Origin of the sequence: Methylosinus sporium (assembly GCF_003113265.1) — a bacterium.
Classification (GTDB): domain Bacteria; phylum Pseudomonadota; class Alphaproteobacteria; order Rhizobiales; family Beijerinckiaceae; genus Methylosinus; species Methylosinus sporium.
On the sequence record NZ_PUIV01000009.1, the window covers coordinates 53,808 to 101,913 of the forward strand.

56 protein-coding genes are annotated in these 48,106 nt (G+C 63.5%); 17 read left to right on the forward strand and 39 right to left on the reverse strand.

The window, feature by feature from the left end; all coding sequences use genetic code 11:
* Positions 1 to 618 precede the first annotated feature (618 nt).
* From C5689_RS08420 to C5689_RS08465, 10 genes are all read right to left on the reverse strand, one after another.
* Positions 619 to 1,776: a hypothetical protein gene (locus C5689_RS08420; protein ID WP_108916827.1), complete on the reverse strand. Its 1,158-nt coding sequence runs from the start codon at positions 1,774 to 1,776 to the stop codon at positions 619 to 621.
* On the reverse strand, positions 1,773 to 2,882 hold the full coding sequence (locus C5689_RS08425) for a flagellar motor protein MotB (RefSeq protein WP_108916828.1): 1,110 nt from the start codon (positions 2,880 to 2,882) through the stop codon (positions 1,773 to 1,775). Before C5689_RS08425 ends, C5689_RS08420 begins: the two co-directional genes overlap by 4 nt.
* Positions 2,879 to 3,535, reverse strand: a complete 657-nt coding sequence (locus C5689_RS08430) for a hypothetical protein (RefSeq protein WP_108916829.1) — start codon at positions 3,533 to 3,535, stop codon at positions 2,879 to 2,881. The genes C5689_RS08425 and C5689_RS08430 overlap by 4 nt, the downstream gene beginning before the upstream one ends.
* Positions 3,535 to 5,184 (reverse strand): flagellar basal-body MS-ring/collar protein FliF, encoded by a 1,650-nt coding sequence (gene fliF, locus C5689_RS08435; RefSeq protein WP_108916830.1) that lies wholly within the window; start codon positions 5,182 to 5,184, stop codon positions 3,535 to 3,537. The genes C5689_RS08430 and fliF overlap by 1 nt, the downstream gene beginning before the upstream one ends.
* A gap of 142 nt (positions 5,185 to 5,326) precedes the next feature.
* The gene (locus tag C5689_RS08440; protein ID WP_108916831.1) at positions 5,327 to 6,238 is read right to left on the reverse strand and encodes a flagellin N-terminal helical domain-containing protein; all 912 of its coding nucleotides are present in this window, start codon (positions 6,236 to 6,238) and stop codon (positions 5,327 to 5,329) included.
* A gap of 338 nt (positions 6,239 to 6,576) precedes the next feature.
* Positions 6,577 to 7,488 (reverse strand): flagellin N-terminal helical domain-containing protein, encoded by a 912-nt coding sequence (locus tag C5689_RS08445; RefSeq protein WP_108916832.1) that lies wholly within the window; start codon positions 7,486 to 7,488, stop codon positions 6,577 to 6,579.
* 253 nt (positions 7,489 to 7,741) lie between these two features.
* Positions 7,742 to 8,473, reverse strand: coding sequence for a flagellar type III secretion system pore protein FliP (fliP, locus tag C5689_RS08450; protein ID WP_108916833.1), 732 nt, complete (start codon positions 8,471 to 8,473; stop codon positions 7,742 to 7,744).
* Positions 8,470 to 9,051, reverse strand: coding sequence for a flagellar basal body-associated FliL family protein (locus C5689_RS08455; RefSeq protein ID WP_108916834.1), 582 nt, complete (start codon positions 9,049 to 9,051; stop codon positions 8,470 to 8,472). The genes fliP and C5689_RS08455 overlap by 4 nt, the downstream gene beginning before the upstream one ends.
* A gap of 15 nt (positions 9,052 to 9,066) precedes the next feature.
* A complete protein-coding gene (gene flgH / locus C5689_RS08460; RefSeq protein ID WP_108916835.1) occupies positions 9,067 to 9,792 on the reverse strand; it encodes a flagellar basal body L-ring protein FlgH in 726 nt (241 codons plus the stop codon).
* Positions 9,789 to 10,340: a MotE family protein gene (locus C5689_RS08465; protein ID WP_108916836.1), complete on the reverse strand. Its 552-nt coding sequence runs from the start codon at positions 10,338 to 10,340 to the stop codon at positions 9,789 to 9,791. Before C5689_RS08465 ends, flgH begins: the two co-directional genes overlap by 4 nt.
* 228 nt (positions 10,341 to 10,568) lie before the next feature.
* Here C5689_RS08465 and C5689_RS08470 point away from each other — a divergent pair, with 228 nt between their 5' ends.
* Complete coding sequence (locus tag C5689_RS08470) at positions 10,569 to 11,237, forward strand: response regulator transcription factor (protein ID WP_108916882.1); 669 nt, start codon at positions 10,569 to 10,571, stop codon at positions 11,235 to 11,237.
* A gap of 73 nt (positions 11,238 to 11,310) precedes the next feature.
* Here C5689_RS08470 and C5689_RS08475 read toward each other — a convergent pair whose 3' ends face one another.
* The 13 genes from C5689_RS08475 to C5689_RS08535 form a co-directional block, all read right to left on the reverse strand.
* Positions 11,311 to 11,775 (reverse strand): flagellar basal body-associated protein FliL, encoded by a 465-nt coding sequence (locus C5689_RS08475; protein ID WP_244594634.1) that lies wholly within the window; start codon positions 11,773 to 11,775, stop codon positions 11,311 to 11,313.
* 16 nt (positions 11,776 to 11,791) lie between these two features.
* Positions 11,792 to 12,205 (reverse strand): hypothetical protein, encoded by a 414-nt coding sequence (locus tag C5689_RS08480; RefSeq protein WP_108916838.1) that lies wholly within the window; start codon positions 12,203 to 12,205, stop codon positions 11,792 to 11,794.
* Positions 12,206 to 12,252: 47 nt separating this feature from the next.
* Positions 12,253 to 12,522 carry a rod-binding protein gene (locus C5689_RS18395; protein ID WP_158271791.1) on the reverse strand — a complete coding sequence of 90 codons (270 nt, stop codon included), beginning with the start codon at positions 12,520 to 12,522 and terminating at the stop codon, positions 12,253 to 12,255.
* Between the two features lie 235 nt (positions 12,523 to 12,757).
* Positions 12,758 to 13,150: a hypothetical protein gene (locus C5689_RS08490; RefSeq protein WP_108916840.1), complete on the reverse strand. Its 393-nt coding sequence runs from the start codon at positions 13,148 to 13,150 to the stop codon at positions 12,758 to 12,760.
* Positions 13,151 to 13,155: 5 nt separating this feature from the next.
* Positions 13,156 to 13,905 carry a flagellar biosynthetic protein FliR gene (fliR, locus tag C5689_RS08495; RefSeq protein WP_108916841.1) on the reverse strand — a complete coding sequence of 250 codons (750 nt, stop codon included), beginning with the start codon at positions 13,903 to 13,905 and terminating at the stop codon, positions 13,156 to 13,158.
* A 2-nt stretch (positions 13,906 to 13,907) separates the two neighbouring features.
* The gene (gene flhA, locus C5689_RS08500; RefSeq protein ID WP_108916842.1) at positions 13,908 to 15,992 is read right to left on the reverse strand and encodes a flagellar biosynthesis protein FlhA; all 2,085 of its coding nucleotides are present in this window, start codon (positions 15,990 to 15,992) and stop codon (positions 13,908 to 13,910) included.
* A gap of 39 nt (positions 15,993 to 16,031) precedes the next feature.
* Positions 16,032 to 16,298 carry a flagellar biosynthesis protein FliQ gene (gene fliQ, locus C5689_RS08505; protein ID WP_108916843.1) on the reverse strand — a complete coding sequence of 89 codons (267 nt, stop codon included), beginning with the start codon at positions 16,296 to 16,298 and terminating at the stop codon, positions 16,032 to 16,034.
* Positions 16,295 to 16,708: a flagellar hook assembly protein FlgD gene (gene flgD / locus C5689_RS08510; protein WP_108916844.1), complete on the reverse strand. Its 414-nt coding sequence runs from the start codon at positions 16,706 to 16,708 to the stop codon at positions 16,295 to 16,297. The genes fliQ and flgD overlap by 4 nt, the downstream gene beginning before the upstream one ends.
* An 18-nt stretch (positions 16,709 to 16,726) precedes the next feature.
* Positions 16,727 to 17,137 carry a flagellar biosynthesis repressor FlbT gene (flbT, locus tag C5689_RS08515; RefSeq protein WP_108916845.1) on the reverse strand — a complete coding sequence of 137 codons (411 nt, stop codon included), beginning with the start codon at positions 17,135 to 17,137 and terminating at the stop codon, positions 16,727 to 16,729.
* Between the two features lie 7 nt (positions 17,138 to 17,144).
* Positions 17,145 to 17,492: a flagellar biosynthesis regulator FlaF gene (gene flaF / locus C5689_RS08520; protein WP_108916846.1), complete on the reverse strand. Its 348-nt coding sequence runs from the start codon at positions 17,490 to 17,492 to the stop codon at positions 17,145 to 17,147.
* A 27-nt stretch (positions 17,493 to 17,519) separates the two neighbouring features.
* A complete protein-coding gene (locus C5689_RS08525; protein WP_108916847.1) occupies positions 17,520 to 18,569 on the reverse strand; it encodes a flagellar hook-associated family protein in 1,050 nt (349 codons plus the stop codon).
* Positions 18,570 to 18,584: 15 nt separating this feature from the next.
* A complete protein-coding gene (flgK, locus tag C5689_RS08530) occupies positions 18,585 to 20,072 on the reverse strand; it encodes a flagellar hook-associated protein FlgK (protein WP_108916848.1) in 1,488 nt (495 codons plus the stop codon).
* Positions 20,073 to 20,096: 24 nt separating this feature from the next.
* Complete coding sequence (locus tag C5689_RS08535; protein WP_108916883.1) at positions 20,097 to 21,335, reverse strand: flagellar hook protein FlgE; 1,239 nt, start codon at positions 21,333 to 21,335, stop codon at positions 20,097 to 20,099.
* Between the two features lie 49 nt (positions 21,336 to 21,384).
* On the opposite strand from C5689_RS08535, the gene C5689_RS18195 reads away from it, so the two are divergent.
* The 12 genes from C5689_RS18195 (at position 21,385) to C5689_RS08595 (ending at position 30,970) form a co-directional block, all read left to right on the forward strand.
* Positions 21,385 to 21,993: a hypothetical protein gene (locus tag C5689_RS18195; protein ID WP_146188361.1), complete on the forward strand. Its 609-nt coding sequence runs from the start codon at positions 21,385 to 21,387 to the stop codon at positions 21,991 to 21,993.
* An 81-nt stretch (positions 21,994 to 22,074) separates the two neighbouring features.
* A complete protein-coding gene (locus C5689_RS08545) occupies positions 22,075 to 22,338 on the forward strand; it encodes a hypothetical protein (RefSeq protein WP_108916850.1) in 264 nt (87 codons plus the stop codon).
* 376 nt (positions 22,339 to 22,714) lie between these two features.
* A complete protein-coding gene (locus C5689_RS08550; protein WP_244594635.1) occupies positions 22,715 to 24,190 on the forward strand; it encodes a methyl-accepting chemotaxis protein in 1,476 nt (491 codons plus the stop codon).
* Positions 24,191 to 24,192: 2 nt separating this feature from the next.
* A complete protein-coding gene (locus tag C5689_RS08555; RefSeq protein ID WP_108916851.1) occupies positions 24,193 to 24,663 on the forward strand; it encodes a chemotaxis protein CheW in 471 nt (156 codons plus the stop codon).
* A 43-nt stretch (positions 24,664 to 24,706) separates the two neighbouring features.
* Positions 24,707 to 24,985, forward strand: a complete 279-nt coding sequence (locus C5689_RS08560) for an STAS domain-containing protein (protein WP_108916852.1) — start codon at positions 24,707 to 24,709, stop codon at positions 24,983 to 24,985.
* On the forward strand, positions 24,982 to 25,347 hold the full coding sequence (locus C5689_RS08565) for a response regulator (protein WP_108916853.1): 366 nt from the start codon (positions 24,982 to 24,984) through the stop codon (positions 25,345 to 25,347). The genes C5689_RS08560 and C5689_RS08565 overlap by 4 nt, the downstream gene beginning before the upstream one ends.
* Positions 25,348 to 25,384: 37 nt before the next feature.
* Complete coding sequence (locus C5689_RS08570) at positions 25,385 to 27,538, forward strand: chemotaxis protein CheA (RefSeq protein WP_108916885.1); 2,154 nt, start codon at positions 25,385 to 25,387, stop codon at positions 27,536 to 27,538.
* A gap of 158 nt (positions 27,539 to 27,696) precedes the next feature.
* The gene (locus tag C5689_RS08575) at positions 27,697 to 28,575 is read left to right on the forward strand and encodes a CheR family methyltransferase (protein ID WP_108916854.1); all 879 of its coding nucleotides are present in this window, start codon (positions 27,697 to 27,699) and stop codon (positions 28,573 to 28,575) included.
* Position 28,576: 1 nt separating this feature from the next.
* Positions 28,577 to 29,632 (forward strand): protein-glutamate methylesterase/protein-glutamine glutaminase, encoded by a 1,056-nt coding sequence (locus tag C5689_RS08580; protein WP_108916855.1) that lies wholly within the window; start codon positions 28,577 to 28,579, stop codon positions 29,630 to 29,632.
* 17 nt (positions 29,633 to 29,649) lie between these two features.
* On the forward strand, positions 29,650 to 30,039 hold the full coding sequence (locus tag C5689_RS08585) for a response regulator (RefSeq protein WP_108916856.1): 390 nt from the start codon (positions 29,650 to 29,652) through the stop codon (positions 30,037 to 30,039).
* Positions 30,039 to 30,581, forward strand: coding sequence for a chemotaxis protein CheD (locus tag C5689_RS08590; RefSeq protein WP_370464683.1), 543 nt, complete (start codon positions 30,039 to 30,041; stop codon positions 30,579 to 30,581). Before C5689_RS08585 ends, C5689_RS08590 begins: the two co-directional genes overlap by 1 nt.
* Positions 30,581 to 30,970: a hypothetical protein gene (locus tag C5689_RS08595; RefSeq protein ID WP_108916858.1), complete on the forward strand. Its 390-nt coding sequence runs from the start codon at positions 30,581 to 30,583 to the stop codon at positions 30,968 to 30,970. The genes C5689_RS08590 and C5689_RS08595 overlap by 1 nt, the downstream gene beginning before the upstream one ends.
* Before the next feature lie 15 nt (positions 30,971 to 30,985).
* On the opposite strand, the gene C5689_RS08600 is transcribed toward C5689_RS08595, so the two are convergent.
* The 9 genes from C5689_RS08600 to C5689_RS18200 all read right to left on the reverse strand — a co-directional run bounded on the left by C5689_RS08600 (position 30,986) and on the right by C5689_RS18200 (position 39,349).
* Positions 30,986 to 31,363 (reverse strand): hypothetical protein, encoded by a 378-nt coding sequence (locus tag C5689_RS08600; protein WP_146188362.1) that lies wholly within the window; start codon positions 31,361 to 31,363, stop codon positions 30,986 to 30,988.
* 127 nt (positions 31,364 to 31,490) lie between these two features.
* Positions 31,491 to 31,871, reverse strand: coding sequence for a hypothetical protein (locus C5689_RS08605; protein ID WP_108916860.1), 381 nt, complete (start codon positions 31,869 to 31,871; stop codon positions 31,491 to 31,493).
* Positions 31,872 to 31,897: 26 nt separating this feature from the next.
* Positions 31,898 to 33,364: a methyl-accepting chemotaxis protein gene (locus C5689_RS08610; protein ID WP_244594636.1), complete on the reverse strand. Its 1,467-nt coding sequence runs from the start codon at positions 33,362 to 33,364 to the stop codon at positions 31,898 to 31,900.
* A gap of 172 nt (positions 33,365 to 33,536) precedes the next feature.
* On the reverse strand, positions 33,537 to 34,148 hold the full coding sequence (locus C5689_RS08615; protein ID WP_108916862.1) for a DsbE family thiol:disulfide interchange protein: 612 nt from the start codon (positions 34,146 to 34,148) through the stop codon (positions 33,537 to 33,539).
* Positions 34,145 to 34,303 carry a heme exporter protein CcmD gene (ccmD, locus tag C5689_RS08620; RefSeq protein WP_108916863.1) on the reverse strand — a complete coding sequence of 53 codons (159 nt, stop codon included), beginning with the start codon at positions 34,301 to 34,303 and terminating at the stop codon, positions 34,145 to 34,147. Before ccmD ends, C5689_RS08615 begins: the two co-directional genes overlap by 4 nt.
* A complete protein-coding gene (locus C5689_RS08625) occupies positions 34,300 to 35,070 on the reverse strand; it encodes a heme ABC transporter permease (RefSeq protein ID WP_108916864.1) in 771 nt (256 codons plus the stop codon). Before C5689_RS08625 ends, ccmD begins: the two co-directional genes overlap by 4 nt.
* A gap of 61 nt (positions 35,071 to 35,131) precedes the next feature.
* Entirely contained in the window at positions 35,132 to 36,481 is a 1,350-nt protein-coding gene (locus C5689_RS08630) for a S41 family peptidase (RefSeq protein WP_108916865.1), read from the reverse strand.
* Entirely contained in the window at positions 36,478 to 37,905 is a 1,428-nt protein-coding gene (locus C5689_RS08635) for a murein hydrolase activator EnvC family protein (RefSeq protein ID WP_244594637.1), read from the reverse strand. Before C5689_RS08635 ends, C5689_RS08630 begins: the two co-directional genes overlap by 4 nt.
* A gap of 136 nt (positions 37,906 to 38,041) precedes the next feature.
* A complete protein-coding gene (locus C5689_RS18200) occupies positions 38,042 to 39,349 on the reverse strand; it encodes a hypothetical protein (RefSeq protein ID WP_146188363.1) in 1,308 nt (435 codons plus the stop codon).
* On the opposite strand from C5689_RS18200, the gene C5689_RS08645 reads away from it, so the two are divergent.
* Both C5689_RS08645 and C5689_RS08650 read left to right on the forward strand, forming a co-directional pair.
* Positions 39,348 to 40,157, forward strand: coding sequence for a cupin domain-containing protein (locus C5689_RS08645; RefSeq protein ID WP_108916867.1), 810 nt, complete (start codon positions 39,348 to 39,350; stop codon positions 40,155 to 40,157). The genes C5689_RS18200 and C5689_RS08645 overlap by 2 nt on opposite strands.
* 25 nt (positions 40,158 to 40,182) lie before the next feature.
* Complete coding sequence (locus C5689_RS08650) at positions 40,183 to 40,545, forward strand: MmcQ/YjbR family DNA-binding protein (protein ID WP_108916868.1); 363 nt, start codon at positions 40,183 to 40,185, stop codon at positions 40,543 to 40,545.
* 45 nt (positions 40,546 to 40,590) lie between these two features.
* Here C5689_RS08650 and dnaN read toward each other — a convergent pair whose 3' ends face one another.
* Positions 40,591 to 41,709, reverse strand: a complete 1,119-nt coding sequence (dnaN, locus tag C5689_RS08655) for a DNA polymerase III subunit beta (protein ID WP_108916869.1) — start codon at positions 41,707 to 41,709, stop codon at positions 40,591 to 40,593.
* A 237-nt stretch (positions 41,710 to 41,946) separates the two neighbouring features.
* Here dnaN and C5689_RS08660 point away from each other — a divergent pair, with 237 nt between their 5' ends.
* Together C5689_RS08660 and C5689_RS08665 are read left to right on the forward strand one after the other, a co-directional pair.
* Positions 41,947 to 44,199 (forward strand): transglycosylase domain-containing protein, encoded by a 2,253-nt coding sequence (locus C5689_RS08660; protein ID WP_108916887.1) that lies wholly within the window; start codon positions 41,947 to 41,949, stop codon positions 44,197 to 44,199.
* A gap of 140 nt (positions 44,200 to 44,339) precedes the next feature.
* The gene (locus C5689_RS08665; protein WP_108916870.1) at positions 44,340 to 44,816 is read left to right on the forward strand and encodes a hypothetical protein; all 477 of its coding nucleotides are present in this window, start codon (positions 44,340 to 44,342) and stop codon (positions 44,814 to 44,816) included.
* Positions 44,817 to 44,909: 93 nt separating this feature from the next.
* Here C5689_RS08665 and C5689_RS08670 read toward each other — a convergent pair whose 3' ends face one another.
* The 6 genes from C5689_RS08670 to odhB all read right to left on the reverse strand — a co-directional run.
* Complete coding sequence (locus tag C5689_RS08670; RefSeq protein ID WP_108916871.1) at positions 44,910 to 45,614, reverse strand: glutamine amidotransferase; 705 nt, start codon at positions 45,612 to 45,614, stop codon at positions 44,910 to 44,912.
* Between the two features lie 96 nt (positions 45,615 to 45,710).
* On the reverse strand, positions 45,711 to 46,151 hold the full coding sequence (locus tag C5689_RS08675; protein ID WP_108916872.1) for a Rieske (2Fe-2S) protein: 441 nt from the start codon (positions 46,149 to 46,151) through the stop codon (positions 45,711 to 45,713).
* Positions 46,152 to 46,209: 58 nt separating this feature from the next.
* The gene (locus C5689_RS08680) at positions 46,210 to 46,560 is read right to left on the reverse strand and encodes a hypothetical protein (protein WP_108916873.1); all 351 of its coding nucleotides are present in this window, start codon (positions 46,558 to 46,560) and stop codon (positions 46,210 to 46,212) included.
* Between the two features lie 39 nt (positions 46,561 to 46,599).
* The gene (locus tag C5689_RS08685) at positions 46,600 to 46,869 is read right to left on the reverse strand and encodes a hypothetical protein (RefSeq protein ID WP_146188364.1); all 270 of its coding nucleotides are present in this window, start codon (positions 46,867 to 46,869) and stop codon (positions 46,600 to 46,602) included.
* 77 nt (positions 46,870 to 46,946) lie between these two features.
* Entirely contained in the window at positions 46,947 to 47,216 is a 270-nt protein-coding gene (locus tag C5689_RS08690) for a BQ00720 family protein (RefSeq protein WP_108916875.1), read from the reverse strand.
* Positions 47,217 to 47,337: 121 nt separating this feature from the next.
* Positions 47,338 to 48,106: 2-oxoglutarate dehydrogenase complex dihydrolipoyllysine-residue succinyltransferase (gene odhB, locus C5689_RS08695; protein WP_244594638.1), on the reverse strand; the 769-nt coding region annotated here is incomplete at its 5' end.

The window sequence follows — 48,106 nt, forward strand, 5'->3', positions numbered from 1 at the left end:
TCCTCGTGATGAGATCGGCTCGATCATCGCCGGCGGAAAGAGCATCCCCTCCTCTCGCGGTCGCGACATTCGTCGTCGCCGACGCCGTCCTGACAGGCGCATCATTTCCCGTGCGCCTGTCGGCCGTGTCAGCAATGCGATTGGGCGCTATCGCTCCGACAGACGTAAATGCGGTAGATGCGCCGCTCTCTGCGCCGCTGGCCATGAGAGTGGATTCGCTCGCGTCGGCGCGGGTCGGCGCAACCTCGTCGGTCGAGGATTCGGCGTCGGATCGCGCCGGAGCCGATCGCGAGCTCGAAGGCGACCAATCGATATCGAAAGGCGGAACCGCCGCGAAAGCTTGCATTTGCAGTGGCGCATTGCTCGCCGTGTCAGTGGCGACGGCTTCCGACGCGGGCCGACGATCGGGACGATCGTCGGCGCTCTCGGTCGTCGCGCCATTGGAATCGGCTTTCGCCATACGAGCGGCGGGAGCATTTCGCTCGTCGAGATCGGATAGAAGCGACGCGAATTGACTCGCATCGCCGCCATCGGCGTCGCGTGGGGCCGGCGAAGCGGCGTCGGCATGGCGGCCGAGCAGACGTCCCGTCGGCAAATTGGGGAATAGAGCGTCGAAGCTCATCGGCGCGTCGCCCGCTGGAGCAACGCATCGGCGTCGCTCAATGCCTGTTGCGCGCCGCGTTCGATCGTCGATTCGGGACGCGCCGCCTCGAGGGCCGGCGCTGTCGGCGCGGCGGAGGAAACGCCCTCCGACTCGCCTCGAAGCCGGCTGATCGCGGCGGTCACGATATCGCGGACCTCGACGTCGGCCGCCGGCAGCATTTTCGGATCTATTTTTTCGAACTCCACTTCCGCTGTCTCGAAATCGCCAGCGAGACCGGCGAGCGCAGCGCGGTAGAGCTCGACGCGCGCACGCCCGACCGGAGAATCGGCGAGCGGTCCTGCATATTGCGTCTCGGTCGTCGCCAGCGCGACGCGGCCGCTCAGAATAGCCTGACGCGCGACTCCCATATGGGTCTCGAAGCGCAAAGCAGGCGAGGCTCCTTTCAGCAACGCTCGAAACTCTCCCAAGCGGGAATTGTCGCCGATCGCGGCTGCGCGCAAGGTCGCGGCGCGCATCTCGTCCCAATAATTGCGGGCGAACGGCGACTTCGCATATTGCGCGCCATAGCGGCGTCCGAGCACCAGAAATTTCACCGGGTCCTTGGCCGCGTCGACAATCGACATCTCGCGACGCAACGCCGCTTCTTCAACGAGCGAGCTCGGCATCAGCAGACGCGAAAGATCGAACAGATCGCGCGCCTTTGCTCTGTCCGTCGCAATCAACAATCCGCCCTGGATCAAAGCGAGATGCGCGGCGAGCGTGTCGCCGAGCGAGCGTGCGTCGATCGGCGTCAGTAGCTTGGCGGCCTCCGCGTTACGTCCTTCCGCATAGGCGACCGCGCCGGCGACCAGCGGCGTGTCGGCGGCAGGAACGAGCTGCGCATCGAGAACCTTACGAATCGTCCGGGATGGCCCTCCGCAAAAGAGAAAAATGGCCGCGGCGGCGGAATTGCTTCTTTCCTTCCAAGATTCGGCGTCGAGAGAGGAGACGAGCTGCTCGATCCGCTCGATCTGCGCGGGAATCGCGCCGCGGGCGCCGGCGGCGCCCTGCACCATCGCCCCTTGCAGCGTGTTGAGCGCACGCACCTGCTCGGTGAGCTCGCCTGCATCGGCGCAGAATGAGAGACCAAGTATCAAGCCGGCGGCGAGAATTGCGCGCGCAGAGGTCCTCAACGATCGCTCCTGCGGAGCAAAATTTCGATACGGCGATTGACCGCCGCGAGCGGCTCTTTGGGGGTCTTCGGCCGACGGTCGGCGTAGCCCGCGATCTTCACCACGCGCTTTTCCGGGAGCCCGCCCCGCACGAGCATGTAATAAGCCATATTGGCGCGATCGGAGGAGAGTCGCCAATTGTCATAGGCGGCCGATTTATACGATCGCCCGTCCGTATGTCCGCGCAGCTCGATTTCGCCGCTCTGCTTGGCCAAGAGCTGGCCGATCTTTCCGATGATGCGCACTGCCTGCGGCCGGGGCTCGACCGAGCCCACCGCGAACATGGAAAAATTAGCGTCGTCGGTGAGGCTGATGAGCACCCCCTCCTGAGTCTCGGTCACTTCGACATGCGGCATGTCGCGCAGAGCGGCGGCCTCGGCCTTGACGACCTTTTCGACCGCGGCCCTCATGCCCGCCGCAGCGGCTTCGCCCTTCTTGTCATCGACGGACGGCGGCGCTGCGAGCGCCGCGCGTTGCGAAAGCGCCGAGGATTTGGAGCCGCCGCGCGGAGTCGAAGCAGCGGGCTTCGGGCGCGGCGCCTCCACAGGCTCGGCGGATATCGATTTATCGGGCGATCCATTGTCCTCGATGCGCTCTTCTACATAGCCGACGCCATGCGCGCTGCGATCGAAAGGATCGCCGAAGGACGAAGCCAGTGGTGATTTGCGGTCGATCTCATCGAGCGTCGACATCGGGTCATAGAGGAGCGCAGCCTCTCGCTGCGGACTGCCCTTCTCTGCGGGACCGGGGGGCGCGGAAGCGATCGCGCCCTGGTCCGGCGCAGTGCTGGACTGCTGGCTCTTGCCCTGGCCGGCCTCGGCCGGATCCCGCAATCCCTTATGCGCCGGATTAGAGTCGATGAGCTGCACGGGATTGAAATATTGAACGATCGCCGCCTTGGTTTCCTTCGAGGTCGAATTGATGAGCCACATAACCAGAAAGAAGGCCATCATTGCGGTCATGAAATCGGCGAAGGCGAGCTTCCAGACGCCGCCGTGATGACCCTCCTCCTCCTCCCCGTGCTTCTTGCGGATGAAGATGATCTCGCTTTCCTCGTGATCGCTCATGCGGCGTCGTCCTCTTCGCGCAGCTGCGCCATCCAGTCGCCGAGGCGGGTTTCGATCGTCGTCGCATCGAGGCGCGCGCGCACGTCGACGCCTGTGACGTCGTCGATCTTGGTGGCGATATCCTCGCTATGCAATTTCGTGCAGATTGCTTCGAGCAAATCCACGGGCCCGCTCAGATGGACCACTGGATTTTCGCGATCCGCGATCAAGACTCGTAATGTCTCTATGAGGCCGGCCAGCATCCGCTCTCGGATTTCGCGCACCACGAAAGGCTCGAGTATGTGCTCGACATCATCGCCGATGCGCGCGGAGAAACGGCTCAACGCGTCTCGAAAATCGCGAGCGAGCTTTTCGCCTTCCTCACGCGACCAGCGGCGACGCTCCTCCTCCAAGCGCTGGGCGAAGGTTGCGCGCTCGCGCTCGATTTCTTCATCGAATTGGAGCTCGGCGGCCGCTCGCCCCTCCTCGAGCAATTGCTCCCGCAGCTCATCGGTCAGCCGCGGCCACAAATCTTCCGGCTCGGCCTCTGGGATTTCGAGCTCCGGCTCCGGCTCTACGACCTCTAGCGCGAGCGCGAGCGGAGGCGGTTCGGGCGCGATGATCGTCGGCGGCTCGTCGAAGCGCGGGAGATAAAAGGCGACCGAGCGCGCCATCAGACGCGTCCCTCCGCATACATCCATTGCTTCAATATCGCTACAGCCTGCATCTCATCGGCTTCGATCAGCTGCTCGAGCCGTTTCTGCTGAGTGAATTTTCCGTGATCGGCGATGTCTTCGATGAGACCTGTGTCGACGGCCGCGGCCATTGTGAATTCCGGCGCTTCGAGCGGCGTGAAGGGCAGCTCCACCGCATTATCCATATCGAGCATTGGCGCGGCATCTTGGGCGAGAGCCGTCGCCGGCGTCTCGGCGAGCAAAGCGCGCGACGCCGGACGCAGACCGAAAACGACGAGCATCACAGTGACGGCGATCAGCGCAAAGGCGTTGATGACCGAGCCGAGCTGGTGGGTGAGCGCGTCGGCCCAGCCCGGCGCCTCGACCGGGCCCATGTCGTTCTCATTCGGCATGAAGTCGACGGCCGAGACCTTGACAGTGTCGCCACGCTCCTTGCGCAGGCCGGCCGCGGTGGAGACCAATTGCTCGATCTCCTTGATCTGTCGCTCGATGGCTTCAGGCTTGGGTCCGTCTTTGCCCGGCCCGCCGAGGCTCGCGCGATTGACCAGCACCGCGATCGAAATGCCTTCCACCGTATAGCCGCCGCTCACCGTGGTGATCGTCTTGGACGAGAGCTCGAAATTGGTGAGCTCTTCGTTTTTCTTGTTCTCGTCGTTGGACTGCTTTCCCTCGGAGGCGGATGGCTTGTTGTCCTGCGGAATGTTGCGGTCCGCGCCGGCGGCGCCGGTGGTGCTGTTGTTCTGCGACGTCGAGTTCTCCTTGACGACGCGCACCGATCGCTCGACCCGCGATTCGGGATCGAAGATCGTCTCATTTGTCTGCTTGCGATCGGTGTTGATGCGCGTTCGCACGCTGACCTGGAAATTAGACATGCGCAGATAGGGCGTCAGCGTGCGACGGATATTGTCCTGAATGTCCTTGGCGACCGTGCGCTCCAGCGTCAGCGTCTTGCTCGGCACGGCGTCGTTCTCGTCGCCGGCGGAAGTGGTGAGTAGCATTCCGTCGGTGTTGAGCACCGTCACCTGATCGACCGACATGCCGGGAATGGAGGCGGCGACAAGATGGCGTATAGCGTGCGCCGCCTTCGAATCGTCCGGACTCTCGGTACGAATCACGACGGAGGCGGAGGGCGGCTGCTTGGCGCGGCGGAAGGAGCCCTCGTCGGCGAGGACGATATGGACGCGCGCCGCCTTCACTCCGCGAATCAGCTGAATGGTGCGGGCGAGTTCGCCCTCGAGCGCGCGAATGCGCGTGACCTCTTGCATGAAAGAAGTGAGGCCGAGCGATCCGACCTTGTCGAAGAGCTCGTAGCCCGCATTTGCGCTCTGCGGAAGGCCGCGTTCGGCGAGCATCATGCGCGCCGGCGCAGTCTGACCATAATGGACGGAGACGGCATTGCCCTCGGGATTGATATCGAAAGGAATGCCGCTCGACTTCAATGCGGCCCCGATACGGCTCACATCCTCGCGATCGAGGCCCGCATAGAGCACTTCGAAATTCGGACGCGAAAGATAGTAGGCCCCGACCCCGGTCACCGCCAGGACGAGGACGAAGATCATGGCGAGGGCCGCGAGCTTGCGGGGACCAAGTCCGAGCAGATTGTCTCGCAGCTGATTTAGGCGGTCCATTGGGGCGTTTCATCGGGTTGACGCGATGTGATGGCCCAATGTGCCGCCTGTGGCTTGTGCGAACTTTGCCGAGCGTCTCACCTGAAAGGAGCGAGGGCCTCGCCGGCCGCGGCAAGGCCCTCGCTCGAATGCTCGCCAGCGGTCACTGGAAGAGCTTGAGGATGATCTGGCTGTTCTGGTTTGCGATCGACAGGGACTGAACACCGAGCTGCTGCTGCGTCTGTAGCGCCTGCAGGCGCGTCGACGCCTCGTTCATATCGGCGTCGACCAGCGAGCTCACGCCATTGGTGAGCGCTTCGTTCAGCGTCTTCACGAAGGCCGCTTGGCCGGTGATCGTCGTCTGCGTCGCGCCGATCTGGGCGCCGTATTTGGTGAGATCGGAGATCACCTTGTCGGCGTTGGTCAACGTATCTCCGAGAACCGAGCTCGAGGCGACGTCCGTTATCGACAAATTGGTGAAATCCGTCGCAGCCGACGCTCCCGTGCCCTGAGCGGCTTCGAGAATGCCGGCGCCGGCCGCGACAGCGGGCGAAGCGCCGCCGCCGCCGATCAGCGCAGTCGCGGTGAGATCGATCGTGTTGAGAGCCGAGGCCGTCGCGCCGCCGCCATCTGTGTAGGAGGCGATGAAGGCGAAGGAGGATTGCGAGCCGTCGAGGATATTGAGCCCGTTGAAGCTCGCCGAGGTGACGATGCTTCGGAGCTGATTGCTGAGGCCGGTGAGGCTCGTGCCGATCTTGGCCGTATCGGCGCCGGGCTGCGCCGCCTGCGCCACCGCCGATTTGATGTTGTTGAGCACGGAGATCGCATTGGTGACGGCGGTCTGAGCGATGTTGAGAAGGGACGAACTCACCGACATCGAATCGCCGATCGTCGACAGCACGCCCTGATCGGACTTCATCGTCTCGGCGATCGACCAGGTGGAGGCGTTATCGGTGGCGCTCGAAATCTTGAGACCGGTCGAGACTTCCTTCTGCGTGCTCGCGAGCGCTTGCTGCGTCGAGCGAAGCGATTGAAGGGCCGTGATAGCCGAGGCGTTAGTGAGAATGCTGGACATGACTCATCGATCCCTTTTGGGGTGGAACTAGTGACGAAAGGCATCCCGGAATTTCACCGGCTCGACGGAAACGGCATCATGCCTTTGGGCTCACGAGCCCTATCCGAAGCAGTCAACGGCGGAGCGCCGGCGCATCGCGGGAGCCGATCCGCTCGACGACGCATCGAAACCAGCGCGGTCTCGACGGCTACAGCACAGCCTGCACGATCGTTAACCTAACTAGATAACCTTAACAAAGGTCTAAGCGAGCGGAGCCTTCACCCTGCGCAAACGACAAAAAGCCGCGCCCCGAAGGGCGCGGCTTCCAATGAATTGAGGAGATGTAGGAAGGCGACGGATTACTGGAACAGGCGCAGGATGATCTGGCTGTTCTGATTGGCGATCGACAGCGACTGGACGCCGAGCTGCTGCTGCGTCTGCAGAGCCTGCAGGCGGGTCGAGGCCTCGTTCATGTCGGCGTCGACCAGCGAGCTGACGCCCGCCGTGAGGCTTTCGTTCAGCGTCTTGACGAAGGCGGCCTGACCATTGACGCTGCTCTGCGTGGCGCCGATCTGCGAGGCGTATTTCGTGAGATCGGCAATCGCCTTGTCGGCGTTGGACAGAGTGTCCGTAATCGTCGCGCTGGAAGAGACATCCGACGAGGAAAGGCTCGTGAAGTCCGTCGCCGCCGTGGCGCCGGTGGCCTGAGCGACCTCCAATATGCCGGCGCCGGCCGCGACCACGGGCGAGGCCCCGCCGCCGCCGATCAGAGCGGTGGCGTTGAGGTCGATCGTGTTCAGGGACGAAGCCGCAGTGCCGGATCCGTCGCTATAGGACGCGATGGAGTTGAAAGTGCTGCGCGAGCCATCGAGCAGGTTCAAGCCGTTGAAGTTCGCCGAGGTGACGATGCTCTTGAGCTGGTCGCTGAGGCCGGTGAGGCTGGTGCCGATCTTGGCCGTGTCGGCGCCGGGCTGAGCGGCCTGCGCGACCGCGGATTTGATGTTGTTGATCACCGAAATGGCGTTGGTCACCGCCGCGGTGGCGACATTCAGCACCGAGGAGCTGACCGACAGCGAGTCGGTGATAGTGGAGAGAACGCCCTGGTCCGATTTCATCGTCTGGGCGATCGACCAGGTGGAGGCGTTGTCCGTGGCCGAGGAAATCTTCAGGCCGGTCGAAATCTCCTTCTGCGTCGAAGCGAGAGACGACTGGACCGAGCGCAGCGACTGGAGAGCGGTAATGGCGGAGGCGTTGGTCAGAATGCTGGACATGACTCGTCGATCCTTGGATGAGGTGAACGCGACATCCCGGAAATTCACCGGCTCGACGGAAGCGGCATCATGCCTTGGGCGCCCTCGCCCTATCCGAAGAACTCTGTCGACGGCGCGTCTGCGGTCTCGCAAGGCCGCGCCGGACAATCGGATATTACACGCGAGGCGAAGGACCGCCACAATTCGCAGAAAATGCGATTAATGAAGGCCTAACAGAGAGTTGTGCTGGCGGAGCCGGGCGCAGCGCGCGCGCCTATGAATAGGATCGAATAAGGCTGCCGACGAGTAGATTCCACCCGTCGATCAAAATGAAGAACAGCACTTTTATGGGAAGCGAAATGGCTGTCGGCGGCAGCATCATCATGCCCATCGACATTGTAATGACGGCGACGATCATATCGATGACGAGAAATGGCAGGACGATGAGAAACCCGATCTCGAAGCCGCGGCGCAGCTCCGAAATCATGAAGGCCGGGGCGAGCACTTGAAGTCCGAGCTTGTCATAGTCGGCGGTGGGCGCTTTGTCCTTGGTGAGATTCTCGAACAGCTTGATGTCCTTGTCGCGGACATTGGCGATCATGAAGCGTCGGAACGGCTGCGAAATCTTCTCGAACGCCTCGACCTCGGTGATTTTATTGTCCATCAATGGCTTAAGTCCGTCCTTCCAGGCCGCGTCGAAGGTCGGCGCCATGACGTAGAAGGTCATGAACAAGGCGAGGCTGATGAGAACGAGATTGGCCGGCGTGCTCTGCAGCCCCAGTCCGCTACGCAGAAACGACAGCGCAATGGCGAAGCGAGTGAAGCTCGTCACCATTATGAGCAGACCGGGAGCAATGGAGAGGACCGTCAATATCACGAGGAGCTGCACGATCCTCCCGCTCGCCGAGCCCCCTCCGGAAGGCAGCAGAGCGTTGAGATCGAGCCCCTGCGCAAAGACGGCCGTCGGCGCGAGCAGAAGAATGAGAATCGCAGCCGCGCGCTTCATTGAACGACCAGCGCTTGAATAATGACCTCCTGAATATGTCCCTCGGAACGGATCGCCGCCCGATCTGTCAGATCTTCATGCAGCCGTCGCAGGCCGTCGGAGCCCTCGAGCGAGGTGAGCGTCATCGTCCGCAAAAAAGCGACAATGTCCGCGGTCACCTGCGAGATCAATATGTCGGGCTGCGGCACGGCTTGGGAATCATAGACGATGGACGCCTGCAGCCGCACCCAGCCGGTTTCCGGCGAAGCCAGATTGGTTACGATCGGCGCCAGCTCCTTGAGCTTCATCTTCGCCTGCCCCGCCCCATCTTTCCCGCCATCGCTCTGCGCCACGGCGCCATGTCCGCCGCCATGTCCCTTATCCGCCGGCTCGGCGCTCTTTTTCGGCGCCGAGGACTCATGCTGCGGCTCCACCGCCGGCGATTTGGCGGTCGCCGCCGGATCGCCCGTCAGCGTAAAGCCGAGAAAGCCGCCTCCGCCGGCGCCCAGCGCCGTCGCCACGATGAGCGCGAGCGCCAGCTGCCCAGAGGAGGACGATTGTGAATCGGCGGCGGTGGTGGAGGCAGGCGGCGCGGCCAAATTCCCCTCCCTGTCTCAGAACGGCGCGAATATGTCATAGGCCTGCTGGCCCCATGCGGGCTGCTGGACCTCCGACAATCTGCCGCGTCCGCCATAGGAGACGCGCGCCTCGGCGATTTTGTCGTAAGAGATCGTATTGTCCTTGCCGATGTCGCGCGGTCGCGCAATGCCGGCGATCGTCAGCACGCGCAGCTCGTAGTTGACGCGAATCTCCTGCGATCCGCGCAGCATGAGATTGCCATTGGGCAGAACCGCAGTGACGACCGCGGCGACCGACAGGCGAATCTGCTCCGACCGATTGATCGACCCCTGCCCTTGAGTCGAGCTGCTCGACTGCAGATCATTATTGACCGAACCCGTCCATTTTCGTTCGGGCGGCGTCGAAGACGCGCCGGCGAGGAAATCGAACAGAAACGACCACGTCGTCTTGACCTTGGCATCGCGCGAGCGATCCGTCGAATTGCCGAGCACGGCCTTGTCGTCCATCGAAATATTGACAGTCACGACATCGCCGACCGCCATCGCCCGAACATCGCGATAGAGATTGACTCGGTTGTCGTCGAGGCGCATTTGCGGCCCGAGCGCCGGCGGCCGCGTTGCGCCCGTCGGCAGCTGATCGTCATAGGACGACAGACCGCTGCCGACGGGACTCATATGCGGCTCACGCCCTATGTCGCGCGGGTCGGTGGCGCATCCGGCGAGCGCAAGAACCGAACCGATCGCCATACCCAGTCTCTTCATTGCTTCTTTCCGCCGCCGACGAGACTCGACAATGAGGCCACCTTTTTGGTCAGCAGGACCGCGCGGGACGCCTCCATCTCGTTGAGAATCGCGCTGGACTGCTTGGGTTGCAGCCGCATCAGCATGGCCGCCGCCATGTCTTCTTCCATATTGGCGAATTGCGCCGCGGCGGCTTCCGGCCGCATACGTCCATATATAGACACCAGCCGCTCATCGGTCTGCTTGAGCAGCGTGTCATAGCGATCCAGAACCTCCTGCAGCTCGGCGCGTTTGGCTTCGAGATCGGCGGTCCGCCTGGCGATTCGCTGCTCTATGTCGAGTAGCTCCTTCTCCTGCCGCGCATTGCGAGCCGCGCCCGCAGCGGCTGCGACGTCGGCGCAATATTGACGCGCATCGGACGGCGGCGGCGCGACGCGCGCTTCGCGCACGCGCGGCGCCTCCTCTTTGGCGCTCGGCTCCGCCTTTTTCTGCTCCGCCCCGATGGCGAAGGCGCAGGAAACGAACGCTGTCGCCACGACGAGCGGAAGCGCCTTTCGCAAATTTGACATTGGCTTGGCTCGACGTCGATCTTTGACGGAGCACAGGCTGCCCGATCCACCTTGCGTGTGGCTTGCACCGCGCCAGATCGACGAGCGCGGCGCGGACTCGCGCTCGTAAAAGAAGCATCGCTTTATTTGGTTACTATTTCGTTGACGCCGCGGAATCGATGCGGCTAAGTAGTCGCTATAGTGATTCGCGCAGATTGCCAGGGCGAGACGCATGTCAAGGGGACGGCAATGTTCATAATCGTCGATGAGCGTGAACTGGTGACGAGTGGGTATGCGCGCCACTTCGGCCAGGAGGGAATCTCCTCGGCGGGGTTCTGTTCCGGGCAATTCATCGATTGGGTCGACTCCGCCGTCGAGACGGACATGCTCGCCGTCGAAGCCTTTTTGATCGGAGAATGCCCGGAGCGCGAAGAGCTGCCGAAGCTCATTCGCAAACGCTCCCAAGCTCCCGTGATCGCGATGAACGAGGCGCCGTCGCTCGAGCAGACGCTGGGACTGTTCACGGCCGGCGTCGACGATGTCGTGCGCAAGCCGATTCATGTGAAAGAGATTCTCGCGCGCGTCTACGCCATTCGGCGCCGCGCAGAAACGCGTCGCGATCATGCGGTCGTGGGACCGATGCAGGTGTTCTTCGACGGCCGAGATCCGCTGGTGCGCGGCGAAGCTTTCAACCTGCCGCGCCGTGAACGCAGAATTCTCGAGTATTTCGTGATGAATCGCGGACGCCGTCTGACCAAGTCGCAGATCTTCAACGCCGTCTACGGGCTCTTCGACGATGTCGTCGAAGAGAATGTCGTCGAAAGCCATGTGAGCAAGCTGCGTAAGAAGCTGCGCGCCCGCCTCGGCTATGATCCGATCGATTCTCAACGCTTCCTCGGCTATATGCTCGTCGGTTGAAGCGTCTTTTCGAAAGTCGTCACCCTGAAGGCTCGGCCGGCGTTTCGCCGGCCGAGCCTGCTTTCGTTTGGTTCTAGTGTGGGATATCGTCCTTCGGGACAAAGGCGAAGCTTTTGACCAGTGTCTCGCGAACGAGTTCCGCGCCGAGGCGCTGATTGATGCTCTTGGTGAGTTCCCTGGTCAACGAATTGAGATCGTATTTTTCGATTCGTCGAAAATCGAGGCTATTATCGGCATAGAGGCGGCGAAACGCTTCATCCATCACATAGCTGTCCGCATCGACCGCGCCGCCTCCACTGCCGTGCGACGTGTTCGAGGCTTCCACGACATAAGCGAATTCGGCGGAAATATAGCCTTTCAGCATTCCGTCCGAAATAATCGGAACCGTGATCGGCTTGACCTTTTTGACTTCGAGCTTTTCGACATGCGCCGCGGGCTCCGCCGGCGCGCTGTGATGGGATTTCCAGTAGGACGCGCCGAAGGTCGAAGCCAGCGTAACCACACAGGCCCAAATTCCGATCAACACCATACGCATCATCGACGGGGCTCCAATTTCAACGTTCCGCCGACGACCTTGTGGAATAGGTTCCGTCGGACTCCGACATTTCGATCGTGCAGATCATTATGCCCGCGATCTCTCTCATAGCGCGCAGGCGGTGTTCCAGCAGCTTCCCATTCTCGACGAGCGTGGAGCGCAGGCTTTCGATCTTCGCTTCGATCGCCGAGGAACGCGGCGCCGAATAGGCGCGCGACGCACGCGAGAATTCCAAAAGCGCGTGAGTCTTGCGCGCATTGAAGTCCTCGAAGTCCACGTTGGCGCGCGATCGCAGCGCGTCGCTCTCGCGCTCGATGACGCGCGTCAACCGATCCACGCAGCCGATGAAGGCCGCGCGCCTCGCCTCCTGAGCGTGGTCGTTCCGAAAACCCGCTCCGCTAACTTTTTCTTCGCTATGCCGATGCCCAGCCATTTCCTTGATCCATTCGAATCGCGTCCCGACCCTAGTCGTCAACGCACTCACGAAGTTTTCGTTCTTTCCGCCCGCAACGCTAAATCGTGATCGAGCAGCTTGCGTAGACCGAGTCCGCCCGCCTTCGCGATCTGATCGCCGATTTGTTCCGCGATCATGGACCGCCAGACGTCGCCCGCCGTTCCGCGACCAAAAAATCCTCCTTCCGACTTCGGAAGAATCGCCTCGAGCGAGGATTGAATTATGAAGGCCTCGAATTTCTGTGTCGCGTCGGCTGAACGAATGTCGCGCGAGGTCGTCGCGGCGGCATCGATCATGACCGGCCTTGCAGTGATTGTCGCCGTCGAAGGCGCATCACGACGATCGGCGACGAGCGTCGCGAAACCGTCGACCGAATTCGGCGTCGCGTTGGAAATCTCGCTGAGGCGCGCCACGGCCGCATTGCGACGCGCGGGCTCCGCAGCCTTGGCGACTTCGGTCACGAGGTCGGTAGCGGGAAAGATCGACATGGATCTCCAATCCTTCGACGTCGGATCTCATATATGAGAAGACTTACGGCGCGCTGAAGTCGCGCTGCGTCGCGTAATGTTCGATGACCTCATGAAGCTCCTCGAGTTCCATGATACGGTCTCGCTCCATCTGTGCATCCGCGACGAGCCGCTCCGCCTGCTTCACGCGCTTGGCCTGCTCCAACGTGACCTCAGTCTGCCGATCGACCTCATTGCGCAGATCCTGTTGCTGACGGATGTTGGCCTTCAGGCGTTGCAGAACGACTTCCGGAAAAAGCGCGATCAAGTTTCGATTGCCGTCGAGACATTCGACAATACGCGCCTCCTCATCCTTCAATTCCCGCGCCTTGCGTTCAAGCCGCGACAATCTCCCGACCTCTATGCGATGCAGCTGCTCATGCACCGCGAGAATTCGTCGTTGATTTTTCCAATTCATCGCCCTTATCCCGACAAGAGCCAAGCGCCGAACGCCGAAGTGAATGCCGTGAAGAAATCGTCCGCCATCACATAAAACCAATAAATGCCGAGCGCGATCAGCAGAGGCGTCGAAACGAAATACACCGGCACGGATGGAGACATTCGATTGAGGAAGCCGAAAGCGAGATTCACGATAAATCCAAACAGCAGAAACGGGCTGCTGATCCGCAGCGCGAGAAGGAACGCCTGCGACAGAGCCTTCATATACTCCCGCAACATTCCATCCGTCGCTATTCCATCCCTGACTGGTATCGCTGTATAAGATGCGAATAGCCCGCGGATCATTTCCCAATGCTGGTCGAGCACGAAGACGAGAGTCGTGGCTCCGAGCATAATGAACGAGCTCATCGCCGGAAGCTGCTCCGCCTCCTCCACCGAAGCTCCCAATATGTTGCCGAGGCCCGTCGTCATCGCCGCCGCTGTGGTCATTGTCTCCAGCGCAAAGAAGAAAAGGCGCGCCATCGAGCCGATCAGCGCGCCGATGAAGAGCTCACCGAGCAGCACGAACAGCACGCCTGCCGGCGTCGCTTCGACCACGACGGGCGCCACGGCCTCCGAAAGCGCCGGAGCCAGCGCGAGCGTAACGGCGATCGCAGTATAGAGCCGCGCACGCACGGGAACCCGCTGGCTGGAAAATCCAGGTATGGTCATGATGCAGGCGCCTATCCTGCAAAACAGCACGAACAGCGTCGTGACGACGTCCGTGAGGCTCATCGTCACGCAATTGTCCCGAGCGATTTGATCTCCACGCCGCGAGCGATTTCGAGATGCGAAAGAACCGGAAGCGCAGCGAACAGGCGACCGATGATCATCTTCACATAAGGACGCGCCTCCGGCGTCGTCACCACGGCAAAAATGTCCCCGCGCTCGATCCGTTCACGAATTGCTGTGGCAGCCTCCTGACCAAATTGCTCGATGAGCGATGGCTCGGCGTTGAATTCGACGATTTCTCCCTTTGCGTCACGACGGAGACTCTCGTGGAAAAATAAATCCCAACGAGCGCCGAGTCGCAGAACGCTCAACGAACCGTTCACCGCTATCTCTCCGCAAATCTGCGGCGCGAGGCGCGTCCGGACATGCTCGACGATCGGCTCTGCACGACGCGCATAGGGCGCGACTTCGCCGACCGCCTCGAGAATGAGATCGAGATTGCGAATTGACACGCGCTCGGCGAGCAGCAGCTTGAGCACCGAATGGAGGCCAGAATTGGAGATGAGATTTGGAACCATCTCATCGATCAGCTTGCGGTACTCCGGCTCGAGGCGATCGAGCAACATGCGTGCGTCGCGATACGACAGCAGCTGCGAGAGATTATTGCGCAGCACTTCGGAGAGATGCGTGAGCAGCACCGAGATCGGATCGACGGGCTCGAAACCTTCACGCCTCGCCTCCGCCACCAGCGCGTCCGGAATCCAAAAGGATTTGAGACCGAAGGCGGGATCCACCGTCTCGTCGCCCGGCAGATCGGGCTGACGTCCCTGCCCTACGATAATGAGATGTTGACCGAGTTGCAGTTCCTGCGTCGTGACGACCGTGCCGTGAATCTTGATCTGATAGCTCTTCTGCTTCAATGCGAGATCGTCGGTAAGCTTGATCTCGGGTATCACGAAGCCATATTGGCGAGCGAAATTTCGACGCATCTTGCCGACACGATGCGCGAGCTCGTCCTGCGACATCAAGAGACGGGCGGAGAGCTGCTTGCCGAGGCACAGCTCGACGCCTGGCGTCTTCAAGTATTCACGGATCGAGTCCTTGGCTTCCGCCTGAGTCCGCTTGTCGTCTTCGGCCTTTTTCGCTTCTTCGGTGGCGCGCAGCTTGGCCGCCTGCTTCGGCATCGAATAGGCGACGAAGGCCATAGCGCCTCCGAGCATCATGAAAGGCGTGAGCGGCAACCCCGGCATCAAGGCCAGCACGAACAGCAAGGACGACGCGACATATAGCGCTTTGGGATAATTGCCGAGCTGCCGAACGATATTCTGCTCGGTCGATCCGCGCGTGCCGCCCTTCGACACGAGAAGACCCGCCGCCAAGGAAACGATGAGCGCTGGGATCTGTGACACCAGCCCCTCGCCGACCGACAGCTTGGTGAACACGTCAGCGGCGCTCGACAGCGGCATTCCATGGCGCGTGACGCCAATGACAATGCCGCCGAAAATATTGACGGCGAGAATGACGAGACCAGCAATGGCGTCGCCGCGAACGAATTTCGATGCGCCGTCCATCGAGCCGAAGAAGGAGCTCTCCTCTTCGAGCTCCCGTCGCCGCAGCTGCGCTTGCTTCTCGTCGATCAAACCAGCGTTGAGGTCCGCGTCGATCGCCATCTGCTTGCCGGGAATCGAGTCGAGGGTGAAGCGCGCGCCGACTTCGGCGATTCGCGTCGCGCCCTTGGTGATGACGAGAAAATTGACTGTGACGATGATCGCGAACACCGTCAAACCGATGACGAAGTCTCCGCTCATCACGAGCTTGGAGAATCCGGCGATGATATAGCCGGCCGCCGCCGTTCCCTCGGCGCCATGCCCGAGGATGAGGCGCGTCGTCGCGATGTTGAGCGACAGCCGCAATATCGTCGCGACGAGAAGAATTGTCGGGAACGCGGAGAATTCGAGAGGTTTCTGGATCCAGAGAGAGACCATCAAAATCAGTACTGCGAGCGCAATGGAGAATGCGAGACCCATATCGATGAGAAACGGCGGAATCGGCAAAAAGAAAATGCATAGGATGAAGATGATCGCCAGAGCGAATCCGACGTCCTTCACGCGTCCCTCCGGTGCGGCTCCAACCAATGCGACGTCGGTCATAGAATTGTCCCCTGCAGCGCCTCGCGTCCCGCGACTTGCTCAGAATCCCTTCTCGATGCGAGAATACGCGTACTCGGTGAACGCCTGAATCTGAGCGCCGACAAATGGCGCCGATAGCCCCAGAGCGACGAAGATCGCAATGATCTTCGGCACGAAGGTCAAGGTCATTTCCTGGACCTGAGTGAGGGCCTGGAGCAGGGCGATAACGATGCCGACCGCCATGGCCGCGCCCACGATCGGACTCGAAACGACGAGCACGGTGAAGATCGCGCGCTGCATGATTTCGAGGGCGTCGGCCTCGTTCATTCGCGCACCGTGACGCCGGCGTCGAGGGAAATGGTCGACCCATCAGTGAGCGTCGCGGTTGCTCCGGAACTCGATGTCGAGACCGAAGCGACGACGCCGGACGTCGATCCGTCGGTGGACGAGACTGTCTTACCGATCAACGAGCTCGCCTGGGTGAGCAGATTGGAGTTCAGGATCGAAGTGAGCGTCGTATTTGTTTTGACTGCCTGCTCCACCGACGAAAACGATGCGAGCTGGGAAACCGTTTCAGTCGCATCCATCGGCTTGGTCGGATCCTGATACTTCATCTCGGTGATGAGAAGCGTCAGAAACTGATCATAGCCCAACGTCTGCGTCGAGCTGCTGGTGGAGGATGTCGTTGTCGAGCTGGACGTCACGGTCGCATTGGTGATGGCTGTCGTCGAAGACACAGTCACGGTATCGCCTCCTCAGGCTGCTTTGCCGCTGTCCTGCGTCGAGCTCGGATTCAAAATCTCCGATTCGAGTGGGAACAGCGTGCGGATTGTCTTCAACGCGTCGAACATGCGCTTGTCGTCGACATATTTGGCGACGAGCGCCAGACCGTTGAGGATTCGCGGATCGGGAAAGGCGGTGTTGAGCGAAGCGAGCATACCGCGGCACATGTCGATCGCCGCCGCGGCGTCATTCGGCGACATGAGCATCAGCTGCACCACGAAATAGAGCTGTCGTAGCGGCGATGTAGCATCCTTTGCCTGCATCACGTGATTTTCGAGCAGAAATGTCACGTCATTGAGAAGCTCGATGCAGACTTTCCGATCGGCGCGAATGACCGCGCCATTTAGATAGAGCTTTTCGCCCCGCCGTAACGAAATGTTCATGCCGCCCTCAGCTCAGCCCATCGGCGATCATCTGATTGATTTCGATGACCCCGTCGAAATTGTCCGACCTGCCGCAGTCGATCGCTTCGAGCTCGCGCAAAATCCAGAGGCCGATCGAAATGAGCGAGGCGCGAAGCGCTTCCGGAAGCGCATTCCCATCGCTTCCGAGGTCTTCGATGAACACCGTCCAAATTCGCCGCATGTTCGCCGTCGCCTCGAATGACTCGCTGCTTCTCACGCCTTTGACCTTGGCGACGGCGAGTAGCCGGATCGCGCGTTCGAGCAACGCGCGTTCGCGATGCCGCGCAGCGGCGGGAGATTCTTCTACCGTCTGAGCGTAGACATTACGATACATGCGATTCTCTTCGGGTCATTCGTGCGCTCAGATATATTTCGACAGAGTCAGCTGTTGTATCTTTCCCGTCAGCGTATACGAGGTCTCGAGCTGAGTGGTGAGATTGTTCACCCGCGTCGAAGCCTCGAACGGATCGACGTTTTCGAGCGAGCCGATCTGCGTCGCGATCATATCGCGTTGCGCCGCCAGCGATTCATTCGCGTCTGATACGCCTTTTTGCATCACGCCGACTTTTGCGCGCAATGTCGTCAGTTCCGAAATAGCGTCGGACATTGCCACCGACGCCGTCTCGAGAATCTGCCGATAGGCCGAACTGCTCATCGTTTCGACGCCGAGATCGGCGACCATCGTATAGGCCTGCGCGATCTTTCGCAGCGCTGCTTCATTCGCCGACACGGATGTTTCGGAAGTCTGCGATAGAGATATCCTATTCTTCGTGGTCTCATCCGTCGCGCTGGACCAATCGCTGCTCCAAGACGTCGACGAGAATAGATCCGCGAATGACCCGGACAGGAATGTCTGGATCTGCTGATCAGTGATAGAGGCGGCGCCAGCGTCTCCCTGGGCAACTCCGAAGGCGCCGAAAAACGCCTGATCGACAGCCTGTTTCGCCGTCGATGGCGGATCGGTGAAGTAATCTGAAAGCGGCGCCACATCAGTGTTGACGCCTCCGAAAATCTGCACCCCGTCGACGCTGGTGTCGAGCGTCGAGATCAGCGACTTCAAGCCTGTCTCGGCATAGCCGCGTATGGCGCCGGGATCGCTTCCGGCGGCGGATTGCGCGCTGATCAACGTCTCGAGAAAATTCTGCGCGGCGCTCGCGATGGAACTCAACGCCGTATCAGTCGCGCTGAGGCGCGTCGAGACGACATTATTGCTGGCTGTGAGCGCCGCGAGATCATCGGAGCGAAAGCCATAGGCATAGTCCCGTTGAATCGCAGCGCCGAGACCAAGACCAAGGTCTGCGATGCGTCCGGTCGAGACTTCGGCCTGAGCTTTCGACAATTGCGTCTGAACGTCGAGAACGGACCGCCTCAGCGCATTGGTGAGCGTTTGGGTCGATGTGATCGAGACCATTTGTCCGTCCGTTCGTCAGAGCGCTTGGAAGAGCGCGGTATACATGGCGTCGATCGCAGAGATGAGCTTCGCCGACGCCTGATAGGAATTTTCGAGATCGAGCATTTTCGACATTTGGTCGTCGAGATTGACGCCGGTCGCGTTGGAAAGGGCGTCGGTCGTCTGCGACAACAGCGTCGACTGATAGGATTCGGTCTCGCTGGCCTGCTGGCGTTGCGCCTCGAACCAGCCGAGCGATGACGTCGCATAATCCATCAGTGATAGACTGGAGCCGAGGCCCGCGGCGGGATCGAAGCCCTGAGCCGTCGAAAAGGATGCGACGAGCTCGTTGATTCGATCGGTATATCCTGCCGCGCCGGTCGTCGTGTAGATATAGGCGGAATTTGTCGGATCCGAAATGCCACCGTCGCGTAGTCGGTCGAGATCGCCGCCCTGGCTCGGATCCGCATTCGGATTGACGATGATCTGACCGGCGAGACCGGGAACGACGCTCGCGCCGGGCACGGACGTGGCCCCGGAATAAGTGAACAAGCCGGGCGCCGGCGAGCCCAGTCCGGATTGGTCGGTTTCAGCAAAGGCGGCGATCAGCCCGCGCGCGGTCTCGTCGAGCTGATTCTGATATTGAGGAGCGACCACATCACGAAGCTGAGTGAGCCCCTGCAATTTTCCCGATTGGATCGCCATCGCAGCGGAGGCGCCTGTTACAGGGACGCCGTCGACATAGACTGCGTTTCCTGTCGTCGACGCCGTATAGGAGCCGTTCGCCTGGAATGTGACGGAGCGCGGGCTCGTTTCGAAGAGCGTAGCGCCGCCATCGGCGTAGATCACCATATCATTATTGGCTCGCGTGACCGTCGTTACACCGATTTCGGTCGACAGCGATTTGAGCAGAGCGTCTCGCTGGTCGAGCGCCGACGTCACATCGCGCCCGGCGTTCGTTCCGGCGACGACCTCCGAATTCACCTGCTGGAACTGCGAGAGAATCGAATTGATATTCGCGACCGACGCCGCAATGTCGCTGTCGGATTGCGCGCGCAATTGCTGCACGGTCATATCGGCGGTGTTGAGCGCCTGCGCTACCGCCTTGGCGCTCGAAAGCACATTTTGCGCGACAGTCGTATCGGATGGCGACGCACTGTAGCTCTGCAGCGCGCCTTTCAGCGCGGACAGCAGCGCTGCGGGCGAGCGATTTGTGGAGGTATCTGTCGCGGTCCCGGAAGAGAGTCCCAGAGCCTGATCGATCTGGTCGAGCCCGGATGACAGCACCGCCGCGGCCGCTTCGGTAGCGGAGGCTTGAAGAGAGTTCTGGAACAGCGCGGCATTGGTGGCGCGCGCTACGCCGCCGACCTGAGCCGCGCCATTGGAGGTGGTCGAAACGAGAGCCGTCTTGGTCGCATAGCCGGAGACATTCACTCCGGCTATGTTGCGCGAGACGACATTTATCTGAGCTGCGATCGTTCCGAGCGACTGGTTGGCGATCGCTCCGGCATTAGTGAGTGACATGGAGACCGCCCGTCATTGCGTCGCTTACTTCAGATTGTTGAGCACTTGCATCACTTCCGACGCGACCTGAAACACTTGACTGTTCGCCGTGAAGGAGCGTTGCGCGACGATCATGTTCGACAATTGGGTCGCGAGATCGACAGTCGAGCCCTCGAGCGTGGACGATGCGATCGATCCCATGCTTCCGGAATTCGCATCGCCGAGATAGGCCGCCCCCGAGTCCTTGGTGACGGCGAATATATTGCCGGATTGCGCTTGCAAATTGGTGGGGCTGGCGACCCTGGCGAGAGGGATTTTGCTCGCAGCCACCGACTGGTCATTGCCGAGCACATAGCTCAGCGTGCCGTCCTTCGAGATGTTGACGCTGGTGACCTGCGAAGCGGCGTTGCCATTGATCGTCGGATTGACGACAGAGAAGGAACTGCCGCGCTGCGTCATTGCGCTGAGATCGAGTGTGAGCGTGGAGCCATTGGGAACGGCGATCGAGGCGCTGGAGCCGCCGGTGAGGCTTCCGTCCGTCGAGGAGAAGGTGAGAGACTGCGTGGTGAGCGGACCAGACGAATAGGGGAAGCCGCCATCGGTCGCTGTCGACGCGTCGAACACCGACATTTCCCATTCATTGTCGGATGTCTTGGAGAAGTAGACATCGAGCGTGACGGCATTGCCGAGATTGTCATAGGCGGTAGCGGATGTCTTCTTGGAATAGGTAGAGGTCGAGGCGTTCGCCGAAGGGAGATCGGCGGCGCCGACTACATCGGCGGTCTGCGGAAGATTAGCGCTGAGCGTTCCTTCGGTGGACGGCGTGCTGATCGTCGTCCCATAGGGGATCGTGATCACCTGCAAGCCCGCGGGATCGGATGGCGCGGATGCCGCCGAGGCGCTGTAGCCCATGAGATAGTAGCCGGCCGTATTGTAGAGCCGGCCTTGCGTATCGGGAAGGAAGGAGCCTGCGCGCGTCAAATAGGTGTTGCCGCTCGCATCGCTCACGACGAAAAAGCCGTCGCCTGAGATAGCGAGATCGGTCGCCGATGTCGTGTTGAGCGTGCTGCCGGCTTTGGTGATTTCGATGACATTGCTCGCAGAGACGCCGCCGTCGATGTCGGCGCCGCCCTGCACGCTCGACAGAAGCGTCTGAAACTGCGTCGTCGCTTCCTTATAGCCGACGGTTCCCGAATTCGCGATGTTTTCCGCGACCGCGCTGAGCGCCGTGGTCTGCGCCGACATGCCCATAACCGACGTGTTGAAAAGCGCGCTCGCCGTCATCTGCCGTTCCTTCATATCCGTGAGACGTCGGGATTAGAAGTCTCAAAGCTTGCGTGAAGCTGTCGACTGCGCACGAATGGACCATGCGAGGAAAACGGTTAACCTTGAAATAATCTCGTTCTCATATCTTGCGACTGCCGGCGCGGGTTCTGCATTTCCAGGTTCGTTCGGCGCAACCGACAGAGGGACATTCGAGGTGAAGAGACGAGATGCGATCAAGCCACTGCTGCATGGAGCGAAGGCGAACGAGATAAGCGCCGGCGCATGGCTTCGGCGGGTCACGTCTCGAATGCTTCCACGCGAAGGCGTCGTCACCTACTCGGTCGTCGTGGAAGAGCGGCCCTCCTTCGTCGAAAGGCGACGAGAAGCGCGGCGCCCGGTGCATTTGCAATCGGGCAAAATTCTCGATGGCGGCGAGCGCTTCCTCACAGAGTTTCTCTATAAGAACCGCACCGGCGGAGGAATCAGGCTGCGCCTCGCGCAGCGCGTCCCGCTCCCCCGCTCCATTCTTCTCTACGATGATCAGCAGGGAGCGCTGCTCGCTGCGAATGTGGTTTGGCAGAGCGGCGTCGACGCCGGCTGCCGGATGAGAGGGCGGTGGCCGCACAATGAGAAACTGCTCCTGCGAATGAGCGGTCCATACTATGCCGTTCAATGATCAGCGGGGCGGAGGCGTAAGCCTCACACCAGATTTGATTACTAATTTCTTAACGACCCGCCGTTCCTGGGAGACCTCCATATGCATCCGATCAATGAACTGAAGCAGCTCCGTGAGCAGATGATCGAACAGCTCACTCAGATACCCGAGTATCAGGCGTTGAAGGCCATGGAGCGGTTCATCGGCGAGCTGTCGAACATCTATGAGGGCGCCAACGCTCCCGCGCAGAACGAGGCCTCCCTTCACAAGGCGACAGTGGCCGCGCTCGACAGCCGCCACAAGAACGACGTTTCGAGCGGGTCTCCGCGCGTCACTCCTTATATCCCAGCGCATCGCGTGGCCTGATCCTTTTGGGCGATGCGCCGAGCGATCGGCGCATCGGCGTGTCCCATATCTCGGAGCGCTTGCTTACGGCGGGCGTTCCTCGCTCGCTAATGAAGATTTAACCGCCCATCGCTAGGCTGAAAGCATATCGGGTTGGCCAAACGCGTTCGAGCGTCGGTCAAAAGCATGACGCTGCCTCGATATGCCGGCGATCCGGCATGTCCCCGTCGGGGCGCCTCCCTCCACACGATCAGTCGAACCCGCGCGACGCCGCTCTTTGCGAAAGAGCCGTGTGTGCACGACGAGACATCTCGTCCTTTCGCCTGTCCGAGGAATCGCGAGGTCGCACGCTGCGACGGAGCCCGGTCGTCTTTATATCAGCAGCGAGGGCAGAGCGGTGAAATTCTACGCGACTCTTTTTCCGCCCGTCATCGGGATGGCGATCGGACCGCTCGTGTCGCTCGGTCCTCACACGCTGCTGAGCGGCGCCGCCTTCGATCCTCTTTGGGGAGCAGCCGGAGCGGGCGTCACGCTTCTCGGCGCCGTCGGCGCCTACCGCGCGATTGCGAGCCGCGTGGCCAGTCCCGCGGCGCAAATCGTCGCCTCGCTCGATCGAATTCGCAGCGGCGATATAGAAACGCCAATCGCGCCGGGCGGCAAAGGCGGCGAGCTCGACGCCGCTTTCGACGCGTTGGAAAAGCTTCGCGCCGCATTGCAGGACGACACGCGTCGACGCGCCGAGGCGGAGAGCGCCGAGCGGCGTGCGGCCGACGAAAGGCGCATGGCGCGCGACGCCGAGTCGCGCGGCTATATCGATGCGCATGAATTCTTCATGAAATCCTTCACTGAAGGCTTGGAGCGCCTCGCCGCGGGCGGTCTCGCGCATCGGCTCGACGCTCCATTTTCCGCGGATTACGAGAAAATCCGACACTGCTACAATTTGGCGGTCGATAGGCTCCGCGGCGCCTTTGTGGATATAATGGACCATATCGACGGTCTGACGTCGCGAACGCGGGAAATCGCCGGCGCGGCCGATGCGCTGGCGCAGCGCACAGAGCAACAGGCGGCGAGCCTCGAGCAGACATCCGCGGCGCTCGAAGAAATCACCTCCACGGTTCACAAGACCTCCGATGGAGCGCAGCGCGCCGCCGGCGTCGTGTCCGAAGCTCAGGCCGATGCGACGCGCAGCAGCGAAATCGTGCGCAATGCGATCGAGGCGATGGGGCGGATCGAGACGTCCTCGCGCCAGATCGGCCAGATCATCGGCGTGATCGACGAGATTGCGTTTCAGACCAATCTTCTCGCCTTGAACGCCGGCGTCGAGGCGGCGCGGGCGGGGGAAGCCGGACGCGGATTCGCCGTCGTCGCCTCCGAAGTGCGCGCGCTCGCGCAGCGTTCCGCGGAAGCGGCGCGCGAGATCAAGAGCCTCATTTCGACATCATCCTCTCAAGTCGAAGACGGCGTCGCTCTGGTCGCGCAGACCGGCAAGTCGCTCGGTCGCATCGTCGATCAGGTAGTGGAGGCGAACAAGGTCGTCGTCGAAATCGCCAATGGCGCGCGCGAGCAGGCGACGGGCCTCGCCGAGGTCAATACGGCTGTCGCGCAAATGGATCAATTCACGCAGCAGAACGCCGCAATGGTCGAGGAGACCACGGCTGCGAGCCATGGCCTGAAAAGCGACATAGAGCGGCTGTCGATATCGGTCGCCGCGTTCGATCTCGGCGAGCGCCCAGAATCTGGCGCCGGCGCCGTGAAGCGGATGAAACCGCAATCGGCAAGCAAAACGTCGCCGCAGCGACGTGTCGCGGCGCGTGGCGCAGCGCTTCCGAAGGAGCAGGCGACACCGATCGAAGAGGGCTGGGAGGAGTTTTGATCATGGCCGAGGCATTTTCCCGCGTGGCGACGAGCGAGGCGAAGGAATTCATCGCCTTTCATATCGGCGCGCAGACATTCTGCATCGACATTATGGCGGTTCGCGAAATCCGCGGCTGGACGCCGGCGACGCCTTTGCCACATGCGCCGAACTTCGTGCGCGGCGTCATCAATCTGCGCGGCGCCGTGCTGCCGGTCGTCGATCTCGCCACGCGCCTCGGCCTGACGCAGAGCGAGCCGACCGCGCGCCATGCGGTCATCGTGGTGCAATCGGCCGGTCAGATCGTCGGCCTTCTCGTCGACGCAGTGTCGAATATTTTGACGTTGACACCCGACGCGATCCAGCCGACCCCGGAAGTCGCCTCGGAAATCGCGCGGACTTTCGTGAAGGGCGTCGTCGCCGCGGGTGACGAGATGATCAGCGTGCTGACCATCCAGAATCTCCTGCCGGAGCCGGTTCTCGACGCGGCGTGAGCTCGAGCCGGCGCCCCTCCCGCAACGACATCGAGACGAGCCCATGATCACTGTCCGTCTACCCGAAATCCTCGACATACGCGCGGCCTCTCCGCTCGCCGCGGAGCTTCTTCATGCGCGCGGCAATCCGCTGACCATCGACGCATCCGACGTCGCCAAGGTCGGCACGCAGTGCATTCAAGTGCTGCTGTCCGCACATGCCACCTGGACTGCGGACGGCTTGCCGCTGAACGTCGCGCATCCATCCGAGACTCTGCTCGACGCCCTGGAGACGCTCGGCATTCCCTTCACCAAAATTTCCGAACAGGAAAGCGCGAAATGAGCAAGACCATTCTGACCGTCGACGATTCTCGAACCATGCGCGAAATGCTGATGCTCGCGCTCTCCGAGGCGGGCTTCAGCGTCGTGCAGGCAGAGGACGGCGTGCATGGGCTCGAAGTGCTCGAGAAGGCGACGCCCGATGTGATCGTCACCGATATAAACATGCCGCGCATGGATGGTTTCGGATTCATCGAAGGCGTGCGCCGGCACGAGAAGCATCGCGGCGTTCCGATTCTCGTGCTGACGACCGAGAGCGACGGCGAGAAGAAGGACCGCGCGCGCAGAGCCGGCGCGACCGGCTGGATCGTCAAGCCGTTCAATCCCGTGAAGCTCGTCGACGCGATTCGTCGCGTGGCCGTTTGAGAACGTAGCCTTGTAAGGGAGTGCGCCCGTGGATCCGATGGCCGCCATCAAGCAGACATTCTTTCAAGAATGCGAGGAGCAACTCGTCGAATTGGAGAGCGGACTGCTGCGAATGGAGGACGGTGACGACGATCTCGAGACCGTCAACGCCGTGTTTCGCGCCGTCCACTCGATCAAAGGCGGCGCGGGCGCCTTCGGCTTCGACGAACTCGTCGAATTCGTCCATGTCTTCGAGACCACGCTCGATCTCATACGCTCCGCCAAGCTCGCCGCGACGCCGGCGGTGACAAAGACGCTGCTTCGCGCGTCCGATGTGCTCGCCGATCTCGTTCGCGCTGCGCGTGAAGGCGGCAGCGCCGACGCCGGCGCTGTGAAAATCATCGCCGACGAGCTCAGCGCGCTGCTCGGCGGCGCGCCGCGGCAGGACGACGACGGCAAGGTCAGCGTCGACTCTCTCGACTTCGAGCCTGTCTGCATCTCGCTCGACTCGATTTTCGACATCGGCGAGCCCGAAGCCCCCGCGACGCAGGATTTCATCCTGCGCTTCAAACCGGCCGTCGGACTCTACGCCAAGGCCAATGAAACGCTGCGCTTGCTGCGCGAACTCGGCCGGCTCGGCGAGACGAGCGTCGAATGCGACACGACCGAGATTCCGCTGCTGACCGAGCTCGATCCCGAAGGCGCTTATCTCTGCTGGACAATCCATCTGACGACGAGCGCGCCCGAACAGCAAGTGCGCGAGATATTCGAATTCGTCGAGTGGGATTGCGAGCTTTCGGTGGAAACGGCCGATGTCGGCAAGCTGCTCGAGGCTTTGCAGGAGTCGCTCGAGCCGCATGAGGCGCCGCCAGCGCCGATCGCCGTCGCGGAGCTGCGGGATACCAGCGTCGCCACAGATCCCGCGCCGACCTCCTTCGCCGCGCCGAGCGACGATCATCCCGCCGCCGCCAGGGCGGAAGCGGCCAAAGGCGAGGGCTCCGGCGCGGTTCAGGCGACGATCCGCGTCGATCTCGATCGCGTCGATCGCCTCATCAACCTCGTCGGCGAACTGGTCATCAATCAAGCGATGCTGTCGCAGCGCGTGTCCGAGGCCGGCCTCTCGCGCGCCTCTTCCGTCGCGATCGGACTCGACGAGCTCGAGCAGCTGACGCGCGATATTCAGGACAGCGTGATGGCGATCCGCGCGCAACCGGTGAAGCCCGTGTTTCAGCGCATGTCGCGCACTGTGCGCGAGGTCGCGTCCATGACCGGAAAGTCGGTGCGGCTCGTCATGGACGGCGAGACGACCGAGGTCGACAAGACCGTCGTCGAGCGTCTGACCGATCCGCTCACACATATGATTCGCAACGCCGTCGATCACGGAATCGAAAAGGCGGAAGACAGAATCGCCGCCGGCAAGCCCGAGGAAGGCTCGCTGCGCCTCTCGGCGACGCATCGCTCCGGCCGCATCGTGATCGAGGTCGCCGACGACGGCGCCGGCATCAATCGCGCGCGCGTGCGCCAGATCGCCGTCGACAAGGGCCTCATTCCGGCGGAAGCCAATCTCACCGACGACGAGATCGACAATCTCATCTTTCTTCCCGGCTTCTCCACCGCCTCCTCCGTCTCCAACATCTCCGGCCGCGGCGTCGGCATGGATGTGGTCAAGCGCGCGATCCAGGCGCTCGGCGGCCGCATCTCCATCTCTTCGGTTCCCGGACGCGGCTCGACCTTCTCGATGAGCCTTCCGCTCACGCTCGCCGTTCTCGACGGAATGGTCGTCACTGTCGGCGGCCAGACCCTGGTCGTTCCACTGACTGCGATCATCGAGACTCTGCAGCCCAAGAAGGAGAGCGTGCACGAGCTCGGCAGCGGCGCGCGCGTCATCGCCACGCGCAATACATTCACCCCGCTGATCGATGTCGGCGCCGTGCTGCTCTACCGCGACGAGCCGATCGAGCCGACGTCGCAGGTCGCGCTTCTCGTCGAGTCGGAGAGCGGCGCCAAATGCGCGTTGCTCGTCGACGCCATCCAGGGCCAGCGGCAGGTGGTGATCAAGAGCCTCGAGACCAATTACGGCCATGTTCACGGCATTGCGGCGGCGACGATATTGGGCGACGGCCGCGTCGCTCTCATCCTCGATGTCGATGCGATCGTCGCGCGCCCGCGCGCTGATATGATCGTCGCCGACATGCCCGCAGCGGCCGAATAGAGTGTTTTTTGGACGCCGGCGCGTGGAATGCGCGACATGACAAAAGCCGAAATCTTTCCTCGTTTCGAGAGAGCGCGGAAAGACTGGAGGCCGCCCCGCCATCGACATCGCGCCCCGCCTCGAGAGGGGCCCACGACAAAAAGAACGTAAGCAGCCGCATGAAAAACCGCCACTTCGCCACGGCTCCGCTCGTCCCTGGGGAATTTCTGCTGACGCAGGAGGATTTCCGCCGGATCGCCTCGATTCTGCACGAGGACGCCGGCATCTATCTGCCGGACTCCAAAGCCACGCTGGTCTATTCGCGCCTGGCCAAGCGGCTGCGCAGCCTCGGGCTCGAGAATTTTCGCGACTATTGCGCGCTCATCGTCAGCGATGACGGCGTCGACGAACGCCAGAAAATGATGGCCGCGCTCACCACCAATGTCACGCGCTTCTTCCGCGAGCCGCATCACTTCAAGCATCTCGAGGAAAATGTCCTCGCCAAGCGCGCGGCCGCGGTGCGCAAAGGCGCGCGTCTGCGCATCTGGTCGGCGGCCTGCTCCAATGGCCAGGAGCCCTACTCCATCGCCATGTCGATCCTCTCCGTCATACCAGAGGCGGCGGAGCTCGATGTCAAGGTTCTGGCGACGGACATAGATCCGAACATGGTCGCCGCCGGCGCCAATGGCGTCTACGGCCGCGATGTCATCGAGGCGGTGCCCACGCAACTGCGCAGCCGCTGGTTCACGCCGCTCGGCGGCGGTCGCGATGAATGGGGCGTGACGGAGGAGCTCGCTTCGCTCGTCTCCTTCCGCGAGCTCAATCTCATCGGCCATTGGCCGATGACGGGACGTTTCGACGCCATCTTCTGCCGCAACGTCGTGATCTATTTCGAAGAGAAAACGCAAGAAAACATTTGGAGCCGCTTCGTTCCGCTCTTCAATCCGGACGGGCGGCTCTACATCGGCCATTCCGAACGCGTTTCGGGCGCGGCCGCATCCGCCTTCGAATATGACGGCGTCACCACTTATCGGCTTCGGTCCAGAGGAAATTCGTAAGATGGCTGTTCGTGTGCTGATCGTCGACGATTCCCCAACCATGCGCGGCCTCATCGCAGCGACGCTCTGTCGGGATCCTGCAATCTCCGTCGTCGGCGAGGCGGCCGATCCGCTCGAGGCGCGCCAGGCCATCAAGACCCTCGATCCGGATGTGGTGACGCTCGACGTCGAAATGCCGAATATGAACGGACTCGATTTTCTCGAGAAGATCATGCGACTGCGTCCGACGCGCGTGATCATGGTCTCGACGATGACGGAGCGCGGCGCCGCGACGACGATCAAGGCGCTCGAGATCGGCGCCTTCGACTGCGTCGCCAAGCCTTCATCCAAGGATCCGCGCTCTTTCGACGAGCTGCCCGCGAAGATCAAGGCGATCGCTGCCACGCCTATCGGCCGCTACGAGCCGCATCGCGCCGAGCCGATCCGCGTCGAGCCGGCGGCGCTGCGTCGCGAGCCGCAGTCCGCGGCGTCCCGCTATTCGCCTGATGGACGATTGGTCGCGATCGGCTCCTCCACCGGAGGCGTCGAGGCGTTGCTCACGATTCTCTCGCAGTTCCCGGAAAATTGTCCGCCCACGGTCGTCACGCAGCACATGCCGCCCGTGTTCACGGCGAGCTTCGCCGCGCGTCTCGATCGCATGTGCAAGCCGCAGGTCGCGGAAGCCGTGGACGGCGCGCAGATCCTGCCCGGCCGAGTCTATCTCGCGCCCGGCGGCGCCGCTCATCTCGAAGTGGTGAAGCATGTCGGCGGCTATCGCTGCCGCCTCACCAATACGGAAGCGGTCAATGGCCATCGTCCCTCCGTCGACGTTCTGTTCAACTCCGTCGCGCAATGCGCCGGCCGCAACGCGCTCGGCGTGATCCTCACCGGCATGGGCCGCGACGGCGCGCAAGGCTTGCTCGCATTGCGCGATGCGGGCGCCGAGACAATCGGCCAGGACGAGGCGAGCTCGCTCGTCTATGGAATGCCGAAGGCGGCCTTCGAGATCGGCGGCGTCGCCAAGCAGCTCACGCTGCAGCGCATCGCCGCGCACATACTCACTTCGACGAACCAGTAAAAGCAAGGGGGGAATCCATGTCCATCGCCGCCCAATTGAGAGTCTTGATCGTGGACGACACGAGCACGAGCCGTATGCTCATTCGCGACGGCCTCGAGGAGCTCGGCGTGCGCAATATCTTCTTCGCCGGCGACGGCGAGCAGGCCCTGCAATTCATGATGGCCACTCCCGCGCATCTCGTCATCTCCGACTTCAACATGCCCAAGCTCGACGGCCTCGGCCTCCTGAAGGCGATCCGCAATTACAATCCCACCAAGAAAGTGCCGTTCATCATGCTCACCGGGCGCGCCGACAAGGCGCTGCTCGAGAATGCGGTGAAGCTCGGCGTCAACAACTTCCTCACCAAGCCCTTCACCGTTCCGGCTCTGAAAAAAGCGCTCGAAGCGATCATCGGCAAACTCGCGTGATTCGAATGAACGCCGGCACGAAACGAATACACATCATCCAGGGCGAGTATCGGGTGATCGACGATCCGAGCGTCGTCATCGCGACAGTTCTCGGCTCTTGCGTCGCCGCCTGTATCAGGGACGCGGATGCCGGCGTCGGAGGAATGAATCATTTTCTGCTGCCCGGCGATTTCACCTCGTCGCGCAATGGCGAGGCCGAACGCTACGGCGTTCATCTCATGGAGCTGCTCGTCAACGGCCTCTTGAAGAAGGGCGCGCGGCGCGACCGGCTCGAAGGCAAGCTGTTCGGCGGCGCGCGCATGATGGAAGGGCTCTCCGACATCGGCGCGAGAAACGCCGAATTCGCGAAGCGATTTTTGCAGAACGAAGGCATTCGCCTCGTGGCCGAGCATCTCGGCGGCGACCGCGGCCGACGCGTCGAATATGAGCCGGTGTCCGGCCGCGCCAGGCAGAGCCTTCTCTCCGGCCCGACGCCGCAGACCGTGTCGGCGCCGGCAGTCATGCCGAAACTGCCGGCGGCGGGCTCACTGGAGCTGTTCTGATGACGGAGCCGAAGACGACCTCGCCCTGCGGCGCGAATGAGCGAGCCCAACCGCTCGTCGAGGTCCTCTCGCGGCTGGCGGCGGAGCTGCGCAACACGGCCAAGGAGACGGATCGTCTCCATTGTCTCGTCGACGGCGTACAATGGAGCAATGTGGAGGAGAAGCACGAGCTCATCCACTCGGCGCAGGCGATCGACGCGATCGAGCAGACGCTCTCGGCCCTCTCCGATTTCGTCTCGGCGCTCGCAGAGCTCGCGCCGGCCGATTGGGAAATCGCCGGCGGAATTGCGTCGCGCAGCGTCAAGCTCGCAGAGCTCGCCGCGCGTCTCGGCGATCACGCGGACGATGGGCGAACGGATCACCCGGCCGGCGAAATGGAATTTTTCTGAACGCCGCCGGAGCGTTCACTCTTCCGCGGCCAGCAGCTCACGCAGCTTGCGGCTTCGCGCCCATTGGGCGACATCCTCGGCGACATCCTTGAACGCGGCGACATCGGCGGGCTCATGCGCGCGCTCGGCGGCCGTCTCCATCAGCCCGGCGGCGACCGAGAGCAGCACCGTCGCAGAGGCGCGCAGAAATGTCGGGGCATCCCCCTTTGCGTCGTCCACCTCTGCCAGCAGGCGATTGACGATCCCGCGCAGCTCGTAATCGAGCGTCTCCAATTCGCGACGCAGCTGCGCGTCGAGATCGCGGCATTCGGCGATGGAATAGGGACGCAGGCCGCCAGCAGCGCCAGGCTCTCCGTCACCGTCTGGGGAAGACGGTCGATCGACACGCGTCACGGCGACCTCCAATCGCAGACCGGCGATAGCCGCTCTTTTCGAGCCCTATCGTAACGCCTCGCTGGAATCAATCCAGGGGACAACTCATCGTTGTGGCGGCGTCGCCGCTTCGCTTCGCTGCGCCTCCTCATCGGAAATCGGGTCCGCAGCGCTGCGCGTCCATTTGCGCGTTGACCGCGTGGAGTTCGCCTTTGAGCCGCGCGATCTGAGGCTCCCGGTCGGCGTCGAAGGGCGTTCCCATCGGCGTCGGAACGCCGAATGTGCGCGTGCGATCATCGGCGGCCAGCTGATCCTGCGCGGAGCCGGCGAAGATCAGCGCCTGCGCGATGCGCGCGCGCCGCGCGACGAGCTGCGGGCAATCGGCCCCGATGAAGAGTCCCGGATCGACCGGCGCCGGCTCTATTTCCCGCGTCGGCTTGGCGCAGGCCGCGAGGCCGAAGGCGGCGGCGACCGCGAGAGCCGGCGAAAGCGCCCGACAGCGAATCTGAAATTGTCTCTTATGGCTCATTTCTCTCGATATCCCGCGGCGGTCGCTCAGAAGTCTGTCCAGGCTCTGCTGCGACGATCGCTCGCGCCGACGCGCCGGTCCAGCGGTTCTATGCGCCGTGTCGGGAGCTCTTCGCCCTCGGAGGCGACGAGGCGAGGCCCGCTCGCGCGGGGCGCCGCGACCACGCCCTCCCGGGCGATGCGGAAGCGCGAGATCAATTCGATGAGCTGTCGCGTCTTCTCGCTGAGGCCATGGCTGACGGCGGTGGTCTGCTCCGCCATCGCCGCATTTTGCTGCGTGATCAAATCCATCTGGCGGACGGTTCCATTCACCTCGTTGAGCGCCGCCGCCTGCTGGCGCGCGCGATCGGCGATGTCCGCCACCACGCCATTGACGCGCGCGACCTCCTCGACGATATGCGACAGCGCTTCGCCGGCGCCGCCGACGAGCGAGACGCCGCGGCCGATCTGCGCGTTGGACACGGAGATCAACGTGTCGATCTCCTTGGCGGCCTTGGCGCTGCGGCGCGCGAGATCACGGATTTCGGCGGCCACCACGGCGAAGCCGCGTCCCGCTTCGCCGGCGCGCGCGGCTTCCACGCCCGCATTCAGGGCCAGAAGATTGGTCTGCGTCGCGATCGAGTCGATGACGCCGATGATCTGCGCGATCTTCTTGGACGATTGCTCGATATCTCCCATGGCGCCGATCGCCTGGCGCACGATGCCGCCGCTCGCCTGCGCCTCCGTGCTCATATCGGAGACGATCTGGCGCGCATTCCCGGCGTCCTCCGCCGTCCGCGTGACTGTCTCCGTGATTTGCGCGAGCGCGGCGGCCGTCTCCTCGAGATTGGCGGCCTGGCTCTCCGTGCGCCGCGACAGATCGTCGGCCGCGGCCACGGTCTCCTGCATTCCGGCGCCGAGCAGCTTGGTGCTCTCCGCCATTTCGCCGATCGCCTCGGACAATTGGCCGACGGCGGTGTTGAAGTCGATCTGCAGCCGCCGATAGGCGCCGGGGACCTCGTCGGTCAGCCGCGATGTCAAATCCTTCTCGGCGATTCTGGCGAGCCCGTCGCCCAGCAACTGGACGATGCGCGCCTGTGCGGCGTTCGCTTCGGCGATCAGGCTCTCATCGGCCCGATGGTCGAGAATGACCTGACGAAGATTGACGAAAGCGTCGGCGAGGCGCCGCACACTATCGGCGCATTCGTCGATCTCGAGACGGTAGGATGTGTCGCCATCGGCGAGCCGGCGGATCGCCTCGGTCACGACGGCGAGCGGCCGCACCACCCGCGTGCGAATTGCGACGCCGCCCAGAATGCACAGAAGCGCGATGAGGACCGGACCGACAAAGAGCGCCGCCAATCTCGGGTCGCGCGCCGTCGCCCAGTCGCTGCCGCCGGCGAAGAGGCGCCAGCTCACGACGGCCTGCGCGAATGCGATCGCCGCGATGACGGACAGCAGCACGGCCGACCGTAGGCGCAATCCCCTCGGAACAAAATCGCGCAAGCTGTTCACCCTCTAATTCCCGAGCCCACCCGCAACGAATGGTCGACCGCGACGCGTCGCGACGGGCCGGATCGCAGGGGCGAGCGACGCCGCTCCGGGGGCGCCGCCCGGCCGAACGGAATGCTGAACCGCCGCCAGACAGTAATGGCAGAGGCGACGTTAAGTTAAGGTTAATAGAAACCTATTGCGCGCCGGCGAGCGCGGCGGCGCGCGTCTGCGCGAGCGCTTTCTCGATCTCGGGAAGCAGCGTCTCTTCCAGAGCCTGCCGGGTCAAAGGCCCGACATATTTATAGGCGATGGCGCCGTCGCCGCGGATGACGAAAGTCTCCGGCACGCCATAGACGCCGAAATCGATCGCCACGCGGCCGGCGAGATCGACGCCGATGGAGGCGTAAGGATTGCCGACGTCCTCGAGGAAGCGCAACGCATTGGCGGGCTCGTCCTTATAGGCGAGGCCGGCGAGCGTCACGCCTTTGCCGGCGAGAGCGGGATCCTTGGCGAGCGCCAGCAATTGTGCATGTTCCGCCCGGCAGGGCGCGCACCAGGAGGCGAACACATTCACCACGCTCACATGGCCTTTGCGCAGATCATCGCCGACGAGGCCGCCGACGCCGGCGAGACCCGGCAAAGCGGGAAGCGCGAATTGCGGCGCCTGCTTGCCGATGAGCGCCGAGGGCAGACGCGACGCGTCGCCCGCGAACAGCCGCGCCAGGAAGAGAAGGGCGAGAGCCGCGAAAACGGCGAGCGGCAGGAACAGCGCCAGCCGGCCGCGCGGCGCGTCTGGCGCGCTCATAGCGTCTCCTCGCGAGCGCCGGCGGTCTTCTCCAGCCGCGCCAACTCGGCGGAAAGACGTCTGTTCTCGAGCAGAATGCGCGCCAGCAGGACGAGCACCGTCGCCGCCGTCACCCCATAGGCCAGCAGAATATAGCCCCAATGTTCGTCGGTCACTGCGCCGGCTCCAGCAATTCCGCGGCCCCGCCCTCTTCTCCGGCGGCGGCCGCCTGCAGCGTCAGCCGCGCGACGCGGCGACGCAAAATCTCATTGCGGATCGCCATCAGATGCAGGGCGAGAAACAGCGCCGTGGCGCCGAGCGCCATTATCAGCAGCGGCCACAGCATGGCGGCGGCGATGGTCGGTCCGCCGGCGCGCAGCACAGAGGCCGGCTGATGCAGCGTGTTCCACCAATCGACCGAGAATTTGATGATCGGAATATCGACGAAGCCGACCAGAGTCATGATCGCCGCTATGCGCGCGCCGCGCGGGGAGTCTTCCATCGTCTGACGCAGCGCGATCAGGCCGAGATAGAGCAGGAAGAGGATCAGCATGGAGGTGAGACGCGCGTCCCACACCCAATAGGTCCCCCACATGGGCTTGCCCCACAGCGAGCCCGTCACCAGGCAGATGAAGGTGAAGGCCGCGCCGAGCGTGGCGGCGGTTTTTTGCGCGGCGTCGGCGAGCGGATGACGCCAGACCAGCACGCCGAGCGAGGCCGATGTCATGACCATATAGGCGAACATTGCGAGCCAGGCGGCCGGCACGTGGATATACATGATCTTGACCGTCTCGCCCTGCTGATAATCGGCGGGCGAGACGAAGAAGACGAGATAGAGGCCGAGGCCCGAGAGCAGAGCGCTCGCGGCGCCGAGCCAGGGCAGGACGCGCTGCGTCAGCCGCAGAAAGACGGCGGGATTGGCGAGAGACGAAAACGCGATCATGACGGCCTGCGCAAACGAGACGCGACGGGCGGAGAGGGAAACGCCCTCTCCGCCCGCGTGATCAGTTGGAGATTTTAGACTTGGGCTGCTCGGCCGGCTTCGCCTGCTCGGCCGTCTGCGGCTTGAACTTGCCGTGCAGAATCTCGACCGCGGCGATCAGCTGCTTGTCCTTCTTGGGGTCCGGCGGCACATAGGCCTGCGAGCCGCTCTTTTCGTCCTCGCCATTCTTCAGATGGCCCTTGAGCGAGGCTTCGCCCTTTGTGTCGTCCTTGCCCTTCAGCTCGTCCGGCACATCCTGCAGCAGATTGATGTCCGGGTCGATGCCCTTGGCCTGAATGGAGCGGCCCGACGGCGTGTAATAGCGCGCCGTGGTCAGGCGCAGCGCGCCATTGGCGCCGCCGAGCGGGATGATGGTCTGCACCGAGCCCTTGCCGAAGGAGCGCGTGCCGAGAATGGTGGCGCGCTTGTGATCCTGCAGCGCGCCGGCGACGATCTCCGAGGCCGAGGCGGACCCGCCATTGATCAGCACCACCACCGGCTTGCCGCGGGAAATATCGCCCGCCGCCCGCGCATTGTAGCGCTGCGTCTCGTCGGCCGTGCGGCCGCGCGTGGAGACGATCTCGCCATGATCGATGAAGCTGTTCACCACCTGAATCGACTGATCGAGCAAGCCGCCGGGATTGTTGCGCAGATCGACGATATAGCCCTTGAGCTTGTCGCCGGGCATCTCCTGCTGGAACTTCTGGATCGCCGTACGCAGCCCGTCCGAGGTCTCCTCATTGAACTGGGAGATGCGGATATAGCCGATGTCGTCGTCTTCCTTGTGCGAGCGCACGGATTTGATATGGATCTCGGCGCGCGTGAGCTTGACCTCGATCTTCTCCCGGTCCTTGCCGCGCAGAATGGTGAGCTTCACCGAGGTGTTGATCTGGCCGCGCATCTTGTCGACGGCCTGATTGAGCGTGAGGCCCTGCACATTGTCGTCGTCGATCGCGAAGATGAGGTCGCCGGACATGACGCCGGCCTTGGACGCGGGCGTGTCGTCGATCGGCGTCACCACCTTGACGAGGCCGTCCTCCTGCGTGACCTCTATGCCGAGGCCGCCGAACTTGCCCTCGGTCTGCGTCCGCATATCCTTGAAGCCCTTGGCGTCGAGGTAGCTCGAATGCGGATCGAGCGAGGTGAGCATCCCGTTGATCGCCGATTCGACCAGCTTCTGCTCGTCCGGCTTCTCCACATAATCGGCGCGGACCTTGTCGAAGACGTCGCCGAACAGGCTCAAATTCTTATAGGTGTCGGCAGCGGCGGCGAAGGCCGGGGAGCCGATCAATAGGCGCGCATTCTGTCCGAGCGTGGCGCATCCCGCCCCGATGACGATTCCCGTTATGATCAATGAGGCCTTGCGCATCATCCGCCAACCTTCTGAAGTTCCGGCTTCGCCCACCATGGGCCCGGATCGATGGACGTTCTGTCCTTGCGAAACTCTACATAGAGAATGGGCTGTTTCGCGCCGATAGCAATGGCCGCCGCAGTCCTGACGGCGCCGCCGCCCATGTTCGCCACCGGCTCGCCGGCGAGGACGAATTGTCCCACGGCGACGGATATCCGCTCCATTCCGGCCAGAGTGACATAATAGCCGCCGCCGGCGTTGATGATCAAGAGTTGACCATAGGATCGGTAGCGCCCTGCGAAAACCACCCAGCCGTCGCTGGGCGCGGTCACGATCGCGTTTTCGCGCGCCGCTATCGACAGGCCCTTCTCGGCTCCGCCTTGACCGTCCGAGGCGCCGAAGCGCTTGACGACAGGCCCGGCGGTCGGCGGCGCCAATCGACCTTTCAGATCGGCGAAGGCGACGGCTGGAGCGAGACGGGCGGGATCCTTGAACGGAGTCGCCAGCGCTTTGGCGCGGCTTTCCTGCGACATTGCGGCGTCCGCCGCGGCGCGCTCGGAATCGGCGCGTCGCGCCGCTTCGGCCGCGCGCCGGCCCTCCTCCACCTCGCTCTCCATGCGAGAGATCAGCTCCTTGAGGTTGGTCGCCTTGGACGCCAGCGCGCGCGCCCGCTCCGCCTCGAAATCCAGCGCGCTCTGCGCCAGCATCAGCGCCTTCTGCCGCGTCTCGACGAGCGCCTCGAGCCGCACGCGCTCCTCCTTCAAATGCTCGAGCTCGGCGATGAGGCTCGTCTTCTCCGCCTCTACGCGGCCGCGCAGCGTGACGAGGTCGGCGAGATCGGTCTTGAGCGTCTCCACCTCGGCGCGCATTTGCGGCAGCATCGAGCCGAGCAGCATGGCGGCGCGAATGCTCTCCAGAATATCCTCGGGCCGCGCCAGCAGCGCCGGCGGCGGCTTGCGCCCCATGCGCTGCAGCACGAGCAGCACCTCGCCGATCAGCGCGCGACGGCCGGCCAGCGATTTGACCAGCGCCCGCTCGCTCTGCACCGACGTCTCGAGCTTGGCGCTCACATCCTCCGCGCGCTTTTCCAGCACGCCGACCCGCTGCACGGCGTCGACCAGCGCGGCGTTGAACTTGGCGCGATCGGCGCGCAGCGTCTCGATCTCAGTCTCGATTTTGCGGCGGCTCTCGGCGGAGACCGTGATCGTGTCCTCGAGGCTGCGCAGCTCCGAACGTTTTCCGGAAATATCGGGGGAATCCGGATTGTCGGCGGCGTCTCGCGTCTCGACGACAGGAACCGGCTTCAACGTCGTCGTCGTCAGAGCGCCGCGCAGATTTTCCGCTCGCGCGGGATTTGCGATGGCCGTCAGCGCGAGGCCGAGGACGGGAAGACAGACTTTGGGAAAGCAGCCGCTTGGCTCCCGACGCTCCACTCCCCGTCGCATGATCCCGCCGCTCGACCTATGCCTCATGAACGGCGTCCGCTTCGCCCGCGACTCTTTGCGCCCGCCGGAAGCCGGCGTGCGAATCTCGCGGCAGTTTGGCTATTCAATAGCGTCCACATTGCGGCGAAGGCGGCGCCTATCGGCGCGGCGACAGCAGGAAATCGACGCCGCTCCCGCTTTCGCCCTCCGGCGCGCCTTTGGCGACCGGCTTGCCGCTTTCGCCGGCGACGGAAAGACGCCCACGCTCGACGCCCATGCGGCCGAGATAATCGACGACGCGGGCGGCCCGGTCGCGCGCCTGCTCCCGCGCGGCCCGATCGCCGCCCTCGGCGCGCACGCGCACGTCCACATCGGTCTGTGGACAGCGTTGCAGCAGGCCCACCGCTTTGTCCAACGCGCCGGTCGCGCCGCGCTGGACGCCGCCGCGCCGGCTGAAGCGCACCGGCTCGCCGGCCAGCGCCGCGGTCACGGCCTTCTGACAGGCCGGAAGATCGAGCTCTCCGCTCGCCGGAGTGGCGGGCCGCGCTTGTTCGGACGGCTTGCCCGACGCGGAAGACTCGCCGGGTGCGGAGGGCGCGCCGGGCGCGGAAGGCCTGCCGGGCCCCGCCGATTTGGGAGTTTCGGGAGATCGGGAAGGTTCGGAGGTCCGCTCGTCCGCGAAGGGCCGCACGAGCTCCGGGGCGGCCGCCGAAGGAGTCGAAGGCGCGGGCTTCACCCCTCCCCGCGCCGGCTCCTTGGACTTGGCGACGCCGCCATTCCGCGTTGACGGAGCGTTCGGCGGCGGGCCGTTTTGCGGGGCCTCCGCCGGGCCGGCGGCGCCATTCGGCCCGCGCTCGGGCGCCTCGCTTTCGCGGGCTGCGCGTCGCGCAATGGCGGCGTTCTCGTAATTCTTGGCGGCCGCGCCCGTCAGAGCGTCCACATCGGCGATTCCCCGCACGCCGGGAATATGCGCGATCTCCTCCGCCGCAGCGGCGCGGTTCGGCGCATCGCGGGGCAAGAGGACATCGCGGCCGGCGACGTCGACATAGGCGGGATCGCCGCCGATTTTCTCGATCGCGCTCGCCGCCTTGCGCCGCAAATCCTGCTCCGTCGAGCGGCCGGCCAGAAAGCCGGCGGCGAGCCAGATCAGCGCCAGCGGGACGAGGCCGAGCGCCCAGCCCTCATTGTCGCGCAGAGAATGCCGGCCGAGCAGCGCGCCGGCCGCCGCGCCGGCGAGAAAGGCGGGAAACAGCAGCAGCGCCGTCTCGAGCCAGAAGCCCGAGCGCCCGGGCAGGAGGCCGAGCGCAGCGACGGGAACGCCCGCCGCGAAAGCGAGAACGAACCACACCAGCCAGCCGGCGACCGGCCCGCGCTCGGAGCGCCGCGCGATGGAGAGCGCCGTCGCGACTCCGACCGCGAAGGCCGAGGCGCCCCAGGCCCAAAAATGCATGAGGAGATAGGTCATGGCGTTCGCATGGTCCGGCCGACGCGGCGAGATTGCGTCACGGCCCTATCTTTGGCAAGGCTCGGGCTTTCATCGGGAGACGCGCGTGACGCGGACATTTTCGCTTCCCCTTCTGATCGCCCTTCTGCTCGTCGCGCGCCTGGCCGGCGCGCCGGCCGCTGCGCTCGAGGCGGGCGGCGCGACACAGGGGCCCGTCCTTCCCGTGGAGCGGACGCCCTTCCATGTCCCGGCCTTCCGCAATGACGCGGTCTCCATGTTGAATGTGTGGCTGCCGCCGCATCGCGTCGCGCCCTATCACGAGCATTCGCGCGACTTCGCTTATGTGGTGGTGCGCGAGAGCCCGACCCTCGTTCAAAATTGGGGCGACGCCGCGCCGACGTCGATCATTTGGCCGCGCGGCGCGGTGGGCTTCGGCGCTTTTTCCAAACAGAGCCTCACTCACCGAGCCGAAAATGTCGGCGATATGCCTCTGAGCATCGTCGGCTTCGAGCTTTTGGAGCCGGCGCCGAAAGGCCGCGCGCCCTCGGAACGTCCCGCCGGCTTTACGCAGATCATCGACAATGAGCGCCTGCGCGGATGGCGCCTCGCGCTGAAGCCCGGAGAGATCACGCCCGCCTTCACGCAACGCGCGCCCGGCGTGCGGATCGTGGTGGAGGGAGGCGAGCTGATCGAGACGGATGCGGATGGCGCCGGGCAGAACATGGCCTTGCAGCCGGGCGATTTCCAATGGCGCGACGCCGGCCCCGCCCGCGCGCTGCGCAACGCCGGCGCGACGACGATAGAGTTGGTGGAATTCGAGGTGAAGTGACGAGGCCCCTAGAAAGGCGGCGCACATGACATATGACGATTACAACGCGTTCTGCAGCGCATTGCCGGCGGCCAGCCATGTGGTGCAATGGGGCGGCTCGCATGTCTGGAAGGTCGGCGGGAAGGTTTTCGCTATCGGCGGCTGGGACGAAGGCCAGCCGCGTTTCACCTTCAAGGTCGGCGACGTCGCCTATGAGATGCTCAAGGAGCAACCCGGCCTGCGTCCCGCGCCCTATCTCGCCTCCCGCGGCTTGAAATGGATACAGCATTTCGCGGAGCCTGGCCTCTCGGACGCCGAGCTGCGCGACTACATCCGCGAATCGTATTCGATCGTCTCGCGAGGGCTCCCACGGAAGAAGCGCGTTGAGCTCGGACTGAACAACGCCTGAAATCTCGCAACCGTCGAGAGCCGGTTCCCCTCCGCCCGTGCGGCCTCACACCCGCATCGGCATCAGCACATAGAGCGCGCTCGCGCCGTCGCGGTCCTGGATCAGCGTCGGCGAGCCGGGATCGGCGAGGCGGAACAGAGCCGTGTCGCTGTCGAGCTGATCGGCTATGTCCAGCAGATAGCGGGAGTTGAAGCCGATATCGATCGGCGGCCCGTCATAATCGGCCTCGATCTCCTCCACCGCCGAGCCCTGATCGGGATTGGTGACGGAGAGAACCAGCCTGCCCTCCGAAAGCGCCAGCTTCACGGCGCGGCCGCGCTCCGAAGAAATGGTCGAGACGCGGTCCACCGCCTCGCGGAACACGCCGCGCTCGACGGTGAGGCGCTTGTCGTTATTGGCCGGAATGACGCGGCCATAATCGGGGAAAGTGCCGTCGATGAGCTTGGTCGTCAGCACCGTCTCGCCGAAGGAGAAACGCATCTTATTGGTGGAGAGCTCGATCGCCACCGCGCCCTCGGCGTCCTCCACGAGGCGCAGAATTTCGTTCACCGCCTTGCGCGGCAGAATCACGCCCGGCATTCCGGCGGAGCCGGCCGGCGCCGGCAGCTCGACGCGGGCGAGGCGATGGCCGTCGGTGGCCACGGCGCGCAGCAGCTGATGGCCCTCGACCTCGGCCACATGCAGGAAGATGCCGTTGAGATAATAGCGCGTCTCCTCGCTGGAGATGGCGAATTGCGTCTTCAATATCAGCTTCTTGAGGTCCGCCGGCGGCAGCGAGAAGCTGTGCGAGAACTCCCCCGAAGTGACGTCAGGAAAATCGCTCTCCGGCAGGCTCTGCAGATTGAAGCGCGAGCGGCCCGAGCGCAGCGTGAGCTGACCCTGCTCGCCGCTTCCCTCGATCGAGACCTGCGCGCCCTCCGGCAGCTTGCGGACGATGTCATAAAGAGTATGGGCGGGCAGCGTCGTCGCGCTCGGCTGGCCGATGTCCGCGGAGACTTTCTCGGTGATCTCGAGATCGAGATCGGTCGCCTTGAGCATCAGCGTCCCGGCGGAGGCGTCGATGAGCACATTGGCGAGGATCGGAATGGTCGTGCGCCGCTCCACCACTCTGTGAACATGGCCGAGGGCGCGCAGCAGCGCCGCTCTCTCGATGGTGACTTTCATTGCGCTCGATCCGTGACGCTGTTTTTCGCTCCAAGGGCGAGACTTTCGCAAGCCGCAACGAATAGCGCAAGAGCCGCAAGGGGATCGGCCGGAGCCTGTGCATAAGTTCCTATCGCGACGAAGAGTAGCGGCCTCCTTGCTTAACCGGCCCTTAAATCGACAGCATTAATGCTAGTGTCGGCGTCGGCCGTGCGCTTCCATGCCGCGGCGCGACGGAACCCGAGGCGGCGGACCAAAATGGCGCGCGAGAAGCAACGTCGCGAACCACGTTTCGACGGCGACGGGGGCGGCGATCTACGCGCCGACCCGCGAGAGGATCGCATGGCGAAACCCAAACGCAAAGGCAAGAGCGCACCGGGCAAGAGCGCGCCGCCGCCAGAGGAGGACGACGCGCCGCCGCAACGCTCCATGCCCAAAAAAGCCAAAAAGGGCGGCCGCTTCGGCCTCGGCGGGCTCGTCTATTGGGGCGCCGTGCTCTCCATCTGGGGCGCGATCGGCGTCGGCGGCCTGTTCATCTATCATGCGGCGCAGCTTCCGCCGATCGACACTCTGGCGGTGCCCAAAAGGCCGCCCAATATCGCCATTCTGGCTGCCGATGGGGAATTGCTGGCCAATCGCGGCGACACGGGCGGAGCCGCGGTGCGCCTGCGCGATCTGCCGCCCTATCTGCCCAAGGCCTTCGTCGCCATAGAAGATCGCCGCTTCTATTCCCATTGGGGCGTCGATCCGATCGGCATCGCCCGCGCGCTGACGCGCAACCTCACCGGACGCGGCGGAATGCAGGGCGGCTCGACGCTCACCCAGCAGCTCGCCAAGAATTTGTTCCTCACGCAGGAGAGGACGCTGTCGCGCAAGATGCAAGAGGCGATCCTCGCCCTCTGGCTCGAGCACAAATACTCCAAAGACCAGATTCTCGAGCTCTACCTAAACCGCGTCTATTTCGGCTCCGGCGCCTATGGCGTGGAGGCGGCGGCGCAGCGCTATTTCGGCCATGGCGCCGCCCAGGTGACGCTCGCGGAGGCGGCCGTGCTCGCCGGGCTGATGAAGGCGCCGAGCAAGCTCGCGCCCGACCGCAACCCGGAAGGGGCGACCGAACGCGCGGCGCAGGTCGTCACCGCAATGGCGCAGGAAGGCCATATCACCGAGGCCATGGCGAAGCTCGCGCTCGGCCGGCCGGCCTTGGCGCGACGGGAGCGCGGCGCCGGCTCCATCAATTACGCCGCCGATTATGTGATGGACATGCTCGACGACACGATCGGCGCCATCGACCAGGACATTGTGGTCACGACGACGCTCGATCGAAGGCTCCAGGAAGTGGGCGAGAAGTCAATCGCCGAGGAGCTCGACAAGAAGGGCGAGAAATTCGGAGTCAGCCAGGGCGCGCTGGTGGCGCTCGATCCCAACGGCGCCATTCGCGCTCTCGTCGGCGGCCGCAATTACGCCGAGAGCCAATTCGACCGCGCTGTTTCCGCCAAAAGGCAGCCGGGCTCGGCCTTCAAGCCTTTCGTCTATCTCGCGGGGCTCGAGCATGGCTTGACGCCGGACACGGTGCGCGAGGACGGGCCGATCAATGTCAAAGGCTGGCAGCCGGAGAATTACAGCCGTGAATATTTCGGCCCGGTCACGCTCACCAAGGCGCTGGCGCTGTCGCTCAACACAGTGGCGGTGCGCGTCGGCCTCGAGGCCGGGCCGAAGGCCGTGGTCAAGATCGCGCATCGGCTCGGCGTCGCCTCCGAGTTGCAGCCCAACGCCTCCATCGCGCTCGGCACTTCGGAGGTGACGCCGCTGGAGCTGGTGACGGCCTATGCGCCCTTCGCCAATGGCGGCGTCGGCGTGCAGCCGCATATCATCGTCAAGGTGCGCACCGCCGGCGGCAAGCAGATCTACGCGCGCAGAGGCTCGAGCAATGGCCGCGTGATCGAGCCGCAATATGTGGCGATGATGAACACGATGATGGAGGAGACTCTCTCCACAGGCACGGCGCGCAAGGCGGAGCTGCCCGGCTGGCGCGCCGCCGGCAAGACCGGCACCAGCCAGGATTTCCGCGACGCCTGGTTCGTCGGCTACACGCCGCATCTCGTCGCCGGCGTCTGGCTCGGCAATGACGACAATTCGCCCACCAAGAAAGTCTCGGGCGGCAATCTGCCGGTCGAGGTCTGGAGCCGCTTCATGAAAGCGGCGCATCAGGGCGTGCCGGTCGCGGCCCTGCCCTCCGGCTCCTGGCGCTCGGCCGCGGCGCCGGCGGACAGCCTCTCGCCCATCGCGCCGCTGCTCGATTTTTTCTCCTCCGATCCAGAGCCGGACGCCCCGCCGCCGCGGCCCTCGCGCCGCCGTCAGGTCCGCGACGAGGACGAGGATGTCGCGCCCGGCTCGGTTCATGGGCTCGAGGCGCTGATGCCGCCCGCCGACATTCCGAGCCAGACGCCCCGCCCGCGGCGCGGCCCGTCGCGGGAGGAAAAGAATATTTTCGAGAAATTATTCGGCGGTTGAGACCGCCGAACGACCGTTTCGTTTTCCTTCAAATTGTGAGACGCGCGGCATGACAATTGCGAAGCTCGGGGCGAGAACCTGTCCCGCATGTCGCTTTTGTCGCAAAAGCGGCGTGCATTTCGCAAAGTGGAGAAAGCGATATGAGACTGGCGGAGGCTTTTGCTTCGGCGACGCTCGATGATGTCAAGGCGGCGCTCGACGGCGGCAAACTGGTTCTGTATTCGACCGGACGTCCGATCGGACCGGACCATAAGATCACCCGCAGCGAGGTGATGGCGACCTTCACCTTCCAGTCTCCCGCTTTCGGCCCGGATGGGGCCGACGGCGCCGCCGCCCCGCTGTTCGCCGAGCCGTCGGTCATCGCCACCGGCATCGGCACGCCCGGCTGGGCGCGCCTCTCCAAGGCCGACGGCACGCCGGTCGTCGATCTCTCGGTCGGCCCGGGCAATACGGAAATCAAGCTGGCGAGCGTTTCCGCCACCAAGGATTTCCCCATCGCCATCACGGCGCTGAAGTTCCTGGCGGCCGAGTCCGTCGAGTGGAACAAGACCGAGTTCGGCCATGCGTTCATGACGAACCACGAGAACCCCTTCCGCAAGGTCTCCGTTCGCGGCTGACTTTTTTTAAGAGTCAAGCGACGTCGCCACGCCCAGCGGCGTCGTTCTCGCGCGGTCCAGCGACGCATTCCCGGCGTCCGCGGACCGCGCGTTTCATTTGGCGATTTCGGCGAGCCAGCGCGCGATGAAGCGCCGGCTGCGTTCCTGCAGGCCGGGCGCTTTGGTGGCAGCGGCGGCGCGCAGCCCCGCGATGGAGACGCCGGCGGACGAGAGCTCCGCCGTATGGCCGATGAACCAGCGCTCGAGGCTGTCCTTCTCCGCTTCCGGATGGAATTGCAGCGCGAGGCCGCGCCGCCCCATCGCAAAGGCCTGATGCGGATAGAGCGCCGAAGAGGCGAGCAGCGCCGCCTGCTCTGGAAGGTCGAAAGTGTCGCCGTGCCAGTGCAGCACATCCGCCTCGGGCTCGACGAGCGCGGCGAGCGCGCTGTCGCGCCCCGCCTCCGTCAGCGTGATCGGCGCAAAGCCGATTTCCTTGCCGGCGCCGCCCGGATAGACCCGGGCCCCGAGCGCCGCGGCCATGAGTTGGCAGCCGAGACAAACGCCCAAAGTCGGCGCGTCGCGCCCGAGCCGCGCGCGAAGCAGCGCCGCCTCCTGCGCCAAAAAAGGATAGTCCTCGGTCTGATAGACGCCGATCGGCCCGCCGAGCACGATGAGAAGATCGGCCTCGGCCGCCTCGGCGGGGATATTCTGCATCCCCGCCTCGACATAATGGATCCGATAACCCGCCTCGGCGAGCGGCTCGGCGAAACTGCCGAGATCCTCGAAGGCGATATGACGTATGACGAGCGCGGTCTTCATCGTTCCCCCGCTGGGCGATTCCGGACGGCGCAGTCTATGCCGACGTCCATCACGCAAAAAGGCCCAGCGATGAGAATCGAGGGGAGCCAGCGCGGCTCAGTCGGCGGTGATGACGACCTCCGGATAGACGTCGTTCTCCTCGCGGTCGAGACCGTCTTCCTCGGCAATGGTCACGCCCGTGACGCAGACTTCATTGTCGTCTATGACCACCTCGACCTTCTCGAGCTGAGCGCCGACGCAGGGACCGTCGTTGCAGACGCCGGTCGGAATGTCGAATTGCGCGCCATGCTTGCCGCACAGCAGGAAACGCTGCGTCGGGTCCAGGAAGGATTTCGGCTCGAAGTCGAGACGGCTGCCCTGGTGCGGGCAGCGGTTGACATAGCCGTAATATTTGCCGACGTGACGCACGATGACGACCGGGAAGGGCACGGTCTTGCCCTCGTCATTGACGCGGGCCAGCACATAGCCGACGGCCCGGCGTTTTGCGACATCGTTCACATGGCAAACGGCGAAGATTTCGCGTGTCGGCTCTTCCATACCGTTCCTCCTCGGAATCGCTATAAAGTCCGGAAGGGTGAAGCAATCTCGGCGCCGGTCAGCTCCCGTCGGTGAGCCGTTTGACGGCTTCTCCGTCGCCGCCGCGCTTCACATAGCCCGCGGCTATGTCCGCCACGGCGATATGGAGCGCCTTTTCGCTCAATACATCCAACCGCCCCTCCAGAAATTTGATTCTCGCCGTCAGCTCGGCCTCGGCCGTGATCCGCTCACGTTCTATGCGGTCGATCTTGTCGCTTTGCCGCTCGAGCAGGCGCTTGAATTCGTCGAGCGATTCCTTGGTGTATCGACGCAACTCGTCGAACTGCACCGTCGTCGTCACGATTTCCTTGTAGAGCTCCGCCAGCCGCGCCGCGAGCTGCGCCAAAGTATCCTTCGTGCCTCCGAACAAAGCGGGCAGCTCCGTAAAATAAAACCGACTGAAAAAACTTTAGAATTTTTTCGCCCAGGCTCCGTAACCGCGCAATTCCGAGCCATAATCCCGCATCGATTTCGACAGTCTTTGCGCCTCGGCCGACATCGTCCGAATATCGTCCTCGAGCGGTCTTATCGACTCGACTCCATCGGCCATCGAGCGGATGAAATCCACGATCGGACGAAAAAGGCGCTCCAGCCCGTAGCCGGCCGTTCCCGCTTTCGCGCTTTGGTCTGTCTGTGGCTCGACCATGATCTTGCTTCGATCCAACAGCGAGTCGCTCATGAAAATCTCCGACCATAGGAGCCGCGCCACGGCGCGTCACGGGCAGAGCTTAGCCGATTTTCGTCCGCCCGTCAGCCTCAGTGGAGGCTGACGGTCTGCAGCTGCTGCTGCCAGGCGTTGGCGAGGGCCCCCTCTTCCGTATCGGCGAGGACGATCGGCGTGCCGTCCGCGCCGAGCAGCGCGAAAAGCGTCAGGCCGGGTTCTATGGCCGGGGCCTGAGGGTAGAGCCGCTTGACATCCTCCGAGCGCATCGTCCGCACATAGGCGATCGCTCCATCGCCCAAATGCGCGAACTGCTCGGGGGTCAGCAGGGGGATTCTTCTCTCGGTCGCGGTCTTGCCTTCCATCTCACACTCCTCGGCGGTCGTATCGACCCGCCCGGCGGACGCCTACACGCGTAGCACGGGAGATATCTGTGCATTGCGGCGCCCGATTTTCAGGGGCGCCGCCGGAATTTTCGTGGAACCGTCACAAATCGAGCACGAGCCGCGCCGGGTCCTCGAGCTGCTCCTTGACCCGCACCAGGAAGGTGACCGCCTCTTTGCCGTCCACGATGCGATGATCATAGGAAAGGGCGAGATACATCATGGGACGAATCTCGATCTTGCCGGCGACGACGACCGGCCGCTCCTCTATCTTGTGCATCCCCAATATGCCCGATTGCGGGGCGTTGAGAATAGGCGTCGACATCAGCGAGCCGTAGATGCCGCCATTGGAGATGGTGAAGGTGCCGCCGGTCAGATCTTCGAGATCGAGCTTTCCTTCGCGCGCCTTGCGCCCGAAATCGCCGATCGCCTTCTCGATCTCGGCGACGCTCATGCGATCGGCGTCGCGCACCACCGGCACGACGAGGCCTTTGTCCGTGCCCACGGCGACGCCTATGTGGCAATAGTGCTTGTAGATGACGTCGGAACCGTCGATCTCGGCGTTGACGGCCGGCACTTCCTCCAGCGCCTTGCAGCAGGCTTTCACGAAGAAGCCCATGAAGCCGAGCTTCACCTGATGCTTCTTCTCGAACAGCTCCTTGTAGCGATTGCGCAGCGCCATCACCGACGACATGTCGACCTCGTTGAAGGTCGTCAGCATCGCGGCGTTGGATTGCGCCTCTTTCAACCGCTTGGCGATGGTCTGACGCAGGCGCGACATGCGCACGCGCTCCTCGCGCTCGGCGTCGGCCGGCGGGGCGGTGGGGCGCGGCGCCGGCCGACGCCGAGCGCGAGGAGCGCGTGCGCATGTC

Bases quoted from the DNA above. Each gene is read 5' to 3' on its own strand.
- C5689_RS08425 (WP_108916828.1), bottom strand. From the start codon at position 2,882: ATGAGCGATCACGAGGAAAGCGAGATCATCTTCATCCGCAAGAAGCAC.
- C5689_RS08430 (WP_108916829.1), bottom strand. From the start codon at position 3,535: ATGGCGCGCTCGGTCGCCTTTTATCTCCCGCGCTTCGACGAGCCGCCG.
- fliF (WP_108916830.1), bottom strand. From the start codon at position 5,184: ATGGACCGCCTAAATCAGCTGCGAGACAATCTGCTCGGACTTGGTCCC.
- C5689_RS08440 (WP_108916831.1), bottom strand. From the start codon at position 6,238: ATGTCCAGCATTCTCACTAACGCCTCGGCTATCACGGCCCTTCAATCG.
- C5689_RS08445 (WP_108916832.1), bottom strand. From the start codon at position 7,488: ATGTCCAGCATTCTGACCAACGCCTCCGCCATTACCGCTCTCCAGTCG.
- fliP (WP_108916833.1), bottom strand. From the start codon at position 8,473: ATGAAGCGCGCGGCTGCGATTCTCATTCTTCTGCTCGCGCCGACGGCC.
- flgH (WP_108916835.1), bottom strand. From the start codon at position 9,792: ATGAAGAGACTGGGTATGGCGATCGGTTCGGTTCTTGCGCTCGCCGGA.
- C5689_RS08465 (WP_108916836.1), bottom strand. From the start codon at position 10,340: ATGTCAAATTTGCGAAAGGCGCTTCCGCTCGTCGTGGCGACAGCGTTC.
- C5689_RS08470 (WP_108916882.1), top strand. From the start codon at position 10,569: ATGTTCATAATCGTCGATGAGCGTGAACTGGTGACGAGTGGGTATGCG.
- C5689_RS08475 (WP_244594634.1), bottom strand. From the start codon at position 11,775: ATGATGCGTATGGTGTTGATCGGAATTTGGGCCTGTGTGGTTACGCTG.
- C5689_RS08480 (WP_108916838.1), bottom strand. From the start codon at position 12,205: ATGGCTGGGCATCGGCATAGCGAAGAAAAAGTTAGCGGAGCGGGTTTT.
- C5689_RS18395 (WP_158271791.1), bottom strand. From the start codon at position 12,522: ATGATCGATGCCGCCGCGACGACCTCGCGCGACATTCGTTCAGCCGAC.
- C5689_RS08490 (WP_108916840.1), bottom strand. From the start codon at position 13,150: ATGAATTGGAAAAATCAACGACGAATTCTCGCGGTGCATGAGCAGCTG.
- fliR (WP_108916841.1), bottom strand. From the start codon at position 13,905: ATGAGCCTCACGGACGTCGTCACGACGCTGTTCGTGCTGTTTTGCAGG.
- flhA (WP_108916842.1), bottom strand. From the start codon at position 15,992: ATGACCGACGTCGCATTGGTTGGAGCCGCACCGGAGGGACGCGTGAAG.
- fliQ (WP_108916843.1), bottom strand. From the start codon at position 16,298: ATGAACGAGGCCGACGCCCTCGAAATCATGCAGCGCGCGATCTTCACC.
- flbT (WP_108916845.1), bottom strand. From the start codon at position 17,137: ATGAACATTTCGTTACGGCGGGGCGAAAAGCTCTATCTAAATGGCGCG.
- flaF (WP_108916846.1), bottom strand. From the start codon at position 17,492: ATGTATCGTAATGTCTACGCTCAGACGGTAGAAGAATCTCCCGCCGCT.
- C5689_RS08525 (WP_108916847.1), bottom strand. From the start codon at position 18,569: ATGGTCTCGATCACATCGACCCAAACGCTCACCAATGCGCTGAGGCGG.
- flgK (WP_108916848.1), bottom strand. From the start codon at position 20,072: ATGTCACTCACTAATGCCGGAGCGATCGCCAACCAGTCGCTCGGAACG.
- C5689_RS08535 (WP_108916883.1), bottom strand. From the start codon at position 21,335: ATGACGGCGAGCGCGCTTTTCAACACGTCGGTTATGGGCATGTCGGCG.
- C5689_RS08545 (WP_108916850.1), top strand. From the start codon at position 22,075: ATGCATCCGATCAATGAACTGAAGCAGCTCCGTGAGCAGATGATCGAA.
- C5689_RS08555 (WP_108916851.1), top strand. From the start codon at position 24,193: ATGGCCGAGGCATTTTCCCGCGTGGCGACGAGCGAGGCGAAGGAATTC.
- C5689_RS08560 (WP_108916852.1), top strand. From the start codon at position 24,707: ATGATCACTGTCCGTCTACCCGAAATCCTCGACATACGCGCGGCCTCT.
- C5689_RS08565 (WP_108916853.1), top strand. From the start codon at position 24,982: ATGAGCAAGACCATTCTGACCGTCGACGATTCTCGAACCATGCGCGAA.
- C5689_RS08570 (WP_108916885.1), top strand. From the start codon at position 25,385: ATGGCCGCCATCAAGCAGACATTCTTTCAAGAATGCGAGGAGCAACTC.
- C5689_RS08575 (WP_108916854.1), top strand. From the start codon at position 27,697: ATGAAAAACCGCCACTTCGCCACGGCTCCGCTCGTCCCTGGGGAATTT.
- C5689_RS08580 (WP_108916855.1), top strand. From the start codon at position 28,577: ATGGCTGTTCGTGTGCTGATCGTCGACGATTCCCCAACCATGCGCGGC.
- C5689_RS08585 (WP_108916856.1), top strand. From the start codon at position 29,650: ATGTCCATCGCCGCCCAATTGAGAGTCTTGATCGTGGACGACACGAGC.
- C5689_RS08595 (WP_108916858.1), top strand. From the start codon at position 30,581: ATGACGGAGCCGAAGACGACCTCGCCCTGCGGCGCGAATGAGCGAGCC.
- C5689_RS08605 (WP_108916860.1), bottom strand. From the start codon at position 31,871: ATGAGCCATAAGAGACAATTTCAGATTCGCTGTCGGGCGCTTTCGCCG.
- C5689_RS08615 (WP_108916862.1), bottom strand. From the start codon at position 34,148: ATGAGCGCGCCAGACGCGCCGCGCGGCCGGCTGGCGCTGTTCCTGCCG.
- C5689_RS08625 (WP_108916864.1), bottom strand. From the start codon at position 35,070: ATGATCGCGTTTTCGTCTCTCGCCAATCCCGCCGTCTTTCTGCGGCTG.
- C5689_RS08630 (WP_108916865.1), bottom strand. From the start codon at position 36,481: ATGATGCGCAAGGCCTCATTGATCATAACGGGAATCGTCATCGGGGCG.
- C5689_RS08635 (WP_244594637.1), bottom strand. From the start codon at position 37,905: ATGCGACGGGGAGTGGAGCGTCGGGAGCCAAGCGGCTGCTTTCCCAAA.
- C5689_RS08645 (WP_108916867.1), top strand. From the start codon at position 39,348: ATGGCGTTCGCATGGTCCGGCCGACGCGGCGAGATTGCGTCACGGCCC.
- C5689_RS18200 (WP_146188363.1), bottom strand. From the start codon at position 39,349: ATGACCTATCTCCTCATGCATTTTTGGGCCTGGGGCGCCTCGGCCTTC.
- C5689_RS08650 (WP_108916868.1), top strand. From the start codon at position 40,183: ATGACATATGACGATTACAACGCGTTCTGCAGCGCATTGCCGGCGGCC.
- dnaN (WP_108916869.1), bottom strand. From the start codon at position 41,709: ATGAAAGTCACCATCGAGAGAGCGGCGCTGCTGCGCGCCCTCGGCCAT.
- C5689_RS08660 (WP_108916887.1), top strand. From the start codon at position 41,947: ATGGCGCGCGAGAAGCAACGTCGCGAACCACGTTTCGACGGCGACGGG.
- C5689_RS08665 (WP_108916870.1), top strand. From the start codon at position 44,340: ATGAGACTGGCGGAGGCTTTTGCTTCGGCGACGCTCGATGATGTCAAG.
- C5689_RS08670 (WP_108916871.1), bottom strand. From the start codon at position 45,614: ATGAAGACCGCGCTCGTCATACGTCATATCGCCTTCGAGGATCTCGGC.
- C5689_RS08675 (WP_108916872.1), bottom strand. From the start codon at position 46,151: ATGGAAGAGCCGACACGCGAAATCTTCGCCGTTTGCCATGTGAACGAT.
- C5689_RS08685 (WP_146188364.1), bottom strand. From the start codon at position 46,869: ATGAGCGACTCGCTGTTGGATCGAAGCAAGATCATGGTCGAGCCACAG.
- C5689_RS08690 (WP_108916875.1), bottom strand. From the start codon at position 47,216: ATGGAAGGCAAGACCGCGACCGAGAGAAGAATCCCCCTGCTGACCCCC.